Origin of the sequence: Amycolatopsis pigmentata (assembly GCF_042684065.1) — a bacterium.
GTDB lineage: Bacteria > Actinomycetota > Actinomycetes > Mycobacteriales > Pseudonocardiaceae > Amycolatopsis_E > Amycolatopsis_E pigmentata.
This window is the reverse complement of the sequence record NZ_JBHUKR010000030.1, coordinates 1-52,329: the sequence shown is the minus strand read 5'-3', so window position 1 is coordinate 52,329 and position 52,329 is coordinate 1. Positions and strand designations below refer to the sequence as shown.

The following is a 52,329-nucleotide window of genomic DNA, read 5'->3' as shown; positions in this document are numbered from 1 at the left end:
GGCGACGAAGGTCTTTCACCCCCATTCGGTAAACAAGCGCCTCATGGCGCACCTTCAGCCGTTGGTGGGTTCGTCGAGGCGGCATACGACGTAACGCACTTCGGCGCCGCTCCCGTCGGGGGTGGGTTCGCCAGCTGCGACGACGTCATAGTCCTGCCACATGCCGGGTCCGAGTGTGGCCCAGCGGATGCGCTCAGGCCCGACAGGACGGTCGGGTTCGGCGGCGGCCCGGTGCAACAGGTCGATCAGCGGGGCTTGGCTGCGGAAGTCGACGCAACGGCGGATGTGGCCATCGGCGCCCACGGCGAGGTCGAGCCGGTCGAAGGCTTCGTTGGTCAGGTCGATTTCTTCGAGCAGGCAGTCCACCACGACCAAGGGCTGTGGGGACAGGGTGAGTGCCGCTCGGGCGCCGGGTGGCCGGTCGCGGGCGGGGGTGAGCCCGGATGCGGAGTCGGGGTCGGGCATGGTGACTCCTCGGAACCAGCCCGGTTGCTCGGCATCGCCGCGGGCGGCGATGCGTAAGGCGAGAGGGGCGCCGGTCTTGTTGTGGAAGGTCTTGAAACTGCACAAGTGCAGCTGGTCGGGTTGGGTCAGCATCTGATCGCGCAGACTCCGGATGGCTGGCCGCCACGGTTCCAGGACCCGGCTGGTGACGAAGGAGTGCGCGTCGAACCAGCGCCCGTGGGGGTAGCGGGGCCGCAGGTCCTGGCCGACGGCCCGGTCTGTGTGCTGGTCGGTGGGAGGCACTAGGCCGTAGAGTTCGAAGAGTGCGTCGCTCCAGCCCATCACGTTGTGGTGGTCGGTCCCGCCTTCGGTGATCAGCCATTCCCAGCTTCCCGCGGCGGGCGGCGGGTAGTCGGCCCAGTCCGAGCCGGAACGGATAAAGGCGCCCATTACCGCGACCACGACCTGGGTGATCGGACTGCGGACCGGCAGGACCCTGACTTTCCACACGGTGCCCGAGGCCGAGTCGGGCAGACCATCGTCGTCAACGAGGACTCCCTCCTGGGCTGCCCGTTTCATGCGCCCCACCAACAGGTTGTAGGCGGAGCGGTTCTGATGAAAGGCAGTCTTGACACTCACCCCGTGATACGTCGCGGGGCCGACGGTCAAGACACCACCGAGTTCGCGCTGCCGGACGGGGCTGCCAGGTTCAGCGTCGGCCTTGACCGCGCGCGTTTCGGCCACCACCCACTGGCCTTGCAGAGAGCGCGGTTGCCTGCGCGTCGAGCTCATCGCGGTCCCCTCAGCGTTGTCCGCCGTGTGGCGACAGCGGGAAAGTGGCGGCTTGGTCCTGGGCGGATCGCGTCACTTGCCCGCGCTGCCCGTTTCGGCCGTGTGGTCATGTGAACCAGGTTAACCACTCGGTGGAACAAAGTGTGGACTCAATTTCAGCTTGGTCTGGACAGGAACCCAAGATCGCCGTTACCGTGAACGGCGGTATCACTGCGGTGGCCCCGGTCACCGCCGCACCCGTCCCGGCATCCCGGGCGTGGCTGACTCTGACGGAGATACCGGCCGAATCCGCACGCTGTGAGGCGCCTGGCGTACCTGTCTTGTCTGCCGGGCTATTTTGGCGTGCCGGCCACCTGACTGTCGAGTGTGGACGGGGCGGTAGCAAGCATGACAGCGACGATGGACAGCGTTCCCAGCGACCGTGTCGAGGCCATGGATCTGGCGACCAACGCACTCAAGTACGCCAGCCGCGCGCAACATGAGGACCACAACCCCAGCCATAGTGACTGGCGTGCCCTGCACGCCGGAGTGGTCCATAGCCTGCAGCACCTCATCGAGTTGACCGAGGTTCTGGCCCGTCAGATGCCCCACTACGGCAGCGACAAGATCTTGTGCGCCGACAATGCTGAACAGGGCGGAAATCCTTATCGGCAGATCATCGAAGCAGCGTGCCTGACCAGCGAGACCAAACACCATCTCGAGCGCGCCCGCCAAGCCGCACACAGGTCCTGGGCCCACATCCGCCACGTCGATGTCGCCGCCGACCCCAACCTCGTCATCGCCGAGGACTGAGACACCGGCACTGCGATCGCTATGAACTTACGTCTGTCTACTTCGGATCTTGCATGGCGCCGGAGAATCGTGCTGGGTTGGGCGCTATCGTGACCAGCTGTCGTCGGCTGGTCCATCGGTCCTATGTGGGCGGTTCACGCTGGCGACTGTTATGTCGCACTGTGTCTCGGTAGACCCGCAGCCGCGGGGCGGGGTGCTGAACTCTTGGGCAGCCCGGGTGAGGCGTAGTTCGAGCCGCAGACATCATGGTCACGAACAGGTTCACGACCATGCGTGATCAGAGACGTGTTGATATTGGGCTAATTGAGTGAAGATCGGCCGCTGAACCGAAAACTAGGCCTGGTAGCCGGTCAACAAATCACTCACCGTGGTCTATAGTGGCGAGCCTGAGGTCCACCTTCCGCCCGAGTGGCGGATGCGTGGGGCCCGTTCCTTTCTCTCGGACGTGGCCGGAAGCCGCACGTGGCTTCGTGCGGTGAGCCGATTGCGTCAGTCTGTCGCCGAGGGAATGGGACATCAATGGTGAACATGCCAGCGCGCATGGCCGCGTGTGAAAACCTGACTGATCTTCGCCACCACACTCCCGACGTGGTGGAGGCAGGGCAGCGGGGCCCGATCGGCGGAGGCAGGCTCGGTGCGGGCGATGCCTTCCAGCGCTCCGGTGCTGGATCTCGCTGTGATGCCGGAAACGACGCGGTGGACCGCCGCGGTCCAGACCGTTGTCGTCAGGGTGCGCGGCCTGTCGGCTCTCGTGTCAGTCCGGTCAATTGTGGCGGGCGGGCAAGGATGGCCGTCGCTGTCACCGCGTACCGGAGCGGTGGGTCCGGCTGCGGGTGCGCCGTAGGCGGAGCCTGTTTCCTGATGGATCTCCTCGATGTCTCGCAGCCATCGCGCGGGTCGGGCGTGTCCTCGAGATGCCGTTGCCTGGTCGGTATGGCGGGGTACGGCTGATCTTTCGGGGGACACCATGAGGACGATCAATAGTTTCGCCGCGGCCGTGCACCGTCTGCGACGGGCGCGGGGGATGTCGCTGGGGGACATCGCCGCGGAGACCGGCTACAGCGCGAGTTATTTGTCGAAGGTGCTGCACGGTCACCGCCGTCTGCAGCCCTCGGTGGCCAGGGAGATCGACAAGGCCCTGCGCGCCGACGGGGAGCTGGAACAGCTAGCCCTGGCTCAGACCGCGGGGGAGGCCGCGCCGGCACGGCCGATGCAATTGCCCCCGGCGGGAGCTGACTTTGTGGGCCGCGAGGACGATCTGCGCCGGATGAACGAGGCGGTGATCACGCAAGACCGGCCGGGGACCGCCACGACCATCGTCATTGAAGGCGGTTTCTGGGCTGGTAAGACCGCGCTGGCGGTGCAGTGGGCCGCCCGGGTGCAGGACCGCTGGCCCGGCGGATGCCTGTTCGCCGACCTGCGTGGCCTGGCCCCCGGCGAACCGGCCGACCCCGGCGAAATACTGGATACCTTCATGCACGCGCTGGGCGCGGGGGCGGACACCCTGCGGGGCTCGCTGGCTGACCGGGCCGCCCGGTACCGGTCACTGCTGGCTGAACGGCCTGCTGTAGTGGTCCTGGACAACATCGCCGACTATGCGCAAGTCCAGCATCTCCTTCCCGGTGCCGGGTGGGCCGTCGTGGTCACCGCCCGCGAACACCAGTCCGCTCTCCTGCTGCGCAGCGGTGGCCTGCTCATCGACCTGCCGCCCTTACGCCTGAGCGAGGCGCTGGTGTTGCTTCGACGCCGCCTCGGTGATGCACGCGTGGACGTCGACCTCCCTGCCGCGGAGGACGTGGCCCGGCGGTGTGGAGGTCTGCCGATGGCTTTGCTTCTTGCTGCCGAACAGCTTCAGCGCCGCCACCATGGTTCGCTATCTCGTCTGGCCGAGGAGTTGGCGATCGAGGAACGTCGGCTGGAGGTGTTCGCCTCGCCAGACCCGGCGGTCAACATCCACACGGTGATCGACCTGTCCTACCTCGCTCTGCCGCCCCGGGCCGCTCGGGTGTTCCGGTTGCTGGGTATCTGCCCGGCCCGGCGGGTCAGCGATGAATCGACCGCCGCCCTGGCCGGTGTCAGTGTCGAGCAGGCCCGCGATGCGCTCGACGTGCTATCTCAGGCGCACGTCCTCGACAGCGATGTCTCAGGGCATCTGCAGATGAACGACCTGCTCCGCGCCTACGCCCAGCACAAGGCCGTCACCGAGGAGCCCGTGTCCGAAGTGGAACGGGCGCATGATCGCGTGGTGCGGTGGTGTGCCGGGACCGCGTGGGCGGCCAGTAACACCCTGGCGCCAACCTGGTCCGGTCCCGGGCTCGCGCGGGAGCCTGCACCCGATATCGAGCCGCTGACCTTCACCGACGCGGGTTATGACGCGGCGCTGGCGTGGTGTGACGCGGAAGCTGATACGGCGGTTGAGATCGCCCGCCACGCCCGAGGCCCTGCAGCGCGTGACGCGGGCTGGATGCTGCCCACCCTGTTTCTGCCCTACTTCTATGTCACCAGAAACTGGGGCGTGTGGCTGACCGCGGCCAGCGAGGGCCTGGCTGCCGCCCGCGCTGCTGGGAGCCGGTACGGGGTGGCGTGGACGTTGCTGAGTCTGGGCTGGGCCGACCATGAACTCGGACGCCCGCAGGAGGCGGTCGCCCATTTACGCGAAGGGCTGCGGTTGTGCACCGACCTCGCCGATGACCGCCTGCGAGGATGGACCTCGCTGGTGCTCGGCTTGGCCTACCGTGCCCTCGGTCGGGGCACCGACGCCCGCTCCTGTTTCGATGTCGCCGACCGCTTGTTCGCTGCGCTGGATTTCGATTTCGGGTTGGCGTTCACCGAAGCCACGCTCGCCCACCTCCACCAAGCCGTGGGCGAGACCGACGCGGCGAGCGAGGCCGGCTATCACGCACTCAGCCGCGCTCAGAAGGTGCGCTCCACACCTGTGGTCGGCCTGGCGCACCACCAACTCGGGCTCCTGTTGCTCCGGCAGCGCCAGTACCGGCCCGCCCTCACCCATCTCGACTCGGCCCTCACCTTGCGCCGCCGAAGTCACGAACGGTGGGCCGAGGCGAGAACACTCATCGCCCGCGCGGAAGTCTTCTCTGCCATCGGCGAGCCCGTCCGCGCGCGAGAGTCCTACCTTGAGGCAGCCACCATCCTGGAAACCCTGCGAGACCCCCACCTGCTCGACATCCAGGCAAAAATCGCCACGCTCAACACTCGGCTGAGTTCCCGCGACAACTGCACCCTTTGACCTGTCCCCACCGCGACACCGCCGCCCCCTTCCCCGAGACGGGGCGGCGGTGTCGCGGTATTCGCGGCGCGCTCGCTGACACCGCAGACCTCCATTTTTCCCGGCGTTCGTCCGACCCCAAGGGGCTGATTCTCGTCTGAGACGACGGAACCCGCATGTCCTGTGCCCGTCCGCAGACCAGTGCTGAAAACGGTTTCCATCTTGACAAGTTGTGTACCAGAAGAGCACAAGAAGAGGACAGTTTTGTGCTCGCCATAGTGTTCCCCAAGCCGCGGTTCATGGTCCAGAGTGGAGTCATGCGAATCGATCACAGCCCTCGCGGTGCCGGGAGGCGAAGCGAGGGGATCCCCAGGCTGTGGCCGGTTCGCCAGCCGGGCGGCACCTAACCCTCACCACGGGTGCCGCCCGGCGCACTATCGCAACCCAAATTTTTCACCGCACTTGAGTATCCGAATTCCCATTGTGTCAATGGCGGCCGCTGTGCCGCTATGAGAATCAACAGGAGAAATCTGATGATGAAAATACGTACTGTGGTGGCGGGTGTGGTCGCGGCTGGGGCGATCAGCGCGGCGGGTGCCGCGATGGCATCACCCGCGTGGGCAGGCGAGACCGCTCACACCGGCGGCGTTTCGGCCCAGTCGTGCGGCCTGGCGGCCTGGGGCCCGTCGGTGACGCCGGACGGTGGGATCCACAGCCGCGCGGGCCGAGGCGGCTGCGGTTCCGCCGATGTGGTCACGTATTTGTGGGCGCGGGTCTACAAGTACAACCCGTATTGGTTTGACTCGGTGTATGCCGAGCACCATACAACTTACGTCAGCAACGGATGGGTGGACGCGCACGGCCATTGCGGCCCCCACGGAACCTATTACGCGGAAGCGTCGGATTCCCGCGGCAACGTGGCCGACACCGCGGAAGTGGATATGTGCTGAGCGGCAACGCCAAGTGAGGACGTGAAGAGGTGGTGCGGTGCTCATACCGGGCGCCGCATCACCCCAGCAAATACCCGACCCTTTGAGGAGAGGTGCTGTGGATATCACGTTGAACGACATCAGTGCCGCCTATCGAGGCGACACGGTTCTGCGCAAGGTCAACTGGACAATCATGCCTGGCGTGAACACCCTGCTGGGTGAGGAGAGCGCGGGCAAAACCACCCTGCTCTCCGTTGTGGCCGGACGGATGCCCCAGTCCGCGGGCACGATCACCACAAAATCCACACAGGACAATCTGGGCCGGAGAGCGGCGCGGTTCGGGTTTGTGCCCCAGCGGTTCTCCGTGGTCGGTGGTATGCGGGTGGGCGAGACCATCGGTTACGTCGCCTGGATTACCGGAATTCCGCATCATGCGTGCACGAGGATCGCAGGCCTGGCGCTGAGCGCCGTCGGCCTGCCCGGCACCGGCCGTGCCCGGGTGCGGTCGCTGTCACCGGGGCAGCGGCAACTGCTCGGGATCGCGGGCGGCCTCGTCAACGACCCAGATGTGCTGGTGCTCGACGAGCCGACCGCGGGCTTGGAGATCGCCGAGCAAACGCCAGTACGGGATGTGATCACCGCGCTCGGAGCCACACGCCCGGTCCTCGTGTCCGTGTGTGACCCGCAGGAGGCGCGTCTTCTCGGTGGCCGGGTGGCCATTCTGTCCGGGGGTCGGTTGGTCTTCGACGGCAAGGTGGAGGAGTCCGGATCGACCCTGGCCCGCTGGCGCGCAGGGGACGCCGGACCGGAGGCCGAACGAGCGCACCACACGGCGGTTGGCACCCTGCGGGAGCCGCGATGAACCGCTCGCCGCGTTCGTGGTCCCCTCCGACGCTGCTGGTCATCGTGGCCGCCAGTGTCGCGATCGGCGCGGTCGTGCTCGTCGTGACCTGGCCCATGCTGTCGTGGCCTTACCCGCGATGGGTGGAGACTTCAGCGCAGTGGCATCAGCGGTTCGGGTGGGCCGGTCCCATCGCCGGCACGATCGCCTGCTGGTATGCGACCCGGTTCAACCCACCGCACCGGATCTGGAACCAACCCGACGCTGCGCGGTGGGGCTGGCCCGTCGTGGTGCGCCATCTACGGCTGCTCGGCGCGTGGCTGCTCGGCGCTTACATTGTGGCGCTTGCGCCGCTGACCGCGGTGACCGCGATCCGCGGTGGTGCCGGTGACCCGGAGGCGCTGGTGATGGTGTCCAGGGTTCTCGCGATGGTCGCGGCGATCGCGCTCGGGTACGCGCTGGGCACCCTGGTGGCCTCCGTGGTCATGGTGCCGGTCACTGCGGCTCTCCTTGCCGGTCTGAACGTGCTGACCGTGGCGGGAGCGGACACCTTTGCCCCTGTGGTTCCCGTGCTGTATCTCGAGCCGCAATTGGGACAGCAGGAGTCGACGCCCTTGGTGGTGTTCCGCACCGCGCTGTTCCTGCTCGTCGCCGCAGCCGCAGCGGCGGTGGCCGCGAAAACCTTGCTGCGCCGCAACCGCGGCGAGACCTCCACCGTCCGAGCCCGGCTCAGCGTCGTCACCCTCACCGCTCTCGCGCCTCCCGTGTTGATCGGCATCGCCCTCTTACACCAACCGGCGTTATTCACCGTCGCGCCGAACACCGGCAAGGCCTGCCGCATCGCACACGACATCACCTACTGCGTGCACACCGCCGACGAGCCACAGTTGGATGCACTGGTCGCCGCGGTGGATCCGATCATCGCCCGCTACGGTTCGCCACCGGAGGCCCTGCGCGGGGTGTGGGACCAGGCGCTGGTGCTCGCCGGGCCCCCACCACCCCATGCCGGGATCGCGGTCGTGCCCCTGACCAGCAGGGGCACCATCGACCTCGCGCAATCCGGCATCCTCGAATCCCTCACCGGCGCCGCCCAGTGTCCGGCCGGAGTACGCGATCCCACCACGACGGCCGTGCAACGGGACCTCGGAGCGTTCCTGACGCACACCACAGCACCGGGCGGTGTTTTCGCGAACATGACGGTGCCGCAGGTCCAAGACTGGATCCGCCGCAACCACACCACGATCGCCGCCTGCGCGGTGAAACCGGGCGAGCTTCCCCAACGACCACGAGTGGCGCCCCTGCCGCAGCCGCCACCGGAGGCGACGCCATCGCCGCCGTCGCCCTCGCATCGGCGGGCAGCCCGGCCCTCACCGGTTGCGGCGACACCCTCCCCACACCAACCCGATTCCACTGTCCACCCCGGATCACCACACCGGTTCCTCTCAGCCTTTGCGGGCGATCCTCAACCACCGGGATTCTCGTCATGACCACTCCAGCCCACACCCTCAACGCCCACCTCGCACACTGCGGCCCCGACGCCGGAGCCCCGCGCCCCGCCACCACAGCCAGCGACGGTGCCGCCGCCACCATGGTCGTCCGGCGGGAGGCGGTGTGGCGGGCACTGGCCGAAGCCATCACCTACGACTGCATCCTGACGTTCGACCCCGCCAGCGGCTGGGGCCACTGGGCCACCACCATCCCCGGCCAAACGCCTCTCTTCCTGGGATTCGTCCAGGCCGACCCGGAGTTGCGGGAACTGCCTGAGTTGGAGGGCATCACGCTCGCGGTGCACCGTGCCCAGGCAGACGGCGGTTTCCGCGTCACAAAGGACGATCGCCACCCTCCACAATGGAACACCTGGCGGGTGTCCCAGGCCTGGACCCGCGAAGGCTTGCGGGAAGTGCAGTTGCGGTCCGGGTTGCGGACCGCCCTGGTGGGGCGGTGAACACCGATGCGTTACGACCACGTCCATGTGCTCGGCCTCGCCACGGACATCGGCCGCCTCGTGCCGGTCACCGACGCGAACGCCACCACCGCCTACGACCCAGAGGAGACAGCGGCGGTGGGGCAGAAGTCGGTGGCGATCACCGCCATGCCCGGGCCGCAGTTGGCGATTCGCGCCGGGCGCCGGGCCCTAACCGCCGTGCGCGAGACCGGGGGCACCAATCAGACCTCCATGGTCGGGCTGCACCTGCACACCTCGCTGCTCTCGTGCGGTCTCGACTTCTGGTCACTGGCCAGCCACATCCGCAGCCAGTTGGGCATCGGCGCTGGTGCGGCGCTGTCGGTGAACATCGACGCGATGTCGAACTCGGCGGTCGCGGCGACCGACACCGCCGCCACCTACCTCACCGCCAGACCGGACCTCGACACCGTCCTGATCACCATCGGCGACACGTTCACCCCGCCGTTCCAGCGTTTCTCCGACCACGGCCTCGTCTACGGCGACGCCGGAGCGGCCCTGCTGATCGGCCGGCACCCAGGCCTGGCTCAGCTGGTGTCGACCGCGTCGTGGTGCGAACCCGACCTCGAAGGCACCACCCGCCCCCATCCCGAGGCGGTCACCACACACACCGCCGCGAACCTGCGGGCAGCCAAACGCGGCTGGCTCGCCCGCGGAGAGGCCCGCCGCGAACACGCCCACACTCTCATCCGGACGGCGGTGGCCGAGACTGTTAAGGCAGCGCTGGCTGACGCCGACCTCACCCTCGACGAGGTGCGGTGGGTCTTACCGCCCTTCTACGGCCGCAACCTGTTGCGACGTCAGGTTTTGGAACCCCTGGGCTTGCCCGAGGAGCGGACGCTGGCCGGGCTGGGCCTGCGGGTCGGTCACTGCGGTGCCGCCGACCAGATCCTCGCCCTCGACCACCTGACCCGCCACAACCTCGTCGAACCCGGCGACCGCGTCCTGCTGCTGGGTATTGGGCTCGGCATGACCTGGACCGCCGCCGTGCTCGAAATCGGCACCCTGCCCGCCACCGAACCGGCGGAGAAAGGAGGCGCCCTGGCCGCCTAAACACCCCAGAAAATCAGCGATGACCACATTTCTTTCTTTTCATCCCTCGACGTTTTCAGGAGGAAGACGTGAACACCATCAAAACCACCCTGACCGGCGCGCTCGCCCTCGGCGCCCTGATCGTCGGCATGGCCGGAATCGCCTCGGCCGCCACGACATCCGCCGCACCGGCACCCGACGGGACCCGCATCTGGACCACTCCGGCCGCCGGATCGCAAGCCCACACGGTCAGCGGAACCCTCACGTGGGCGGACCCCAACAGCAGGGAACTCTAACCCCGGTTCCCAGCTGGGTGGCGGCGGCAGCACACAGCCGTCGCCACCCAGCTACCGCGAGCACCAGCCGAGTAGTGAAAACCGTTGTCGTCTTGACAGAAACGGCACAAAGACAGCACAAAACGAGGACACAATTGTGCTCCCCAAGCCGTTCTTCCGCATCCATTAGATGCCCACAATAAAGCAATGCGGTCCTCGATTCCTTGGCCACCCGGGGTCTCACACGCGACTCATGACGTTCATACCGGTACCGATGGACCATCCGCAAACATCATCGGCGTCCGCACGACAACTTTGGGGGAGGAAAACATGAAACATCCTGCTACGGCATCACCAGTGAGCATGGGAGAATTCGATGACGGCCCAGACGCCATGCTGTGGGATCCCTGTCTATCGCGTGCTCGCTGGCGACGAGAAACACTGCGCGCAGTTATGTCCGCCCGCGTTGTGTCGTGTGGACTGTTGGGTGCCACGGTCCTCGTGGGCGGCATCGCTTGCGAGACCGGGCTTACCGCGATGCTGGCTGCGAGCCTGGGTGTTGTCGCCATCGGCTGCGCGACTTTCGCCGCAGTGGTCAACGCTGCGTGTTTCGGCACTGACCATGTCCATGATTGGCACTGGCGGTGTCGTGTGGAACAGCGTCCGGGCGAGTTCTTCTACCGCACTAACGACTTCGCTAGCTTGGGCTCCGCCGTACGCGGCATTGTGGGCGGGCTCCTCGATAGTGTCCATCAGCTCCACACCACTCCTGCCCGCGCATGGCTCCCAGTTGGTGTGCCTCGCGAGGCGCATCTGGTGGTCTGGGAGGTGCTGTGCTGCCTGGACCGCACGCGCACCGCCCGCGTCGTGGCAGACCAGCTTCGCGGCGACCACGAGGCAACCGCATTCGCGACCCAGGTGGACGAGGCCATCGCCGTGATCGACGACGCTGTGGGTGAGGCCCTGTGGTACCTGCATGACACTGTGACCCTGGCACAGGCCTGGACCACCAAGCTCGCGTACGTCGATCTGGAAACCCGTGTCCAAGATACGCTCTCGTCTTTGCGGAATTGCGACGTGGCGCGCATCGCGGCTGCCGCGGAAGTCCTGCCACAGAACGTGTTTGCCTTTATCACCGCCGCTCGCGATGTCACGGGAACAGGCCTGTTCCCGTGGGAAAAGGCCGAAGCGTTCTCCTCGGCGGCGCTCGACTTTGGCGGCGATGCGCGTACCGATACCGATGAAGACGACGCCTGTCACGGAGGGTTTTCATGACGGCGGGGATATCGACACGTGTCGGAGGGGGCGCGGCGCTCTGGTGGTCTGTGGCCGGTTGTCCTGGCCGCGTTCCAGGTGGCCGCTCATCCGCTCGCGGTGGTTCAGGAGGTGCTGGTGGTGTTGATGCTGCCGTGGGCGATCGGTGCGGGCGGAATGCTGGCCGGCCCCGTGGTGGTGGCCGTCGCGGAGCGGACGACCGGGCCGTTGTTCGCAGACTCGGGTTCGCAACGCGGGGGACTGGCCGTCGCAGTGTCCGTCGTGACGGGGGGCCTGTGGGTGCTGGGGTCGGTCCGGTTCGGCGTGACGCCGGTGTTGGTGGCGTGGTCCTGGGCGTGCGCCCTGGCTTGGGCTCTGGTCATCACGGATGTGCACTGCCGGCGTCTGCCATTTCCCCTCGTCGCGGCTCTGGCGGGCGGCGGTGCGGTGGGTTTCCTTGCCGCGGCGGCGCTGGAGGGCCGGTGGGCGCGGCTGGGTTTCGCGTGCGGGGCGGGGGTGGTGGTGTTCGGGCTGGCCGGGTTGGTGCAGGCGTGGATGCCGGAGCACACCGGGGGTGGGGACACCGCACTGTACGGGGCAGTCGCCGTTTATGCGGGCTGGTTCGGATGGGAGGGATTGCTCCGGGGGTTGCTGATGGCCACCGGCTTGACGGGGTTGGTCGCGCTCATGGTGGTGGTGTGCTCCCGGCGTCTGGATGCGCGGTTTCCCGCTGGGCCGTCGCTGCTTGTAGGAGCGTTGCTGAGCATGGTGTTCGCGTAGCTGACCACACAAAACCTGACTGCGTCGGAGAAATCGGTCCAGACGGTAAGGAACGGAAGTATCGGAGAGAAATGGTCAACATGGTCGGCACTCGTCGTTGGCGGCGCTGCCTCGTCGTGGCAGGAGCGGCTCTGGTTCCGGTGCTCGAGGCGTGTAGCGGCGGCGGCAGCCCTGTCCCGGCACCGCCATCGCCGAATCTGGCGGCTCCCTCGCAGGCACCGACGGCCGGGAGTTCGCCGGGACAGGATAAGCAGCAAGCGGTGGTGGCTGCCTACACCCAGTACTGGCCGCGGTCGGCGCAGGCGCCGCACCAGCCGGAGGACACATGGCAAACGGCGCTCGCCGCGGTCGCGGTGGAACCCCAGTTGTCCACGACGCTGGAAGCGATGCACCGCAACAAAAGCGTGGGATTGACGACCTACGGCGATGTGACGGTGCGGATCGTCTCGGTCGAGATTACCGGGGATTCGGCGACCGTTGTGGATTGCCAGGACGCCTCCCGTGCGGGACAGGCGGACGCGGCGACGGGTGACCGGAAAACCGTGGGTGTGCCACGGATGCCGGTCCACGCAACCTTGGCCCGCGACACTTCGGACGGACGGTGGAAGGTCTCGCAGCTTGATTTTTCGGGTAGTGCGTGCTGATGCGCCCCCGTTTCCCGTTGACGGGCCTGGTGATCGGTCTTGCCGTACTCGTTGGAGTGGCGGTCGCTAATGCGCCCCCGGCCGCTGCGGAGGGGGCGGGCGATGACGGGCAGGTCATAGTCGTTCCGGTCGACCCCTACGGACAGGACACGCGTCCCGGGGTGGACCTGCGGGCATTGGATGCCCGGGGCGAGGCGCCGATCCGGCCGGGTGGAACCGGGAATTCCGGCCAGGGCGGACAGTCTGGCGCGGACACCGACGGGCAGTCTCCGGGTGGGCTTCCTCCCGGATGTTTCCTGGGCGGTTTCGGTGTCGGGGGCGGTGTCGGCGGTCGGGGACCGGGTGGTGCGGGTCCGGGCGGAAGCGCGTTCGGGGTGCGGTGCCTGCCGCTATTACCGGTTGAGGGCGTGCCGCCGGTGCTGACTCCGGCGCAGTTGGCGGCGCAAGCGTTCGAGCAACTGCGGTTGCCGCTGCCGGTGCCGCGCCATTCGCCGAACGTCCGGTTGCCGGACGGGCGGGACGCGACGATCGTGGGCGAGAACACCTGGATCTGGACCGACCACAGCGTGTGGACCCCAGCGGCGCGGCGGGTGCAGGTCGGTCCGGTGTGGGCGGAGGTGACCGCGACCCCGATCGGCTTGTCGTTCACCTCGGGCACGGGGGGTTCGCTGTCGTGTTCCGGTCCAGGCACGCCCTATGACCGCTCCGCCGGACTACACGCCGCCAGCCCGGATTGCGGGTTCGTGTACACACGCTCGTCCTACGGGCAGCCACAGGACGAGGCCACCGCCACGTGGGCGATTCGCTGGTCGGTTCGGTGGGTGGGCTCGGACGGCGCTGGCGAGGTCGGCGGCGACTTCCCCGCGATGCTCTCGCAAGCGAGCGCCACGTTCGCGGTCGCGGAGGTGCAAGCCCTGCGCATGAATGCGGATATAGCCCAGATTTCTGGATCAGGGAGGGAGTGAGCCCGATGGGTAATGCCGTGTCCTTTTCCCGGCCGCAGCCACGCGACAGCGGGGCGGGCGACGCGCCGCGGGTGCCGCGACGACGGCGATGGTGGCTACTGGCCGTTGCGGTGGTCTTGGCCGCTGCCGCGGCCTTCGGCAACGTTGCCGTGATTTCCGGACAGGACAAGCGGATCGAGGTCCTGGTGCTGGCCCGCCCGGTGAGCTGGGGCCAGCGGATCGGCGACGAGGATCTCGAGGTAGGGAAAGCAGTCCCGTACCCGAACACGGCCGTCATCCTGTCTCGTGATCGCGCGGCCGTGGTCGGCGCGATCGCCCGCGCGACCCTGCCCGCCGGCACCGTGCTCGCGCCCGGCCAGCTCACCCAGCAACCGGTGCCCGGTCCGGGAGAGCGGCTGGTGGGCCTGCCGGTCAAGCCGGGCCGGCTGCCCGCGCGCGGGCTGTCGCCCGGTGACCTGGTTCAGGCCACCCCCGTCGCGGGTGAGGCCGGAACCGACGCGACACCGCAGAGCGCGGCCGGACCGTTTCGCGCGCGAGTGCTGGAGGTCGGCCTCCCGGATTCCACCGGCGCGGTCACAGTCGATGTCGTCGTCGGCCCCGACGCCGCCCCAGCCGCGACCGCTGCCGCGGCAGGGCAGGTCGTGCTGGTGCAACTCGGCCCCGGCACCTAGATGTCGAAGGCTGTTGAGAGAGGCGGTGAAGGGGTTGGCGATGATCACGATCGTCTCAGGAAAGGGCGCACCGGGCGCGACGACAACGGTGGCCGCCCTGGCGGCGGTGTGGCCGGCGCCGGTGGTGCTGGCCGATTGCGACCCGGCCGGTGGCGATCTCGCCGCGGGGTGGCTGGGCCAGTGGGTCCTGGACGGCACGATCCGCACCGATATCGGCGTCTTGTCCTACGCCACCGCCACCCGCCACGCCGTTGTCGGCGATCCGGCGGTGTTGTCCGCACACGTGCAGGTCGTTCCCCCAGCACCGCATGTCGGGTTGCTGGCGGGGCTGTCGTCACCAGGCCAGCAGACCGCGGTCGGTGCCGCGGGCTGGACCCGCCTGACCGCGGCCCTGGCCGCGGTCAAAACCGCAAACGGCCGTCCCGCCGACGCACTGGTCGACGTCGGCCGCTACAGCACCGTCACACCGTGGCCGTTGCTAGCGGCGGCGGATCTGGTGTTGGTCGCCGTGCGACCCACGCAACGGCACGTACTGGCCGCACGCCCGATCCTGACCGAACTCGCCGAGCGCATCGTCCCGAACCGGTTGGGGCTGGCAGTGTGCGCCACCACCCCGGCAGGAAGCCGGGAGACCACCGCCGCACTCGGCCACCAAACAACTGTCCAGACCGCAGCCGATGCCCGGACAGCGGCGGTGCTTTCCGAGGGCGCCAACGCCGGCACACTTCCACGCCGTTCCCCGCTGCTGCGCAGCCTCCGCCACACCGCACGGCGCCTGCACCTGACCTACCACCACTACACGCCTCACGAGCTACACGGCCCGCACCCACCAGCCCGGACGTCTGCCGGAGGGAGACGATGAACATGCGACACAACGGCGATCAGCCAACCACCACCCCCACCCAACACAACGAGCCGGCATTCCACTCGCAGCGGCCATCGTCCTTCGCCATGGATCTGGGTGGTCCGGACCTTTCGTTCACGGCCGGACCGCCGAACGGTGGTGGGGCGGTGTACTGGGATGCGGAGGCGGTGCGGGCGATCCGGGAGGCGGTTGCCGCCCGGTTGGAACGAGCCGCGGCGGGCCAGCTACACCGGGAGGTGCCGCCCTCGGCCGAGGAAGCGCAGGCCCGGGTCCACGCCGCCGCGACCGAGGAAGTAGGGGCGTGGGTGCGGCGTCGGGCCGGTGCCGGACAGCCACCGGTCCCGCTGGCCGACGAGCGACGGCTGGTCCGCGCCGTGGTCGCCGCACTGTCCGGACTGGGCGCGCTGGACGAGCTGCTGGAACGCGATGAGGTGGAAAACATTCACGTGCACGGCTGCGACCACGTGATCCTGGAGCTGGCCGACGGCACGATCGAGCGGTGGCCTCATCCTATTGCCGACACCGACGCCGAGCTGGTCGAGATGCTGGCGGCGATGTTCGCCCGGCAGGGCCAAACCTCCCGTGAGTTCAACCCCGGCCGCCCGATTGGCAACCTCCGCATCCCCGCCGGCGGCCCGCTCGGGGCACGGGTCGCGGCTGTGATCGAGGTCAGCGACCGGCCACGGGTGGCGATTCGGCGCCACCGCCTGGTCAATACCGGTCTGAACGACCTGATCCACAACGGCACCCTCGATCCGGTATTGGGGTCGTTCCTGCGCGCGGCGGTGCTCGCGGGCTGCAACATCGTCGTCTCCGGCGGTCCGGCAGCGGGGAAAACCACGCTGCTGCGCGCCCTGTGCCGCGAAATTCCGGTCGTCGAGCACGTGGTCACTGTGGAAGAGGAATACGAACTCGGCCTGCACCTGGGTACCCGGCCGTTGGTGACCCCGCTGGAAGCGCGCCCGGCCAACAGCGAGGGGAGGGGGGAGATCACCCTGGATGACCTGCTGACCCAGACGCTGCGGCACAGTCCGAGCCGGGTGATCGTCGGTGAGGTCCGCGCGGGTGAAGTGACCGCGATGCTGCGTGCCCTCGGCAACGGGGCCGCGGGCGGGATGTGCACGCTGCATGCCGCCAGCGCCACTGCCGTCTTCGACCGGATCGCTGCGCTGGGCCAGTTGTCCACACCTCCCTTGCCGATCGACGCCGCGCACCAGTGGACTGCTTCGGCGATCGATCTCGTCGTGTACGTCACCCGCACCGACCACGACCACCCGGGCGAGAGCCGCCGACAGCGGCTGGTTACCGAGGTGATCGAGGTCGGCCCCATCGGCGACGCCGGACGCCCGGACACCATCCGGGTCTTCGCCCCACACCCCAGCGACAGCCGCGCAACACCGGCCTATCCGCCCAGCCAGGAATTGCTGCAACGGTTGGCGCATCACGAGTTCGACCCCGCCGCGTTCGACACCACCTGGGCAAACCCCGGGCAGTTCACCGGCTTCCGGGAAGGAGGGCTGTCGTGACCCTGGTGTGGCCGGGATTTCTCGGCGTCCTTGCCCTTCTCTCGGTCGGCTGCACGGTCGCCGCTTTCCGCCCGACTCGTGGCCGAGGAACGGAAACGCCTGGTGTGTTCGCCGCGATCGGTGGCCTTGCGCAGAGCGGGCGGCGTGTCCTCGCGCGGATCGCCCTGCGGCGGCTGCTCGTGGCCGTCGTCGTTGCTGTGGTGGTGTGGTGGACCAGTGGCTGGCCCGTCGCCGCCGTCCTGGCCGCGGCCGGGGTGGTGACCGTGCCGGTCCTGGCGCGGGGGGACGATCCGCGGCGCCTCATCGCGCGACTGGATGCGTTGGCGAGTTGGGTGCGGCGGTTGGCCGACCTGCTGTCCTCGGGTGCGGGCGGGCTGGAGCAGGCGATCACCACCTCGGCCCACACCGCACCCGAAGCGCTGGCCATCGAGGTGCAGACCCTGGCCGTGCGGCTGCGGACCCGGGGGCTGGAACCGGCGCTGCGCGCGTTCGCCGACGACCTGGATGACGAGGCCGCCGACGAAGTGGTCCTGGCCCTCATCGTGCGCGCCCGCGCGGGCGGGCGCGGCCTGGCCGACATCCTTGACGCCAAAGCCAAAGCTCTGGACGCAGAGGTGGTCGCGCGTCGTGACGTCGAAGCGGACCGTGCGAAACCACGCACCGACGTCCGCACCATCCTGGCCATCACCGCCGCACTGCTGGCCGGACTCATGGTGTTCGCCCACGACTTCCTGACCCCATTCGATGAAATGCTGGGCCAACTCGTGATGGCAGGGATCGGTGTCCTGCTGGGCGCCGCCGGGTGGTGGATGCACCTGTTGACCCGCGCCCGCCGCCCGGTCCGCCTGCTCGGTGGCGCCGCAGAAAACCCCGCGGGAACACCAAAGCCACCGCGGCGACTGGCTGTCGTCCCGCACACCACGGAGGTGCCGCGATGAGTCCCGGAACCGTCGCCGCGGTGCTGGGCGCGCTGGCCGGGGCGGCGGTGGCGTGCGTGATCGCGGCCCTGGCGCGTCCCGCACCGATCAACCTGGCTGCAGCCGTGGCCGAACTGGACGACCGCGCTGCGCGCCAAGACGAGGGCGCTCGACCGCGCGGCCGGTGGACCGCCCGGTTGGAACGCCTGACCGGCTACTCGGCCCGATACTCCAGCCGTTGGTGGGGCATCCCCGCCGGTGACCTCGATGTCCTCAACCACACACCCGAACGGTATGTCGCCCGCCGGCTGACCTGGGCTAGCAGCGCCGTCGCCCTTGTTCTCGGGGCTGCTGGGGTGGCCTGGGTGGGCGGCATCGGGCTTTCGCTCGCGGTGATCGCGATGGCAACGGTGGTTGCGGCCATGGCCGGGTCGGTGGTCCCGGTGCTCGCGGTGCGCGAGGACGCCGCCTGGGCGCGGGAGGAATTCCGCCGGGCGACCGCCGCCTATCTTGATCTGGTTGCCCAGGAACGCGCGACCGGTCGGGCCGCGAGCCAAGCCCTGGCCGAAGCCGCCGCGGTCGCCGACTCCTGGGTCTTCACACGGATCAGCCGCACCCTCGGCCAGGCAATGCGCGCCGGCCACACCCCGTGGGAAGCGCTGTCCCGATTGGCGACCCGGATGGGCGTCGTCGAACTGGCCGACCTGGCCGGCATCCTCGCCACCGCAGCCGACGGCGCCGCGATCTACACCACCCTCGTCGCCAAAGCCGCCGCGCTACGCGCCGCCGCACTCGCTACGGACAAGGCCGACGCCAACGCCCGCTCCCAACGCCTCGCCCTCCCCGTGGCGCTGCTCCTGGTCGCGTTCCTCCTGCTGGTGATGTACCCGGCGGTGATCCGCCTGCTCACCGGAGGCACCCACTAGACGAAAACGGTTACAGGACAACACCCTTTCCCCGCCCAACCACCGAAAGGAGCTGAACTCACATGACGAAGAATACCGTTCACTTTGAAGCGCGCCGCTGCTACCGGCAACTCCAACTGGCCTTGGCCAGTCTGGCTGTGGTTCTTGCCGTCACTGTCCACAGCCGATGGACACGCATCCGCGCCAGCCGGGACCGCGGCTCCGAATCTGTGGAAAAGGCCGTCCTGGTCGCCATCGGCCTCGCGGTAGCGATCGGACTCGCCGTCGCCATTCGCGCAGTAGTCCAGAAATACCAGAACCAAATCCAATAGAAACCCGCAAGGCAACAGGGTAAGGAGGATCAGGATGGCGACGACGGAGGAGATCGAACGCCGTGTGGAGGAAGCCGACCGTGCCCGGAGCGTCCGGAGATCTGCAGCGGCACAACGGGTCGGTGAACTCGCGCACCGCCGGGCACTGATCGTCCAGCAACTTTTTGACATCGAGCGCGAACTCGGCGACGTGCTCGCCGAATCCAGCGATGTCATGGAGATCGACGAACTCGCGCGATTCACCGACCTGCCCGCCGCCGACCTGACCCAATGGCTCAGCGGCCGGAAAACCAGTCGCACCAAACGAAAGAAATCCATAGGTGACTCACCAGGAGCAAAAAATGCCATGAACCGCCGAACATCCACAACGACATCGCCGTCCGTCCAGGTATCCACACCACACGAACGTTCCAAACGGAGCGACAGCACAGCGAACGCGCACGCACTGGCAGGTGCCCAATGATGCCACTCAACCATCCTGTCCAGGCCGTAGCAAATACAGACCATCCCGGGCCACATGCACACCCGACGTCCCACAAGGTGGTGCACACCGAGCAGTCAACCCTGTGCTGCCAAGGAAACGAGCACATGCTGCACCAAGGAAGTCGACCATGATCGAGGACCAGGACACCAGGATGCTGCGCGAATCTTCCACGGCACCGCGAGCGACATCACGGCAAACCATCCCATGTGGACAACATCGTGGACTCCGTGCACTGGTCCGGAGACGGCCCGATAGCGGGTCGGAATCGGTCGGTCTGGCCGTGCTGTTTCCGGTCGTGTTGGTGCTGGTGTTGTCGATCGTGCAGGGCGGGTTGTGGTGGCATGCCCACACGGTCGCTGCGCAGGCCGCGCAAGCGGGCGTCGATGCCGGTCGCCCGGTCGGCGCCACCAGCAGCACCGCCGAGCACGCCGCGCGGTCCTTCACCGAGCGGGCCGGCCGCGGGGTGCTCACCACCGCGGAGGTGCGTGCGACGGTGACCGGGCAGACCGTGCAGGTCACGGTCTCCGGCACCACGACACGCCTGCTGCCCATCCCCGGCCTGGATATCCGGGTCGACGCCACCGCGCAGGCAGCCAAGGAACGCTTCACCGTCGCTTCCCGCGAGTTCGGGATTGCCGAGGGGTTCTCGGGTGGAAACCGTAGTGGGGGTGGCCGGTCGTGAGTCACACTGTCCCATCCCGTCGTCGTGTTCTCCGGTGCTGGACTGATGCAGGCTCAGTCAGCGTCGAGGCGGCGGTGCTCGTGCCGGTCGTCCTAGTCGTGGGGCTGCTGGTGATCGCTGGTGCTCGTCTGGCTTCGGCGCAGCAGGCGGTCGACAATGCTGCCACCGCTGCAGCGCGTGCCGCGTCGCTGGCCCGTACTGAGGCCGCGGCACAACATGAAGGGACGGTGGTCGCGGGCGAACGCCTGGCGCGTGAGGGCATCACCTGCGAGATGGTCAGCGTGTCCGTGGATACCGACGGATTGGCTGTCGGCCATGCCGGACTGGTTCGGGCGACCGTGACATGCCGTGTCCCGCTGCATGACCTTGCCCTGCCCGCATCGGGCGGAAGCCCTACCGTCAGGGGTAGCTTCACCAGCCCGATTGACCCGTATCGAGGCCTCGGATGACCGCCCCGGTAACGCCGCGGGATGCCGGGTCGGTGAGCGTGATGGTCGCGGTCCTGGTGCCCGCGCTGCTGTTGGTGCTCGCGCTGGTGGTCGACGGCGGCGCCCGGTTGCGGGCGATCGCCCGTGCGGACGCGCTCGCCGCCGAGGCTGCCCGCGCCGCCGGAACCGCCGTGGACACCCGCGGCCCGACCGTCAGGGTCGACACCACCAGCGCCCTACGTTGCGCCCAGGACTACCTGGCGCGTGCTGGGCACCCCGGGCAGGTCACGGTCGCGGGAGCCCGCGCAGTGCGCGTGACGGTCACGGTGTCCGAGCCCACCCCGATCGGGCTGCTCGGCGGCAGCATCCAGTCGACCGGCACCGCCCTGGCCGAACTCGGCGTGGGCACCCGCAACGGCGGCCTCCCATGACACCCACTCGCGTCGAACGGGTCCGTGGCGTGTTCGCCGCGCTGGGCCTGCTCGCCTTCGTCATCGGCATCCCGTGCGGACTTCTCGCGCTCGGTGCCAGCCCGGCCCGCCTGATTCCCGGTCGCTGGCCGAGCCCGGTTCCGATCAGCCAGTGGCCGCAACGGGTCTGGTACACCCTGCGGTGGGCGTGGCTCACCGGCGACCTCGTGATCTGGCTCATCGTGGCGGTCGCGTGGGCCGGCTGGCTGGCGCTGACCCTCTCCGTGGCCGCCGAAGTGATCCGCCAGACCGGACACGGAGTCCGCGCCGCCCGCAGCACGCTCAACAGAGTTCCGCGCGGCCGGTGGATCGCTGGACTCGTCGCCGCCGTCCTGGTGGCAACCTCCGTCGGCACCGCCATGGCCTCCGGCACGCCCGCAACACCGGTCACGGCCACCGCACCGCCATGGCCGCCCACGCACCCCGTCACGACAGCACCCGAACCCAGAACCCACACCGCGGACGCCCCGGTGCTCGACACCGCAAACGCCGCTCCAACCCCCTCAAGCGCGCGGCAGGACAAGGCGGTGCCGTACACGGTCATCTATGGCGACACCCTGTGGGGCCTCGCCGAACGGCACCTGGGCAACGGCATCCGATACCGCGAGATCGTGCAGCTCAACCCCGCGCTGCTCGCCGGCGCACCTGACTACCTGGAACCTGGGTGGACCCTCTGGCTGCCATCGGATGCCGTCGGCCTTCCCCGTCCCGTGGACACCACCGAGGCGACAGGCCGCACAGTCACCGTGAGGCCCGCGGACACGCTCTCCGCCATCGCGGAGCGGGAATTCGGCGACCCGCAAGCCTGGCCGGTGCTCTTCGACCTCAACGCGGGACGCACCCAGCCCGACGGTCGCGCGCTACGCCACCCTGACCAGCTCATGCCCGGCTGGAACGTGGTCCTGCCCGGCGACGCAACACCGCTGCCGGACAAGCCAGCGTCCGCGCCGAGCGTGTCATCACCGGCGCCGACTCCGGCGTCCCCGCAAGACTCACCTGCTTCTCGCGAACAACCCGCGCCGCAGGCTCGACACGACGATGAGCAACACACGCCTAACGCTCGCCCAGCGACCGGCATCGCGCTGCCGACAGGGGCGTTCGTCGGCCTGGGACTGGCCGCACTGGTCACCATCGCGATGATCAGCGTGCGACTACGGCGTCGCCGCTGGTACCAACCCGGTTCACCAGACCAACCTGACCCCGCCAGCCTGCCGGTCGTGCGCGCGCTGCGCATCGCGCACGACGCCGTCACACGGGAACCGGACGATAACGCCATGCCGGTTGCAGCACCTGCGCAGTCGGGCCGGGCGCGGCCGACCGAGATGGACATCTGTGACCGTGCACAGGCCACCGTGCGGGCCATGCTGCCGGATCCGCAGAACACTCCGCTCGGCGTCCGCGACGGACAGGACATCGCACTCGACCTCGCACGCACGCAGGGCCTGGGACTCGTCGGTCCCGGCGCTCACGCCGCCGCACGGGCACTGATCGTGACCCTGCTTGCTCGGGCCACCAGTGCCGGCATCGACACCATGATCGTGATCCCCAGCGCCGAGGCCCGCTCACTGTTCGGACACAACCTCCCGGGTCGCGTCCCGCAACGGCTGCGCATCGTCGATGACATGCCCGCGGCCCTTGATGTCCTGGAAGCCGAACTGCTAGCGCGTACTCGCCTACAGGACAACGTCGTGCACGGCCCGTCCGAGTACGCACCAGAATCGCGCAACGGCAACGGGACCGTTCTGCTCGTGGCGGCACCTACCGCAATCACCAACCAGCGCGCGCACACCGTCCTGCGCAACGGCGCGCGCCTCGGTCTGGCCGGAGTGTTCTTCGGCCTGTGGCGGCCCGGCGGCACTGCCCGCGTACGCGACGACGGCACCGTGGAAGCGGCCAGCCCCTCCCTGCGCGAGGAGTTGACCAATGCCCAGCTGTTCACGTTGCCGGGCACCGACGCCCTCGACCTGCTCGCACTGCTGCAAGCGGCAGACCCCGGCAGCGACGAAGGATCCCAGAATCGCACTCCTGCCGAAAACGCAGCAGTCTCAGCCCCACAGCGGTCGAGTCGAGGCCAAAGCGCTGGCGCCAACGCCGAGCCACTCGTCTCCACGTACGAGTTCATCGCAACAGTGCCCAAGCCAACTACCGACACCGCGCCGGTCGCGCCCCCGACGTCGGCCATGATCGACATCCCCGACCTGCGCCCGGTGGCGAAACTGTCTGCCACTGAGGCCGTGGGGAGCGGTTCTTCCTCGCGGGATTCCAGCAACGGCACGCAGAGCCGATCCGCAACGTCCGCCGTGTGTCCCGCCGACCGATTGGTCGCGGAGCATCTGCCCGCAGCTTCATGTCCGATTGCACCACTGCATCTGCATGTACTCGGGCGGCTTCACCTGACTCGCGCGCACCCCGAACCTCGCGACCTCATCGACGCTTTTGCGCCACGACAACGCGAAATCCTGATCTACCTGGCGCTACACCGCGAAGGCGCCCGACGCGAAACACTTAGCGCCGCGCTCTGGCCAGACGCGCCGGGCGAGCGTCCCTACAACAGCTTCCACGCAACCCTGTCCCAGCTACGACGTAGCCTTCGCCAAGCAACTCCGGGCGACACCCTCGACATCATCATCAACCAGGACAGCCACTACGGGCTCGACCGGACGATCGTGACCGTCGACCTCTGGCAGTTGCAGGACGCCCTCGCCACCAGCCGCCATCAGGGCCCGCCGGCCGACGCCATCGCCGCGCTGAACCGAGTGACCGAGCTCTACCGCGGAGACCTCGCTGAAGGCATCTCCGCGGACTGGATCGAAGGCCCCCGCGAGGCACTCCGACGTGACGTATTAGACGCCCTGAGCACCCTGATCCGCAAGATCCGCAACGACAACCCCGAACAGGCACTCGCCCTACTGGAACAGGCTCGCCAATTCGACCCATACAACGAGGCGATCTACCGCGACCTCATGCGCGTACAAGCCCGCCTCGGCCAACACGACAGCATCCCGCGAACACTACACCTGCTCACCACATCACTGTCCGATCTCGACCAACGCCCCGCCCCAGACACGCAGAGCCTCGCGGACGCCCTACAACGGCCAGAAAACCGCACGCGGAACCGGCAAGCCAGCTGACTAAACTTCACCCGGGAAAGGGGCAGAAGGCGTGGGTGTGGACAGTCCCTCGGAATCGGCGGTCAGAAGTCGTTGGGACTCATGAACGTCGAGATGTCGGAGCTGGGCGTGCAGGGCTGTGTCATCCGAGCCGCCTGCTTGTCCTCGGAACTCTCCCGTGGCTCAGGTGGTACATACGTGGAATCGGCCCACGCGCAGTGCGGGCACACCCCCGCCACCACCTCATATGAGCCGCATGCTTCGCATCGCCTCGGCAAGCCCGCCAGCCGGAGCCGCGCCGCTGTGTACGTGCCGAGCAGGTGCTCGACCGCCTTGAGTCCGATCTCGGCGTCCATCCGCACGGCGTTCTTGGCGTGGGTCAGCCAGTTGACGTACTCCCAAGTCTCGACCGCCAGCTTCTTCAGGTAGGAACGCAGCCGAGCACCGGACTCGCCGGCGGCCAGCCAGTTGGCCAGCAGTTCGGTCCAGCCCTTAAAATCGGCGGCCTTTGGCGAGGTCTGGCCGTCCGGCACCAACTCGTCGTCGCGGATTTCGCCGACGAAAGAGACCAAACACTCCCGGAGCCGCACACCAACCGACTGGAACGCTTCCGCCTCGTCGCCGTTGTCGTAAGACTCGAAGGCCTGCTGCCAGCGTCGCCAGGAGCCTGGTAGCAGCTCGGCCGAGGTCGGCGCGACCGGCACCGTGCGCTCCCGGCTGTACTCGATGCGCAGCGTCAACCCGATGTGGAAGGTCAGTACCACGTCACGGCTTTTGAAGTCGGTCTGGTCGTACAGGTTGGTCGGGTTGGTCATGACCCACCAGCGGCTCGCCGTGCCGTGCACATCCCAGATGTCGTGGCGCGCCAAACCGACCAGCTCCGACGCGGCTTTCTCCAGGTGGAGAACCTCCTCGGCTGCCTGGCTCTCCACGTACGCGCGGATCTCGTCCGCCTGACGTTTCGCCCCGTGCATCTCGACAGCATCCCCCTCGTTCGAATTCAGTGGTGTGGTCCATGCGCGCGACACGCCGATGTAGTTGATTCTGACGCGTGAATTACTGGTCATGGTGTAGCTTCGGCGTCGTGAGCGAACAGCAGGATGTTATCGCGGAGCTCGGGGAGGCCGGGGTCCTGGGCGGCGTGCGCTGGGCGTACCTCTCGGCCACCACCCGGTCGCTGGAGGCCTACTCCGAGGCGGACGGTCACGACGCCGCATGGCTCGGCAACACCAGGTTCACGTACTTCCGCAACCGCCTGGACCGCGTTTTTGCTTGCGAGCGCTACGCCGTCCGCTCCGGCGACGACGATGCCGACCTCGACCTGTTGTACGCCGAGCTGTCCGATCGGGACATCGAGACCATGCCGCGGCTGGTCCCTGGTCTGGTCCGCCGCTCCAACCTCAACGGCAGCCCTGGTTGGGCCCATGGCCAGTGTCGGTTCCTGCTGGCCTCGTGCGCGTTCGGCAAGCTCGACCAGATGCCCTGGCCCCAGAAGAGCCCGACGAAGCAGCGGGTGGCCCGCCAGCGCAATCCCGAGCCGCCGCAGCCGTCGCTCTTCGAGGGTTTTGCCGATGAGGAGATTGGCGGGCTGGAGTCTGCCCTGAACGCCGCGAACGAGTTGGACATGGTGACGTTCGTGGTCGCCCACAGCCTCGACCCGCTCAGCCAGCAGGTTGAGCTGGTGCTCGGCCGCGCCCGGCTGAACTCCGGCGGCGGTCAAGCCTGGCACTGGCGGCAGGATCTCCTGGGCACCCCGCCTGCGGACGGTGGGCGTCGCACCGAGGACACGCAGCTGCCCACGGGGCCGAGCACCGTGCCGGACGCGCCGGTTCGTTTGCGCGGCCGGGCCAAAGGGCGTCGTGATGATCGTGCTAGTGGTGAGCGGTGAGTTCTCGTACACCAACAACAGATCGGGCAGCCGACGTCGCCGCGCTTTTCGACGGAGCCCGTCTCACCCTGGCCCGGCACCTCGCAGGTCTACGCAAGAGCGACCTAGCCGCCAAGGTGGAGAAGAGTCCGACCGCCGTGGCCGCTTGGGAGTCCGGGGCCAAGCGGCCCACGGCCGCCACCGTGGCGCAGTTGGCACTGAGCCTGTCGGTCGAGCCGGGGTTCTTCGCGATTCGTCCGGATGACGTGGCCGCGCTCAGCACCACGCCGCACTTCCGGTCGCTGCGTTCCACCAGCCAACTCGCCCGCGACCAGGCCTTCGCCTACGGGCAGTTGGCTGTGGACATCGCGACCAGCCTGGAGAAGCATGTCGAGTTCCCGGAACCCGATGTGCCGAGCCTGCCCGTGGCGGTCGACGACCGCGACGGCGATGGCCCGGAGCGCGCCGCGCAGCTCCTCCGACAGCAGTGGGGGATCGGGGCCGGGCCAGCCGGTCACCTCGTCCGGCTGCTGGAGAACCACGGCGTGCTGGTGGTCTTCAGCCCTGAGCAGGCGGCCTCGGTGGACGCGTATTCCTTCGACAGCCGGCTGCGCTCGGTCGTGATCCTCAACCCGATCAAGCGCGACTACTACCGTCAGCGCTTCGATGTGGCGCACGAGTTAGGCCACTTGATCATGCACAGCGACGCCGAGCCGGGCGGCCGGATCGTCGAGGACCAGGCTCACCGCTTCGCTGCCGAGTTGCTGATGCCTGCCGACCAGATCCGCGACCTGCTCCCGGCGACCATGGGGGGCAACGTCTGGCAAACCCTGGCCCGCCTGAAGGAACAGTGGGGTGTCAGCATCCAGGCCCTGCTGTACCGCGCCCGTTGGCTCGGACGACTCAGCGACGTGTCCTACCGCAACGCCATGACAACCATTTCTGCCCGTGGCTGGCGGCGAAACGAGCCTGGCTTGATCAGCGCCATCGAGCAGCCCTCGCTACTCCCGCGCGCCGTGGAGTTGCTGGCGCAAGAGGGCATTGACGAGATACAGCTTGTTGCTCAGTGCCGTGTGCCGGTCGATCTGTTCCGCACTGTAACGTCGCGTACCCCCGACAGCGACACACCCGTGTCAGCGGACGGGCCGACCACGATGGGGCGGTCGGGTGGCCGCGTGGTGTCGCTTTTGGAGCGTCGCCAAGCAGCGGCGGAGGCGGGGAGGCGATGAGTCGCCATTTGCGGCCGATGAATTGCGGGAATATGTGTAGAAATACAACAAACTGTAATGTATCAAGTAATCGAGAATCTTCTATGGAATATTCGGTCTTGTTCATCAGTTGTATTGTGCATTCAGCCGGGGCGGCGGTATGACCGCCCGTATCTCTGGCCTGTGGTCCGACGACCCGGCGAGTGTGGACCTGCTGTCCTTCGACGCGGTTGCTCAGACCGTCGCTGACGCGCTGCTCGATGACACGCTTGATCCGGTGGCGCTCGGCCTGTCCGGCAGTTGGGGCAGTGGCAAGACCACGGTGCTCAACCTTGTCGCCCAGGAACTCGACCACCGGAAGACGGCCGACCAGAAGGTTTTGGTCATCCAGACCGACCCTTGGCGCTACGACCCGTCAACCGGTGCCAAGGAAAGCCTCATCGCTGAGGTGTTGGATGCGCTTGCCGCCGAAGTCGCCAGCTCGGCCACAAAGACCGACAAAGCAAAGAACCTGTTGGTCCGCCTGGGTAAGCGGATCGACTGGGCCAAGGCCATCAAGCTGGCTGCCAAGTCATCGCTCTCCTTGCAGATTCCCGACTTCGACAAGCTCGTCGAGCTGGTGAAGCCCAAGGAGGACGACAAGGAGTCGGTTCGCGGCTTGGATGAATTCCGGGACGAGTTCGCCGAACTCCTCGGCTCTGACGATCTCAAGCACGTCCGGGCTGTCGCCGTTTTGGTGGACGACCTCGACCGCTGCCTGCCTGAGACGGTCGTGCAGAGCCTGGAGGCGATGCGTCTTTTCCTGGCCGTGCCGAAGATGTCGTTTGTGATCGCCGCTGACGAAGAGCGGGTGGCGGACGCCATCCGCACGCGATTCAAGGCCACGGGCCGACCCGACGAAAGCGACGACGAACAGCAGGATCCGGCCACGCTCTACCTGCACAAAATCGTACAGACCACCGTCCCGCTTCCGGCCCTGAGCCACTTCGACACTCAGGCCTACCTGCTGCTTCTCCAGATGCAGGCCGCGGCCAAGCCCAAGCAGCTCACCGCGCTCGTCGAGCGCTGCGCCCAGATCCGCCGAGACGGCGGCAGCATCGACGACATCGGCGAAATCGACGGGCTGGCCATGGACGACGAGTTGGCCTTCGCCCGCCGCCTGACGCCGTTGCTCTACGAGAAGTTGCGGGGCAACCCTCGCTACATCAAGCGCTTCCTCAACGACCTCCACGTCCGTCAGTCCGTGGCCTCGCGACGGGGTATCAGCCTCGATCCCGGCGTAGTCGCCAAGCTCATGGCTCTCGAAGCCCTCATGAAGGCCGAGTTCAAGCTATTGCTGGACTGGTTCGCCAAGGGCCAGATGCGGGACCACCTGGGGAGCTTGGAGGATGAGGCTGGCCGGCCCGCGCAAGTCGACACGGCTGTCGCCGAAGACCGGGCGGACTCAGATGGGGCAAGCGGAGCTGCATCGCGACCGCGGGGTGCTGCGTCCGCCACTCGCTCGCGGACGGTCACCCCAGCCACGTCAGGCCAGTTCTCGCAGGCCATGGTGCGCTGGGCCAGGTTGGCGCCGCCGCTGCGTGGGCTCGACCTATCGCCTTACCTGACCCTGGCGGCGAGCTTCGCCAGCATCACCTTGATCGACGACAGCTTGCCCGAACGGCTGCGCGACATCGCGGCCAACCTGCTTTCGGAATCGCGACGCGCGCAAGCATCGGTGACTGATGTCGAGCTGGATGGGCTGGGCGACGGCGACGCCACCGACCTGCTGCGGCACATCGGACGGACCATCCGTGACCAGCCCGCCAAACAGAAGGCTGGTGCCAATGCCATCCTGCGTATCGCCCGGCGACGGCCGGGCGTGGTGACGACGGCCCGAGATGCCCTCCTGATGTTGCCGCCCAACGAAATCACCATCGCGACACCGATACAGTTCAAGATCGACGACCCCGCAGCCATCCGGAGTGTCCTCACGACTTGGAAGGGAAAGCTGACGGACGGCCAGGTCAAGCGGTCCGTCGAAAGCGCGCTGGGGAACAGGGGAACCACCTGATGGGCACCAGCGGCGCCTACTCCGGCAGCGGCGGCAAGGACGGCAAGGCGGTTCGCGATACCGTCGGTCACTATCTGGATGGCCTGCCGAGTTCTGACGGGGCAGGCCCCGATGGCCAGCGGCCACCACTCGATCCGGCTGCGCTCCAGCGGATCATCAACCTCATCCGTCCCCGCGGACCAAGCGCCGGGCGCGGTGACGGTCCCAGCGGCGGAGGTAGCGGGGCGTCTGGTGGCGGGACCGGTTCACGTGGTGGCGGCCCGCAACGCTCGGCCGTCGGCTCTGCTCGCACGGCAGGACGCGCGGCCGCAGCGGCATACGCGTACAGCACCGGTGACGCGGCGACCCTGCAACGTCTGGGCCTGGACTACAACGAACTACGCAGCCTCGGGGACGACATCGAAGTGGCGCGCCGCATCGTTGACATGGCCTGCAGCACGTCGGACAGCAGCATCGAAGACCACGAACAGCGGTTCGTGGCCGCCGAGGTTGCCGAGTGGGTGATGGAGCAGGAACGGGACGGATACCGGCTGACTCCGGACGAGATGGTCCGTCAGACCATCGCCGTCATCATCGCCGAGACGCTGCTCGTCGAGACTGGCGATCTGGTCAACAGGCATGACATGGCCGATGTCGCCGAGAGCGACATTCGCGATGCCGCAGAAGCGATTGCCGCTCAGGCCGACCTGTCCGTGGATGGTGCCACCGAGGATGAGATCAGCCGAGCTGTCGAGGCTGGTCTCGAACGAATCCGCGACATCGTGGGAGGTGGCAACTGATGCCGCGCTTCACATTGCGCTTGGCCGCAGCCGAGGAGGTTCCGGCGGACGAGGCTGCCTCGTCCTTCTACTGGTTGAGTGACCAACGTTCATCCTTCACACCTGGCATCAGCCCCGACCTGGAGCAGCTTGGTCCGGTCCTGCCGCTCAACGTCGATGTGGTCCGGATCGCCCTGACGGTGCTCGCGGCCGATCGGTCGGTGCTTCGACGCGGCGGCGGGTCCGACTGGAATCAGCGCCAGATCGACCTCGAGATCCCGGTATCCGATGCGGCCACCTGGAACGGTGTCGCCGAGGAGCTGGCGCGGACACTTGGTTTCCTCAGCGGCGACCGGTGGGGCTTGGCGTTCACGCAGCAGGAGCCCGCCTCGAAGGCGGTAGCGCCGGTTGAGGAAGCGACCGCGCCCAGGCGCGTCGTCCTGGTGAGCGGTGGTGCCGACTCGGCGGTCGGCGGCCTGTACTCCCGCTCGTTGCTTGAGGCCGGTGAGCGCCACGTGCTGCTCTCACACTTCACCAACACAATGCTCGCGCCCATCCAGCGCCATATCGCAGCTGAGATCGAACAGCTGGTTCCCGGCCCCAGCCAGGAGCATGTGGTGGTGCACCTGGGACGCCGCAGCGAGCGGATAGATGGCACGCCGTACCCGAACGAGCCGACCACGCGGTCACGGTCTTTCCTATTCCTGGCGCTTGGGCTTGCGGTGGCCTCGGTTCATCAGGTGCCGCTGTGGATACCGGAGAACGGCTTCGCATCGATCAACCCGCCGCTCGGCCCGGAACGCCTCGGCAGCCTGTCGACGCGTACCACACATCCGAAGTTTCTGCGGGACCTGACGGACGTGCTTACTAAGGCTGGCGCCCACGCCGTCATCAAGAACCCCTTCGCACGCACCACGAAAGGCGAGATGTACCAACAGGTTGTGGATCTTGTTGGCCTGGCAGAGGCGTCCGCCTACCTGAGCGCTACTCATTCGTGCGCGCTGAGCGGGCAGTGGACGCGGGGCATTTCGAGCGAGCGGCCCTGTGGCGTGTGCTTCGGGTGTGTCCTGAGGCGCGCCTCTTTCACAGCATCGGGCGTGCGCGACGCCACCGACTACATCGCGCCGAGCGCTGACCCTTACGTGCAGAAATGGCTGGACTCCAAGTCGGTCGAGCAGCAGGTTCGCAACTTCATCCGACGGGGCGTGCGGATGAGGGATCTCGCGACGCTGAGCTTGCCGACCGACTACCCGCTGCGGGATGCGTACGACCTCTGCCAGCGCGGGGCTCAAGAGTTACGGAGCCTCTACCCATGAGACGCCTGCCATCGATCGACATGCATGCCCACATCGAACCGGACATCTCGCCCGGCGATCTGCTGGACCTGGGCGCGCTCGTGTTTGCAGCAACACGTTCGCTGGACGAGGCCGAGCAGGCGCTCAAGCGCTCCGACTCGTGGACAGTCTGGGGCGTGGGCTGCCACCCCGGCCTTGCCGGCGTCCAGAAGGCCTTCGACGCAGACCGCTTCGCGAAACTCATCGCCAGCACGCCGTACGTCAGCGAGGTTGGCCTCGACGGCAAGTCCCGCGTTCCGATGCACAGGCAGAATGAAACCCTGGACGCCATTCTGACGACGCTCGAATCGACACCGCGCATCACGAGTATTCACAGCTACGCGGCAACCAGTACCGTCTTGGAGTGCCTGGCGGTCCGTCCAATCCGCGGCGTCGTGCTTCACTGGTGGCTCGGTGACCAAAAGCAGACCGACCGTGCGGTCGAACTCGGCTGCTTCTTCTCGGTCAACGCCTCGATGCTGCGGCGACCCGATCTGTTGGCACGCCTGCCGCTGGATCGGGTATTCCCCGAGACCGACCATCCCTTCGGTGACAAGTCGAGCGGGCGTGGGCGCCGACCGGGCAATGTCGAGAACGTTGAGCGAGCCCTTGCCCAGGTTCATGAGCTTAACCAGCAGGGAGTCCGTCAGCAGACCTGGCGCAACCTCGCGGAGCTGGTGCGCACCACAAAGTCCGGGGCATTGCTGCCCCGATCGGTGCGGGTAGCGCTTGCGGCGTCGGTGTAGCGCACTCGGTACGCCTCCTTGCGAGGAGAAATGACCCTTCTTGGCAAGCGATTCGGGAACAGGGCACAGATCGCCCGAGATCGACATGCCGCGCGCACCGAGACCCTGCAGCCGCGCAGGTTCTCACGGCTGAGCCGAATCTCACGGGCGATGTCGTGCGGATCTTGTATACGACAGAATCGCTGCGGCTGCGCGCCGAAGCAGCCGCTCAGCACCTCCGGAAGCGCGCGCAATCCGGCATGAGAGTGCCGTCATGCTAGAGCGGACTACTCGTTGACCTCCCGAGCGGCGACCGCGGAGGCTGGGGCGAGCCGACCGAGCACGTCCCGGCAAGGCGAGGGAGCGTCCATATGGCTCGCTGGGATGATGAGCGCATGATGCGTCGGGAGCCGTCGGCCAAGTCGGCGAGCGTCGGTGTGACTCGTACGAGGCTGGCCGTCGAAGAGGAACTCGGCTGGCTTTTCCGTGAGCAGCCGACAGAGGACTTCGGCATCGACGCTCATATGGAGGTGGTCGACGGCGAGATCGTCAAGGGAAAGCTACTCGCTCTGCAGATCAAGAGCGGGAGGAGCTTTTTTCAGGAGAAGGGGCCGGATGGCTGGTGGTTTCGGCCGCATGATGACCACGTGCGTTACTGGACGAATCACTCACTACCGGTGGTGCTCGTCATGTATCGCCCGGAGACGGGCCAATGCTACTGGCAACTCATCAATGACCGTACGCTCGTCGAGACTTCGACCGGCGGATGGAAGGTGCTGGTGCCCGAGCGGCAGGTCTTGAATGAAGGTGCCCGGGGACCGCTACGTGTAGCCGCCGGCGACTGTCGCGACGTAGCGGGCGCCCAGGCGCGACGCTCCACCGGCGTGAGCGGCGGAGGTGAGGGCAACTGGTATCGCCTGCGCATGCCAGAGAACGTGCGTACGCAGGTGATTTCCACGATCTACCGCACGGCTGACGAGGTGGGGTGGGACCGGCTGGCTGCTCACGACAGGACGAAACTTCTGACGGAGTGGGTCGACGACCCGGTGGTGGGTGGTGTTCTATCACCGTACTTCCCTGATTATGGTATTCGAGTCTGGCTGAAGGACGCGCCGCTAAAAGAGTATTCCCGCGCCAAGGAGGGGCTCGGCCCCTATGCGCGATACGTGACAAAGCGGTACCAGACACCTGACGAGATCGTGCTCGCGGTGTGCGGAAATGGATGGTCCGTTGAGTCCGGGACTTTGGATTTCGGACCGCGCCGCTGTTCGGCGACGAATGGACGCGTCAGACGGCACGTGTTCTGGGGCGAGGTTTCCGAGTTCAAGAACCTTCTGTACGCGGCGCTCGACGCGGCCAGGGAGGACTTCCTTAATCCTATCGTGGTTCTCCTGCATCGCGAGAACCAGTCCGTGGAACACGATGATGATCGCCGTGCCGCCATTGCCGGCCGGGCCGGGGCAGAACTGAAGTACCTGGCGCGCGCCGAGACGTCAATTTCTGAGTAGGTCTCCGGAGGGCGCTGCCTGGTCGGGTAACGTCATAAGCTCTTGCATCGGTTCGGCGAGACAGACCAACCTTGATTAGTCAGTCCTCAGCCGGGCAGGTGGGGGACGGAATGCCGAAGGTCAAATTCAGTTGAGGAACCTCTAGTTCGGAGAAACTCACCTACTTGGCGCGTTGCTGGCCGACGGTCCTCGCGAATTACCGATTAGATCGGTATACCCTGATGGACCCAATTGATCCTGGTCAAAGCGGCCCCAAGTGCTACCGATGCTGCGGCCGACTCGGTTGCCGGCAAGAATTTGAACAGTCGACCTGCGGGTCGGCATGGCGTTTTGATTTTTCGGTGGTTGGGTTTGGTGGGACTGTTTCGCTGGGTTGGTCGGGGCTTCGCGGTCGTGCACGCTTTGGTGACCGCGCTCGTGATGGGCGCTTTTCGGTCGGTGTCGTGGGTTATCCCCTGGGCGCCACTCCGTCGCTGGTCGTCTTTAGAGCTGTTCGTGTGGTAACTGGCCAACGTGTCGGATTTTGAACCGTTATGCCCGATTGTCAACGAGGTCTTACGGGCGGAGCGACAACCGCAAAAAATACCTTGACAGCGACTAGGATTAACTGTAACGTAGTTGATGTGAGGGCGACACGGGGTCCAACTCCCCGGTTGTGCCTGACAACTTCACAGCGAGAAACCTTGAGCATGTGATTCTGGCACTCCGTGAGCGAACGCGAACGGTGTCAGTCGCTGCTGGCTGGACCCTGTCTGGTCATGTCGGGCGATGCTCAGCTTTGCCGAGCGACCCGGATGGATACACGATATATGGTTGACAGTGACAAGGTTTTCTCGCATACTTGAACTACCGGCCGCCGGAGAAAACAGATCTCCGGCCCCCGGGATCCACGTAGACACAGGCGTGGTGATCACGTCTTGACGTGGCTAGCGCACCAGGGCGCGTTGCTTGCGCCGGGAGATCCACCTTCCGGAATGCCGCGACGTCGTTCGGGACGTAGGCCAGCGAGTCAGGACGGCAAATGGTCCACGGGTAGCGCGGAGCACCCATGCCGTGAGGCAGTACCGAAGATCACTGCGTAAATCAGCGGGCACGACCGTGTGGATAACGGCCGAAGGCTTCAAATAGCACCGTACCGGGCCTGATACCTGGGCGAGCGGAGCGAAAGCGAACGCGATGACCCTAGCGAAATACGCGGCGACCGCGCATAGGCGGCGCAGTAGACAACGAACCGGGGCGGACTGCACCGACTGAGTGAGAGTCAGTCATCCCGATGACGGTTAGGCGCGGTGCATCAATTGGCCGCGCCTAGCCGTGTTTCGGCTACCTGTGTTCATTGCTCCCAACCAGACATCACGGAAAGGGAAGCTATGGTTCTCTACCAGATCACCGGGCGCCGGATCAATGACCGGCCGGACGCGGATGGTTGGTACTCCAGCGGAATCGACCTGCCTACGTTCTTTGTGGACGCGGTGAGCGCGACGGATGCCGCTGCCATCGGCCACGACGTGGCGGGACATGGAGTCACGACCATTACGCGCACGATTGTGCAGGTCTACCGGGCAACGGAGGACACAGAAGAGTTCGACGTCAGCACTCGACGGTGGACGAACGACCGGGACGCGCCAGACACGCGGTAAGTCCGTCGGCGCCGGGCCCGCAACTGATCGCAGCCCGATGTGCGCTGCGATCACGCGGGCAGGAATGTCACGGGACAGTGAGGCAGTGCCGCTTGGTGTCCCCGAAAGCCACGCCGAAAATTCGGTCGGCCTAATCGCGCATGGTGACGTGCGGTAACCCGTGCGTCGGCCATGGCCGTTAGGCCAGCGGGTGCTGAACGCGTTTCGCGTTGAGCACGCGTTTAGGGCGAACCCCGGACAGGGACCGTAATTCCCTGCCGGGGTTCTTGACATATCAGAAGGTAGCTCTGTTATGCCCACCAGCATTATAGACCTGGTCGCGTGCGCCGACTGCGGCGACCAGGTGTCCGATGCGGTACTGACCGACGATGACCGGGAGATCTGCGCGGACTGCACCGATGTCTACTGCCAGTGCGCCCGATGCGACCGGTACGCCACCGACGTCCGTGAGACCGTCGAGGGAGACGATGTCTGCGACGACTGCGCGCTCCGATACTACAACGAGTGCGATGACTGCTGCATCCTGACCAGCGGTCGTTACACCACCGGCGCCGGTGACCGGATCTGTGGAAACTGCGCCGAGTCGTACTGGTCCTGCGAGCGCTGCGACGACTTGATCAACAGCGGCGACTACTGCTCCTACTGCGAAGATCGTTTCGACAGTGAGCTGTCCGCTGGTGGCCTGGTCCATGACTACGGCTACAAGCCCCGGCCGACGTTCCACGGGAACGGGCCGCTGTTTCTCGGCCTCGAACTGGAGATCAGCACACCACACGGCTACCTCGACGACTGCGCGGAACTCGCGTCTGATCGTCTTGGACGGCTGGGTTATCTGAAGCAGGACTGCTCGCTCAACGACGACACGGGTTATGGCTTCGAGATGGTGAGCCACCCGATGTCGTACCAGTGGGCGATCGACCAGTACCCGTGGGAGCTGCTGTCCGCTCTGCGGCGAAACGGGTGCAGCGGTACCGGAAACGGGTTGCACGTCCACATCAGCCGTGATGCGTTCGACTCGGCCAATCACACCTACCGGTGGATGAAGTTCCTTTACCGCAACGCAAGCAAAGTAACCAGGATGGCACGCCGCGTCTCCGACACGTGGGCAGCGTTCGACGACTACGACCGGAAAATCGCCAAGGACCTCGCCAAGGGCCGCAAGGGATACCGGCACCGTGCGATCAACACCGTGAACGACGACACCCTGGAACTGCGGGTGTTCGCAAGCAGTCTTGAACCCCAGCAGGTTCAGGCCGCGCTTGGCCTGGCGGCCGCCTCGGTCGAGTACACCCAGCAGTTGACGGTTGCCGCCATCGCCCAGCGCAACGGGTGGGACTGGTCGGCGTTCGTGACATGGCTGCAGGCGCGCCCCGAGTACGGCCCGCTCGCGCGAGAGTTGGAGGACCGAGGATGTGCCTGCTGACCTTCTATCCTGAGGGCATTCTGCTCGAGACCGGCGCGCTCATGAACGGCGCCGAGTTCAACAACGACGGCCACGGCTTCGCCATCGTCACCCAACACCACATCATCGTGTGGCACTGCATGGACGCACGTCTCGCGGTCGACACCTTCGCCCGGACACGCACGAAATATCCGGACGGCCCCGCCATATTCCACAGCCGATTCGGCACACACGGCAGCGTCGGCCTGCGCAACTGTCACCCGTTCCGCGTGGGCGGCGACGCGCGGACAGTGCTCGCACACAACGGTATCCTGCCCTCCAGTGTGCAGCCTGCAAAAGGTGACACACGGTGTGACACCCGTATCGCCGCCGAGGATTTCCTTCCCGGATCGCCCTTCGGGTCACTCGGTTCACGCCGAAACCGCGAACGCCTCGCCCGCTGGCTCGGTCCAAGCAACAAGCTCGTGGTGCTCACCATCGATCCGCGATACCGCCGGAACGCCTACATCCTCAACGAGGAATCCGGCATCTGGGATGGCGGAGTCTGGTACTCCAACAGTGACTACCGGGAACCCTTTATCGACTCGCTGGACGATTACTGGTGCTTCGAGTGCCACACGTTCGAGGTCGACCCCGTGACAGGCATGTGCACCGAGTGCGGCGCGTGCCGTGATTGTGGTGAACGCCCTGGGCACTGCTTCTGCTACCAACCCGCCAAATTCCCCGCTCCAGACGAGCAAGACTTCCTTCCATCGAGGTGACATAACATGCGCTATTCGACTGCCGACAAAATCGACACGATACTCGTGGTTGCCGTCGTCCTATGCCGCATATTTCAAATGGGACTCGCCTTCTGGCTGTGCTACCGCCTGGGCTCGGAGGTGCGCGAGCTGCTGGACGCGCTCGAACGCTGCCGCTGACGCAACCGACATCCGGGCCGACCGGTCGACATAGCTGCTGACGCACGTGACGGGATCGCTGTAGAGCGGTCCCGTCACGCGCGCCCGTGGCGGCCCGGACCGACTGTGAGGAGAAAGGCATGACCGAGGTCAAGATCACCCGACTCACGGAGATGAACGTCAGCGCTCTGCGGGAGACGCTCACGGCCGAAGACCTGGAGTTCGTCACGCTCGGGGCGACGGTCGCCACGTTCCACACCACGCCCGAAGAGGCCCTACGGGTGGTCGGCGACGCGCAGACCCGAGCAGGCGCCGAGCGTGGCACCCGGGGGCACCCGTACCAGTCGCTTCACGCGGTTATCCGGAAGCTGACCGCCGCGCAGGACGGCTGATGCTGGGCGCGCGGTGAGGGACCGGTCTCACTGGCCGGTCCCCTTTCTCGTGCGTGCGAACCGACCAGGCGAAGAGAGAGGGTTGAGTGGCATGTCAGACATCAAGGCCAAGGCGCACGGGATCACGAAAGCCTTGGGGGAGGGGTGGACGGTCGGCACGAGCCCGCGTGGCTCCGACGGCGCGTACCTCAACGGACCGGACGGCGAGAGAGTTCACGTTGTCCTGAACGGATACCGGACTCAGCACAAGGGCCGTTTGTGGATCTCAGCGTCCTATGAAGAGTTCCGGAAGATCTCTACCCGGTGGGCACCGGAGCATGGCATCACGGTTACGCCGGCCAAGACCGGGGACCAGATCGCACAGGACATCCAGCGTCGGCTCCTGCCGGGTTACCGGGAGACACTCGCCGAGCTGCGCGAGCAGCTGGCCAGGTGGGAAGCGTCCGAGGCACGAGAGCGGGCCGGAATAGCGAGGCTTCGCGCGATCCTGCCCGACACGCAAGTGTTCGAGTATCAGAGCGCGGTCGACTTCGCCCGGCTCGGCGACGCCGTACGTGGCGACTTCCGGGTGCTGAGCAACACGGTCGAGTTCAAGATCGAGGTCAGCTCGGAGTACGCACATGAAATCGCCGAACTGATCGCCTCGATTTACGTGCGCAGCAAGAAAGTGCGAAAGGGGTGAACTATGGGCTCGTGCGGAATTATTGTCTACCGGCGGTTTTGGCGGAACGGGCGTCGCTGTATTCACGACCGGGCGTTGCCCGATAGGTAACGGCACTGGCAGCTACTACCCGAACGACTGGGGGCCAGCCTGCCCGTGCGGCCATTACTACGACGACGCCCCACAAGAATGGTGCGATCGCGACCGAATCTGACGATATGGGGTGATGACGTGAACGAAGATCAAGTGTTTGCCTATGCGCTGGGCGCGGTGGACGGTGACAAGCTCGCCCGGTGGGTGGATCGGCGCCGGTTGTCCGACCGGTTCGACATCCCCGATTATGTCCCGCACTTCTCCGACGTCAAAACCGAGCTGGATGCAAACCAATTGGGTTTCTGGACGATGCTCGCCCACCGTGTCGGCGGGTTCGCCAGCGAACTCGCCCGGCAACGGGAGGAAACGAGGTGACCTGTACCAAGGTCAACCTGAAAGCGAGAACGCCATGAGTACCACTGGCCATGTTAAGGCACAGCGTGGCGACCTGGCCGTGATCGTGAGCCAGGTCCACGACTTCATTATCGGCCAACCCCTGAGGACCCGCACAGAGGTGGATGTCTGCGAGGTCACCAACATCACTCGCGACGGTCACGTGAAAGCCGTGATCAAGGCAACCTGGGGCATGCGGGTCGAGATCAAACGCTGGGTTCATCGGCACACGATCTACATCGTGCCGAAAAATGAGATCGATGTTTCTGCGGCGATGAAGGCTTCTGCGGAGAACCCGTGGCCGTCCGGCCATGCGGGCATGCCGTACCGCTCTCTCGGCGACGCCCGCGAAGCACTCCGGCCGTTTCGCCGCCCTGCAAGCGGCGAATCAACAGCGTGACCGCTCTCACCAAACGAAACCCGACACGAGGGAAAACGGCAATGGACATACCGAAATTCGTGGCAGCGATGGCCGAATCGCTCGACGGATTGTGGACGATCGAGCTCGGCCACCATGGTCACCGCGACCGCTACCTCATCGGCCCGGACGGCGAACGGGTTCACGTGTGGTATTCCGACCGGGAGAAGACACCACGGCTCAGGCTGTCGGCGAGCCTGCCACACGAGCTCTGGGACCTCCGCTACCGGCACGGAAACCCGGTCCCGAACCACGAAATCTCCGTCTCACCGGCCAAGACGCCGGAACGAGTAGCGGCCGAGACAGCCAGGCGGCTGCTTCCTGGCTACCGAGCCACCCTCGCCGAAACCCGCGCGCTGCACCAACGACTCCACGACCAGGCCGCCGCGCGGGACCGGCTGGCGCACCACATCGCGGAATCGCTCGGCGCGGCAGTCGAGCATCTCCGGTCCAGCGCGACCGGCGCGGACCCCCAGCACGCGATCGTGCGCTACTCGGGTCCGCTCGCCGGCACCGCCACCGTGCCCCGCAACGGTGGCCGCGTGGCCTTCGCCTTCTCGGTCGAGGCAGAAGACGCTGCCCAGGTCGCCGCGTTCCTCGCCACCTTCCCCAACCCGGCATCCAAAACTGTGCCCAATCCAGAAAGGACCCGCGAAACATGAGCAAAGGCAGCCTCAGCGACGAATGCGGCACCCCGGGCTGCGACAACATCGGCATGGGCATCTCCATTGCCGTGTCGCGCCCCAGCATCTACCGGTGCAGCGCCTGCCTGGACTGCATCAACGCCCTCGCCCCGGCGTGGACCCGCGGAATGACCGACGAGGACGCCTACGAGCGCCGTAACCGCGCGATCGGCAGGATGGACGCGGAAACCCTGCACCGTGAGGCAGCGCCGATCCTCGCGCGAATCACCACCGCCCGCGACGCCTACGCGACACTGGCCGACCTCATCGGAGCCACCGTCGCGCGCGACGCCGTGACCGCGATCGTGAACGCCGGGGACCGCGTCATTGATGTCACGGTCACCAACTGGTGGGCCGCCTACCGCTGGCCGGAGCACCACCGCGCCACAGCACCCGAACCGCAGCCTTTCACCTTCACACAGGCGTGGCCCGTCACCATCAAGGGACTCGGGATCGGCACCGTCCAGCGCACCATGGACGGGCTCAACGAGCGCTACATCGCCCGGGACCTGACCGGCGGCAGCATCCGCCCCGACGGTCCCGCCCCTGAAGAACCCACCTACGACACCCCGCACCAGGCCGCACGCGCACTCGCAGCGTGGGCCGCTCGCATGGGATGGGATCAGGACCGCTGACCCGACCGTAATGGTCATTGTCCGGCTCGCCGCATGCCGCGCTCGATCCCACACACGACCGACGCGCCACAGGCCGGGCGGGACCGCGTGCGCTGGTTGCCGAGCCGCGACCCGGGCCCCGCTGAGCAGCCCGTTCCGTACGTGGCGCTCGACCTGATCCCGGCGCCGCACGACAACCCAGCGAAAAAGGAGGAGCGTCATGACTGACTTCGTTGTTCCCCCCATTCCGGTGTGGCTCAGCCATCTGCCGACCCTCGGCGGCCTTGTTGTCCCTTGGATCACGCCCCGCACCGCCGACGGCCGGTACCTCTTCGGCTCGGTGGATCAAGATCGGATGGCACAGGCACTGAAACGCCGATGGTGCGGAGTATGCGGCCAACCGTTGGGCAGCCGGTTCGTGCTGATGATGCGGCTGTCCGATCTGCCTCGGCAGTGCACCAACGAGCCAGCCCTACATCCGCAATGTTCGGCCTACACCACCAGCGCATGCCCGATGATCGGCGGACGTCTCGACCGCTACCGGACCTCCCGGCCACGACTGGACCACACCATGCTGCCATCGCCAGACGCGACCAAACGGCAAGGCGCCAGCGCCGAACCCTGGTTCGCAGTATGGCTGGCCACCTACCGGGTCATCACCGACCACGGCAACCTCGCGGCGTCCTACACAGACACCAGGCCACTCCGAATCCGGCCCATCACCTGGCGGCTGCCCGGACTCCTCTAAACGGCAACGCATCCACTGCTCGGCACCCACCCACCGACACAGCCGCGCCTTCACCGCAGTTCAGACCGCCAACGAACCCAGACGGCGGGCCCGGGGCGTTGCCCTGAATGGACGCGCCTGAATGTGCGGGCCCTCTATTGGGAGTACTGAATCAATGATAGGAAAGGAAACTTCGATGGACCACGTACAGAAAGCCGCCGCACGCGAATACCCGCGCGACCTGATCAAACTGTCCGATGTGGACCTCTGGCGTGCTCTCACACTGTGTGAACTGGCGATGTACGGCGACGACGATATTCCCGAGCCACCCTACGATGACGAGGGCAATGCTTGCATAGCCGAGATCGGCCGTCGCTGGGGCCCCGAGGCACTGGAACGGGTGGCGACCGTGATAACGGGCGGGAAGTTCAGCCCGGACGACGAGTTGCGATGGCTGGACAGGAACCCCGACTCATTCATGCGCCTGGTGCGCGGAGAAACGACGCCCGACGACCTCTTCAAAAAGTGGTACGGAAAGAACGAGGACTGAACCAAGCCGACCGGTAGCTCCCGGTCTTCCATGCCAGTTCGGGCATTCACCCCCCGAATCGGCAGCGTAAAGGTGGGCAGTCTGCTGGAGCGAGACGGAACTCCGCGCCGCTCGGGCGGCGGTATGCCGGTGAAATCCGGTCTCCGTGCGGCATGAGGTCACCTCGTGCTGCACGGAGACCGTTTCGGCCAGCAACCGGCCCGACGCCAACCAGCGAAAGAGATACCAATGTTCGGTATGAACGAGCAATTCAAACCCGTCTTCCTCTACGTCGACGGTGACGGCGAGCCCGTCTACGGACGTATCGACCGGGGACGTAAGTCGTGGTGCCCCACCTGCGGTCAGGATGCCCACTCGTGGCGCGGCTGGAACGACGAAACCGGCTGGATCTCTGACCATGCCGCCCCGGACTTCTCGGAGTGCGGCGACACCTATGGGGTGTTCCAGGACGAGATACCCGGGGAGAGGTGACTATCTGCAATGGCCGGTGATTCGACAGTGGACACGACCGTTCCTCCTGTGACGAAGATGGTTTGACGTCGTCAAGGCAATGTCCCACGTTCATCGAGATGCAGGAGAGGCATGCTGAAAGGATGGCCCTGTTCGTGCCTGAATCAAACGGCTGAGCGACAGGCCGAGGAGCCGACGGTAGATGCCTGCCGAAAGATGGCTGCATCGTTCACCGTGCACCCCTCGGCGGCAGGGTCGGCGTGACCACCGACCACGCCGACGACCGCAATCGCGGTCGGCCCGACTGAGTGATTAGCCGACCTCGAGTAGATCGGCCCGGACGGAAGCGCGCGGGTTCGCCAATTCTCGAGGCTGCTGACAGCGAGCCTGCGTGTCGACATGCCTGAGCAAGCGCATCGACGCGTCGGTTCTCCACGGATGCGGCCATCTCGCCGGGCTTTGTGTCGGAGCACGAGGAACATCAGCGCTACCCAGACGCCATCGACCGGGCGCGCCGGTTTTCGCAGCCGCACAGACCGGTTCCTGAAATGTCTGCGCCTCCCGGTAACGGGGTCACGTCCGGCGGGGTGGTGTAAGGGCGGCCCCGCGTGATCCATTGTGGACTTTAGGCGGTTATGGTGTCGGTTGCCATGATTTCTTTGGTTTTGGGGTTGATGTCGTCGCTGGTGACGAGGTGCATTCGGCTGCGGGCCAGTAGTTCGGGGCCGATGTAGCGGTGGCCTTCGGCCCATTCGTCGGTTTGCTCGGCCAGCACCGCGCCGACCAAGCGGATGATGGCGGCCCGGTTGGGGAAGATGCCGACGACGTCGGTGCGGCGGCGGATCTCTTTGTTCAAGCGTTCTTGGGGGTTGTTGGACCAGATCTGTTTCCACAGCTCACGGGGGAACGCGGTGAACGCCAGCAGGTCGGCTCTGGCGTGGTCGAGGTGGTCGGCCGCGTCGGGGAGTTTGCCGGTCAGGGAGTCGACGACCTTGCCGAACTGCTCGGCCACGGCGGGGGCGTCGGCCTGGTCGAAGATGGTGCGCACCAGTGTCGCGACCCCGGGCTGGGCGGTCTTGGGGACCTTGGTGAGCAGGTTGCGCAGGTAGTGGGTGCGGCAACGCTGCCAGGACGCGCCGGGCAGCGCGGAGGCGATCGCGGCCGTGAGGCCGGTGTGCGCGTCGCTGGTGACCAGAGACACCCCGGTCAGACCGCGGGCGACAAGACCCGCGCAGGAACGCCAGCCACCCGGCACCGTCCTCCTCGGAGGCGACGTCGAGGCCGAGGACTTCGCGGTGGCCGTCGTTGTTCACCCCGGTGGCGATCAGGGCATGCACGTTGACGATCCGCCCGTTCTCACGGACTTTCATCGTCAGGGCATCCATCGCGACAAACGTGTACGGGCCGGCGTCCAACGGACGTTCCCGGAACGCCTTGACCTGCGAGTCCAGGTGTGCGGCCATCTCCGACACCTGCGACTTGGACAGGCTCTTGACCCCGAGCTGGTCGGCCAGCTTTTCCACCCGCCGGGTCGACACACCCAGCAGGTAGCTGGTGGCCACCACCGTGACCAGGGCCTGCTCAGCGCGGCGGCGATGCTGGAGCAGCCAGTCGGGGAAGTAGCTGCCCGACCGTAGTTTCGGGATCGCCAGCTCCATCGTGCCCACCCGGGTATCCCAGTCACGGGTGCGGTAGCCGTTACGGGAGTTCACCCGGTCCGGGCTGCGGGTGCCGTATTCGGCACCACAACGCTGGTCGGCCTCGGCGGACATCATCGCCTCGGCGAACGTCTTGACCATATTCCGGAGCAGATCCGGACTGGCAGCGGCGAGTTGCTCACCCAGCCAACCGGTCGGATCGATACCCTCAGGTGCGGCCATCGTGTCTCCTTCGATCTCGAACTAGCCAACTCGAAGGATCACGCGGTGGCCGTCCTTTATGGAGACGCCACGCCGCTAACCAGCGGAAACGCCATACGCCACCTCAACGGACGCAACCGGTAACGGTTGGGGTTCCTATGGCGGCATGGGCCTTGTCGTGCGTCGTGCGTGGGTGGAGGGAAGGATGGCCGCATGCGGTCAGTGATGAACCCGGGGACCCGTGCCCGTTGCCGCTTCCTCCGGGTGGGATCGACGTCCGCACCGAGCATCGGGATGGGGCCGTGGTGCTGGCGTCATGTTCATTGGGATCGGCGGGGAGGACGGTGCTGGTCGCAGCGCACCGTGGGGCGGGCGAGGTCGCAGTACGGGTGGTCGCGGCCCGGGCCCGTTCGCCGGACGTACTGTGCACCTGGCCAGCCTGGATCAGGTTCTGTCGATCTTTCCCGCGCTCACCCAGGCCGCCGCTGACCGGGAGGACCCGGTCGCCGCGCATGGGTGATGCCGGGGCGGGCGGAGTGGTCCGCAGGCTGACGAGGGTGGTTTGTTGCGCGCAACGCGTTCCCCGGGATCTGGCGTGGTGCTGAACTGGCCTGCATGGCCACTGTCAGGCGGGCGGCGACTGCAACGCCACTGACTGCTTCTCGTCATGGCGCCTGACCCGCGTCAGTCGTCCGGGCTCCCGGTCGGGGGCCCGTCCGCCCGGTCACCGCTTGCTGCCACGTCCAGGCCAAACGCGTGGGCAAACTGCGTGCGCAAACGCCCAACAGCAGCCTGCATACTCGCCGCCACCTCGTGCGGCTCCAGTTCGTCCGACGAGCACGAAGGCGGCGTGCTAGGAGATAAGGGACGCTTCACGATGCCGTGGCTACCCAGCCCATCGTCCGTCCAAACGCGCGGTCAGGTGCCACCCTTGGCGCGGATCGAGTGAGGCTTTCGCTGGGGACGCGCTTGGTTTGTCGTGTGTTCGCGCTCGTAGGCGTCGGGGGTTTCACCAGCGCGCCATCGGGCAGCGAGGGCGTTGGCGTCCACCCATGGGTGTCGCCCACACTTCGATCCGGTGACTTTAAGGATATATCTAGGCACTGAAAGTTACGATTTTTCGTGCCTGCCCGAGGTTCGGGATGGCGGAAGAAAGGAACCTTTCGTGAAACGAAGAGTCGCGACTTGCCAGCGCCCTTTAGCTGCTCGCCTTGCGGTGGTAGCCGCATGCGCAGTGGCCCTGGGGACAGCGGGCACCACCGCCGCGATGGCTGACACCAGCGGCGCCGACGTTCGGGCCGCAGCACAACACGTCTTCAACCCGCACTCCGGTCTGTGCCTGAACGTCAAGAGCTACAGCACCAGCCCGGGTGCCCCCACCGAGATCTGGAACTGCAACAGCAATCCTGCGGAACGATGGGAGTACCGGAGCAACGGCAACCTGTACAACCCGCACTCTGGGCAGTGCCTGAACGTCAAGAGCTACAGCACCAGCCCGGGTGCCCGCACCGAGATCTGGCCGTGCAACGGCAACCCCGCGATGGTGTGGCACTGGCGCAACGACGAGACGCTGTACAACCCGCACTCCGGCCTGTGCCTCAACGTCAAGAGCTACAGCACCAGCCCCAGCGCCCCCACCGAGCTGTGGTATTGCAACGGCGCACCCGCGGAACGCTGGAAGCCATTCACCCCGCCCACCGCGGCCTAAAGTACCCGGTCAGTGGCACCGGCGGGTACGGACCCGGAGAAGCCAGGCCTCTGGGCCGTCCCCGCCGGCTCGCCAAGGGTTGCACCACAGCGCTCTGGTCCCAGGAAGCGGTTCCTCCGCGTCTGGGTGGGGCCCGCCGGGGGCAGGCAGGCCACCGGCGGTCAGCGTGGGCCGGTTGATCGGCGCTCGGGGTGGGCAGCGTAGACGTAGCGCATGGCGGTCGCGACGGTAATGCCGAAGACGCGCACGAGGCGGACCGGGTCGGTGGTGGCCCTGGCTTCGTCAAGGATGCGGTCCTGCCGCAGTTGGGTCACGTGAATGCCCACAGTTTAAAGATCGTGACGATCACCAGCGGAGACACTGGTCATGATGGCGGTTTGCCGGGTCAGCAGCAGGTGCGGGGCCGCGGGCATCTGCGGAACGGGAGGATGCCCCAGCAGCCACAATCCACGCAGCTGCGCGGGGGCCTCCCGCGGCGACGGACGGCGCGGCCGCGGCTTCGGCCGGACGGTCTTGGGCAGAACCTCGCGCCGGTGCGCGCCGAGCACTCCGACGCGGCGCAGCACCTCCGCTGACCACCGAACACAGGCGGCAGAGGTTCTCCCGGTTGCAGTGACCGCGACGTCGGCACAACCGTTGATCCGGATACCCTTTCCGCCACGGCGCGCACGCGCCGCACCGGTCAGCCACGTCCAGCGGGCCCCAGCCCAGGCGGCCCCCGCATTGCCGTGGGGGATTCGGTCATCGTGTCGGTAGTGGGCGAAGCCGGGTCGAGCTGGACGTCGGCCGGAAGGTAGGAAGGAAGCCATGAACGAGCAGCCGGCAGCCGACGACGATCTTATGCTCGCCCTCGGCCACAAACTCGCCAAGACCGCCCTCGACACTCTGATGAGCTCCCTGGGCGAGAACCTGCTCGGCGCCGCCGAAGTCAAAGGCATGCTCGAAGAGAAGCGCGGTAACGAAATCAGTCGGCAACGTGTGGATCAGATCACCCGCGCCAAGGGCTTTCCGCAGCCAGTTGTCCGGCTGGCCATGGGACCCGTCTGGTGGAAGCCGGATGTCGCGCAGTACATCGACGCTGAACGTCGTCCAGGCCGTCCAAGGAAAGGCGTGGCGTGACACGGAACCTCCGCAGGTGCCGTCCACCGCAACGGCAGGCGGCGGCCTACGCCTTCAGAAGGTTTGACAGAGATAATTCTGAACGTCTGATCACGTAGCGTCACTGGGTGAGCGCGCTCGTCACATCTGTGCGCGGTTTCTGGCGCCACGGCATCGCCAGGTGAGCGCCGACCTTGCTCCCGAACGCGATGGTTCGTGATCGAGAGAACCGGCTCCTTGCGAACGTGAACTGCCCAAGCTGGCCACCTTTGCCACTCTCCGCAGTTCATGCTAACGACGACTACAACGCCGTGCGCGGGATGCAGACCTATGGTGATCATGGTCAGTGGCCCCGGCCTCCCGGACCACCAGCTCAACCCGCCTAGCATACGGCGTGGCCCAGCGCCTCCGCAGCCGAATGGTTCGACAAGGAGTCCGTTGATGGATGACCTTCGCGCCACCACGCTCCTTCGCACGTAACCCGCCGGCTGGTTCGCGGAACCGACCACTTGGCGGGGACGTTGCAGCGCACGACCGGTGCGCTGCAGGCAGTGTCAGGTGCTGTTGTCGCCGGAACTGCGGCCGGCGTTGCGGGGGCATCTGGCGGCCAACCCGACTTTTGCTGCTGCCACGAGTCCGAACCGAACTTCGGCCTAGCGTCAATGCCGGTCACTTAGGGTGTTTTGGCTGGTTGCGGGTGTCGTTCGGGTTTGGAGGGTGGGGTGATCATGATTGCGTCGTGGGGCGGGCGGCTGTGGCGGTGGCGCTGTTGATGCTGGGGTCGTTTGACGCCGAAGTTGCTCATCTTCCGTTTGATCACGCGGGGGTAGCTGCGGTCGCGTCGTGGTGGGTTGGTCTCGGCGGCGACTTCGGCGAGGAGGATCCGGTAGTGATCATCTTGATGGGAGAGGGGGAAAAGAGCCCGGTACCCAGATTCTGGATCGGATGATACGGACGGTGTTTTTGTGCGAGATCCTGTCGGGGTCGACATCCGCATGGTGGGCGGCGTCGGTCATGATGGCCATGGTCGCGTAGTGCACGGCCAGGTGTGCCCAGAATTCCTGGCGGACGCCGTCCGGGGATTTGGACCGGAAGATCTTGGCGTCGTTGAGCTGGACGCTTTTGATCTGCTTGAAAAAGCCTTCGATGTCCCACCGTTCGTGGTAGAGGACCGCGAGTTCTTTCGCGGGCGCTCGTGCGGGATCGGTGATGGTGGTGACGAGCCGGTACAGCTCGTCTTTGCCGTCGGGAACGTCACGCAGCTTGTATTCGACGACACGCAACCGGAAGGAGGCCATGCCGCATTTGTACGGAGGGATCACCTCGGCGAGGTAGGAGCCGTCTGGAAAGTGTTCGACCGGCCGCAGGGTCAGGTTCGCGTTCACTCGCCACAGCAGGTCAGCCCCAGTGTCGACAGCACGGCGCCAGCGGTGGAACGAATAGAAGTACCGATCGGCCAGCACCAGCATCCCCGGCTTGAGCGCGGCGAACATTTCCTCGGCCAGCATCGATTCCGACGCAGCGTAGGCATCCAGTCGCGCGTCGAACACCGCGTGGGTACCCAACTCGATCAGACAGGCGGTCTGCACCTGAGGATAGGCCGCCCGCTTTTCGCCCCGCCCCGACCCCGGACGCCCGAATTCGTGATCATTTTCGTCCGAGTCAGGCACCGTGAACGTGGTGCCATCGAACGCGGTCAACCGCCAATCCCGCTACCACGCACCCAGCGTTTCCTCGCGCGCCACCGGCTGGATCACCGCCCGGACGATGGTTTCCACCGGCTCGGCCCCCAGCCGGCGGCGCGCGTTCACAATCGCACCATTCGTCGGCACCCGGCCATCGTCGGCCAAGCGCCCGAACGCGCCGAGCAAAATCTTCAACGCCGACCGATACGACTCCTGGGGAAACAAACACAGCACCAGCAGGAAATAGAACACCAAACGGGTGGGCAAAGCCCGGGTCCGCTGCTCACGGCGCCAATACTGATCGATCACCCGATCCACCAACTCGATCGGAAACGCCCGGGTCAACACCCCGATCGCCGCACGCTCCGCCAGCCCACCACCGCGTCCCACCGCCGGTTCAAGATCCACAAACCCGCAGCCTACCGCCCCTCACGCAGCCTAAGTGACCGGCATTGGGGGGACTGTTCCAAGATCGGTGTTTCCGGCCCGACACGCCGGGCCGAGGTCCGGCGGGATGGGCACTGTGAGTGATGACATCGGACCTTGTGAGTCCACGTAAGAGTGAGAAGCCGGCGCGGGAGCTGTCGCCGGAGCAGGCGGCCGCGGCGGCGATGGTGGCCGAGGCCAAGGCTCGGGGGCTGGCGTTGACCGGGCCGGACGGGCTGTTGAAGCTGTTCACCCGCAACGTGCTGGAAACCGCGTTGAACGAGGAGATGACCGAGCACCTCGGCCACGAGAAGAACCAGGCCGAGCCGGACCGGGAATCGACGAACGTGCGCAACGGCACCCGGCCGAAAACGGTGATCTCGGATGCTGTTGGTGAGCTCGAGATCAACGTTCCCCGGGACCGGGAGAGCACGTTCGAGCCCCAGATCGTGAAAAAGCGGCAACGCCGGCTCACGGATGTGGACGAGATCGTGCTGTCGCTGTACGCCAAGGGCATGACAACCGGGGAAATCTCCGCGCATTTCGCCGAGATCTACGGTGCTTCGGTGTCGAAGGAGACGATTTCGCGGATCACCGACAAGGTCATCGCGGAGATGAACGAATGGGCCAACCGGCCGCTGGATCCGGTGTATGTCGCGGTGTTCATCGACGCGATCCACGTCAAGGTCCGCGACGGCCAGGTGTCCAACCGGCCGGTCTATGCCGCCATCGGCGTGACCGTGGACGGCGGCAAGGACGTCCTGGGCCTGTGGATGGGCACCGGTGGCGAGGGCGCGAAGTTCTGGATGAGCGTCCTGATCGACCTGAAAAACCGCGGTGTCCGGGACGTCTTCTTCCTCGTCTGCGACGGCCTGAAAGGACTCCCGGATGTGGTCGCGAACGTGTGGCCGCAAACCACCGTTCAAACCTGCATTGTTCATTTGATCAGGAACACGTTCCGGCTCGCGTCCCGCCGCGACTGGGATGCGGTGAAACGGGATATCAAACCCATCTACACCGCACCCAGCCCCGACGCCGCACTCGCCGCACTCGACGAACTGGAGGAGAAATGGGGTAAGAAATACGGGGCGATCATCCGGCTGTGGCGCACCGCTTGGGCGGAGTTCGTCCCGTTCCTCGACTATGACGTCGAGATCCGCAGGATGATCTGTTCCACGAACGCGATCGAATCCCTCAACGCCCGCTACCGGCGGGCCATCCGCGCCCGGGGACATTTCCCAACCGAACAGGCGGCGATGAAATGCCTGTACCTTGTAACCCGTAGCCTGGACCCCACCGGCACAGGCCGCACCCGATGGACGATGCGCTGGAAACCCGTGATCAACGCCTTCGCCATCACCTTCGGTGACCGCTGGCCGGGGAGTAATTGTCAAGATCTGTGGATGAAGATCTTTTAGGCGGCGGTGGGTGGGGCGTGTTCGTCGGGTCGTTCGACGAGTTTGCCGTTTTCGAAGCGGGCGCCGGCACGGACGAGGGCGACCAGGTGGGGTGCGTTCACGGCGCGCCAGCGGGCCTGGGCTGATTCGATGAGTTTGAATGCCATCGCGAGCCCGGCCGCGCGTGATCCTGGGCCTTTGGTGACCTTCGTGCGGTGTCGCACGGTGGCGAAGGTGGACTCGATGGGGTTGGTGGTGCGCAGATGGATCCAGTGTTCGGCCGGGTAGTCGTAGAACGCCAGAAGCTCGTCGATGTCGTCGGTGATCTTGGCTGTGGCTTTGGGGAACTTGGCGCCATAGGTGGCGTCGAAGGCTTTCACCGCGTCAAGAGCGCGACGTTTATCCTCGGCGTTCCAGATCTCGGCCAGGGCCTTCTTCGCCCCGGGATGCGCGGACTTCGGTAAGGCGGCGAGGACGTTGGCGATTTTGTGGAACCAGCAGCGCTGCTCCCGTGTTTCCGGGAACACCTCCCGCAGAGCGCCCCAGAACCCGAGCGCCCCGTCCCCGGCCGCCAGCACGGGGGCACGCATCCCACGGCGGCGGCAATCCCGTAGCAGATCGGCCCAGGACTCGGTCGATTCGCGGTAACCGTCGGCCAGCGCGACGAGCTCCTTACGTCCGTCAGCGCGCACGCCGATCATCACCAGCAGACACAGTTTCGCCTCCTCCAGGCGGATGTTGACGTGGATCCCGTCCGCCCATAGATACACATAGTCCACATCGGACAGCTCACGCTCGGCGAAGGCGCGCTGCTCGGCCTTCCACTGCTCGGTCAGCTTCGTGATCACCGGCCCTGACAGGCCCTTGGCCGAGCCGAGGAACTGGCCCAGCGCGGGCACGAAATCCCCGCTGGAAAGCCCGTGCAGATACAGCAGCGGCAGCACCTCGGTGATCTGCGGGGTCTTACGCGCCCAGGGCGGCAGGATCGCCGAGGAGAACCGCTGCCGCTGGCCCGTGGCCGGGTCGACGCGCTTGTCGTTGACCCGCGGTGCCCTCACCTCGACCGCACCCGCCGAGGTGAGCACCTCCCGTGGCTGATGGGAGCCGTTACGCACCACCAGGCGGTGCCCGCGCTCGTCACGCTCGCCGGCGAACCGGGCGATGTAGGCATCCACCTCGGCCTGCAACGCCTCCGCCAGCATCCGCCGCGCACCCTCACGCACGATCTCATCGATCAACGACGACCCGGACGAGCCGACAGCACGGCCATCATCACCAGCGGCAGGATCAGGGACTACGGTGAGCATCGGGTCGTACCTTCCCGGCCGACGTTGGCGCGTCGGCCTGTGCTTGCAACCTGAACAGGGTCACCGGGAAGGTACGCCCCTTCCCAGCCCATCCACAGGTCTCAAGCATTGCCTGCGCCACGAGGTGCAGTGTCGTATCGCCCGCGT

General features: G+C 66.5%; 55 protein-coding genes and 1 pseudogene. 49 read left to right on the top strand and 7 right to left on the bottom strand.

All coding sequences use genetic code 11. The features are described from left to right. Nucleotides 1-54: 54 nt before the first annotated feature. A complete protein-coding gene (locus tag ACFSXZ_RS40940) occupies nt 55-1,236 on the bottom strand; it encodes a hypothetical protein (RefSeq protein ID WP_378271938.1) in 1,182 nt (393 codons plus the stop codon). A gap of 387 nt (nt 1,237-1,623) precedes the next feature. Between ACFSXZ_RS40940 and ACFSXZ_RS40935 the strand changes: the two genes are divergently transcribed. The 23 genes from ACFSXZ_RS40935 to ACFSXZ_RS40825 all read left to right on the top strand — a co-directional run bounded on the left by ACFSXZ_RS40935 (nt 1,624) and on the right by ACFSXZ_RS40825 (nt 24,348). Then, complete coding sequence (locus ACFSXZ_RS40935; RefSeq protein WP_378271936.1) at nt 1,624-2,028, top strand: hypothetical protein; 405 nt, start codon at nt 1,624-1,626, stop codon at nt 2,026-2,028. 967 nt (nt 2,029-2,995) lie between these two features. Beyond that, nucleotides 2,996-5,275, top strand: coding sequence for a tetratricopeptide repeat protein (locus ACFSXZ_RS40930; protein WP_378271934.1), 2,280 nt, complete (start codon nt 2,996-2,998; stop codon nt 5,273-5,275). A gap of 512 nt (nt 5,276-5,787) precedes the next feature. Further along, on the top strand, nt 5,788-6,204 hold the full coding sequence (locus ACFSXZ_RS40925; protein WP_378271933.1) for a hypothetical protein: 417 nt from the start codon (nt 5,788-5,790) through the stop codon (nt 6,202-6,204). Nucleotides 6,205-6,301: 97 nt separating this feature from the next. Next, nucleotides 6,302-7,045: an ATP-binding cassette domain-containing protein gene (locus ACFSXZ_RS40920; protein ID WP_378271932.1), complete on the top strand. Its 744-nt coding sequence runs from the start codon at nt 6,302-6,304 to the stop codon at nt 7,043-7,045. Then, a complete protein-coding gene (locus ACFSXZ_RS40915) occupies nt 7,042-8,511 on the top strand; it encodes a hypothetical protein (RefSeq protein ID WP_378271931.1) in 1,470 nt (489 codons plus the stop codon). The genes ACFSXZ_RS40920 and ACFSXZ_RS40915 overlap by 4 nt, the downstream gene beginning before the upstream one ends. Further along, the gene (locus tag ACFSXZ_RS40910; RefSeq protein ID WP_378271929.1) at nt 8,508-8,969 is read left to right on the top strand and encodes a hypothetical protein; all 462 of its coding nucleotides are present in this window, start codon (nt 8,508-8,510) and stop codon (nt 8,967-8,969) included. The genes ACFSXZ_RS40915 and ACFSXZ_RS40910 overlap by 4 nt, the downstream gene beginning before the upstream one ends. Nucleotides 8,970-8,975: 6 nt before the next feature. Then, nucleotides 8,976-10,040, top strand: a complete 1,065-nt coding sequence (locus tag ACFSXZ_RS40905) for a 3-oxoacyl-[acyl-carrier-protein] synthase III C-terminal domain-containing protein (RefSeq protein WP_378271927.1) — start codon at nt 8,976-8,978, stop codon at nt 10,038-10,040. Nucleotides 10,041-10,108: 68 nt separating this feature from the next. Continuing rightward, nucleotides 10,109-10,315 (top strand): hypothetical protein, encoded by a 207-nt coding sequence (locus tag ACFSXZ_RS40900; RefSeq protein ID WP_378271926.1) that lies wholly within the window; start codon nt 10,109-10,111, stop codon nt 10,313-10,315. A 480-nt stretch (nt 10,316-10,795) separates the two neighbouring features. Beyond that, a complete protein-coding gene (locus ACFSXZ_RS40895) occupies nt 10,796-11,569 on the top strand; it encodes a hypothetical protein (RefSeq protein ID WP_378271924.1) in 774 nt (257 codons plus the stop codon). 18 nt (nt 11,570-11,587) lie between these two features. Then, nucleotides 11,588-12,328 carry a methyltransferase gene (locus ACFSXZ_RS40890; RefSeq protein ID WP_378271922.1) on the top strand — a complete coding sequence of 247 codons (741 nt, stop codon included), beginning with the start codon at nt 11,588-11,590 and terminating at the stop codon, nt 12,326-12,328. Between the two features lie 263 nt (nt 12,329-12,591). Beyond that, complete coding sequence (locus tag ACFSXZ_RS40885; protein WP_378271921.1) at nt 12,592-12,972, top strand: hypothetical protein; 381 nt, start codon at nt 12,592-12,594, stop codon at nt 12,970-12,972. Between the two features lie 407 nt (nt 12,973-13,379). Continuing rightward, nucleotides 13,380-13,937, top strand: a complete 558-nt coding sequence (locus tag ACFSXZ_RS40880) for a hypothetical protein (protein WP_378271919.1) — start codon at nt 13,380-13,382, stop codon at nt 13,935-13,937. Between the two features lie 5 nt (nt 13,938-13,942). Beyond that, entirely contained in the window at nt 13,943-14,608 is a 666-nt protein-coding gene (locus ACFSXZ_RS40875; protein ID WP_378271918.1) for an SAF domain-containing protein, read from the top strand. A gap of 40 nt (nt 14,609-14,648) precedes the next feature. Next, nucleotides 14,649-15,470 carry a hypothetical protein gene (locus ACFSXZ_RS40870; RefSeq protein ID WP_378271917.1) on the top strand — a complete coding sequence of 274 codons (822 nt, stop codon included), beginning with the start codon at nt 14,649-14,651 and terminating at the stop codon, nt 15,468-15,470. 89 nt (nt 15,471-15,559) lie between these two features. After that, nucleotides 15,560-16,999 carry a CpaF family protein gene (locus ACFSXZ_RS40865; protein ID WP_378271915.1) on the top strand — a complete coding sequence of 480 codons (1,440 nt, stop codon included), beginning with the start codon at nt 15,560-15,562 and terminating at the stop codon, nt 16,997-16,999. Continuing rightward, nucleotides 16,996-17,937 carry a type II secretion system F family protein gene (locus ACFSXZ_RS40860; RefSeq protein WP_378271914.1) on the top strand — a complete coding sequence of 314 codons (942 nt, stop codon included), beginning with the start codon at nt 16,996-16,998 and terminating at the stop codon, nt 17,935-17,937. The genes ACFSXZ_RS40865 and ACFSXZ_RS40860 overlap by 4 nt, the downstream gene beginning before the upstream one ends. After that, complete coding sequence (locus ACFSXZ_RS40855; protein ID WP_378271913.1) at nt 17,934-18,842, top strand: type II secretion system F family protein; 909 nt, start codon at nt 17,934-17,936, stop codon at nt 18,840-18,842. Before ACFSXZ_RS40860 ends, ACFSXZ_RS40855 begins: the two co-directional genes overlap by 4 nt. A gap of 62 nt (nt 18,843-18,904) precedes the next feature. Then, entirely contained in the window at nt 18,905-19,153 is a 249-nt protein-coding gene (locus ACFSXZ_RS40850; RefSeq protein ID WP_378271911.1) for a hypothetical protein, read from the top strand. Between the two features lie 64 nt (nt 19,154-19,217). After that, nucleotides 19,218-19,616, top strand: a complete 399-nt coding sequence (locus ACFSXZ_RS40845; RefSeq protein ID WP_378271910.1) for a hypothetical protein — start codon at nt 19,218-19,220, stop codon at nt 19,614-19,616. 220 nt (nt 19,617-19,836) lie between these two features. Next, the gene (locus tag ACFSXZ_RS40840) at nt 19,837-20,319 is read left to right on the top strand and encodes a TadE/TadG family type IV pilus assembly protein (protein ID WP_378271940.1); all 483 of its coding nucleotides are present in this window, start codon (nt 19,837-19,839) and stop codon (nt 20,317-20,319) included. Beyond that, nucleotides 20,316-20,768: a TadE/TadG family type IV pilus assembly protein gene (locus tag ACFSXZ_RS40835; protein WP_378271908.1), complete on the top strand. Its 453-nt coding sequence runs from the start codon at nt 20,316-20,318 to the stop codon at nt 20,766-20,768. The genes ACFSXZ_RS40840 and ACFSXZ_RS40835 overlap by 4 nt, the downstream gene beginning before the upstream one ends. Beyond that, the gene (locus ACFSXZ_RS40830) at nt 20,765-21,178 is read left to right on the top strand and encodes a hypothetical protein (protein ID WP_378271906.1); all 414 of its coding nucleotides are present in this window, start codon (nt 20,765-20,767) and stop codon (nt 21,176-21,178) included. Before ACFSXZ_RS40835 ends, ACFSXZ_RS40830 begins: the two co-directional genes overlap by 4 nt. Continuing rightward, nucleotides 21,175-24,348, top strand: coding sequence for a BTAD domain-containing putative transcriptional regulator (locus tag ACFSXZ_RS40825; RefSeq protein ID WP_378271905.1), 3,174 nt, complete (start codon nt 21,175-21,177; stop codon nt 24,346-24,348). Before ACFSXZ_RS40830 ends, ACFSXZ_RS40825 begins: the two co-directional genes overlap by 4 nt. Before the next feature lie 62 nt (nt 24,349-24,410). On the opposite strand, the gene ACFSXZ_RS40820 is transcribed toward ACFSXZ_RS40825, so the two are convergent. Beyond that, nucleotides 24,411-25,301 carry a hypothetical protein gene (locus ACFSXZ_RS40820; RefSeq protein WP_378271903.1) on the bottom strand — a complete coding sequence of 297 codons (891 nt, stop codon included), beginning with the start codon at nt 25,299-25,301 and terminating at the stop codon, nt 24,411-24,413. Nucleotides 25,302-25,411: 110 nt separating this feature from the next. On the opposite strand from ACFSXZ_RS40820, the gene ACFSXZ_RS40815 reads away from it, so the two are divergent. The 21 genes from ACFSXZ_RS40815 to ACFSXZ_RS40715 all read left to right on the top strand — a co-directional run bounded on the left by ACFSXZ_RS40815 (nt 25,412) and on the right by ACFSXZ_RS40715 (nt 42,723). Then, on the top strand, nt 25,412-26,215 hold the full coding sequence (locus tag ACFSXZ_RS40815; protein WP_378271902.1) for a hypothetical protein: 804 nt from the start codon (nt 25,412-25,414) through the stop codon (nt 26,213-26,215). Beyond that, complete coding sequence (locus ACFSXZ_RS40810; protein WP_378271900.1) at nt 26,212-27,423, top strand: helix-turn-helix domain-containing protein; 1,212 nt, start codon at nt 26,212-26,214, stop codon at nt 27,421-27,423. Before ACFSXZ_RS40815 ends, ACFSXZ_RS40810 begins: the two co-directional genes overlap by 4 nt. A gap of 139 nt (nt 27,424-27,562) precedes the next feature. Beyond that, nucleotides 27,563-29,455 carry a KAP family P-loop NTPase fold protein gene (locus ACFSXZ_RS40805; RefSeq protein WP_378271899.1) on the top strand — a complete coding sequence of 631 codons (1,893 nt, stop codon included), beginning with the start codon at nt 27,563-27,565 and terminating at the stop codon, nt 29,453-29,455. Continuing rightward, nucleotides 29,455-30,234: a hypothetical protein gene (locus ACFSXZ_RS40800; protein WP_378271898.1), complete on the top strand. Its 780-nt coding sequence runs from the start codon at nt 29,455-29,457 to the stop codon at nt 30,232-30,234. Before ACFSXZ_RS40805 ends, ACFSXZ_RS40800 begins: the two co-directional genes overlap by 1 nt. Further along, the gene (locus ACFSXZ_RS40795; RefSeq protein ID WP_378271896.1) at nt 30,234-31,529 is read left to right on the top strand and encodes a hypothetical protein; all 1,296 of its coding nucleotides are present in this window, start codon (nt 30,234-30,236) and stop codon (nt 31,527-31,529) included. Before ACFSXZ_RS40800 ends, ACFSXZ_RS40795 begins: the two co-directional genes overlap by 1 nt. Next, a complete protein-coding gene (locus ACFSXZ_RS40790; protein ID WP_378271895.1) occupies nt 31,526-32,293 on the top strand; it encodes a TatD family hydrolase in 768 nt (255 codons plus the stop codon). Before ACFSXZ_RS40795 ends, ACFSXZ_RS40790 begins: the two co-directional genes overlap by 4 nt. Before the next feature lie 350 nt (nt 32,294-32,643). After that, nucleotides 32,644-33,780 carry a DUF4365 domain-containing protein gene (locus ACFSXZ_RS40785; RefSeq protein ID WP_378271893.1) on the top strand — a complete coding sequence of 379 codons (1,137 nt, stop codon included), beginning with the start codon at nt 32,644-32,646 and terminating at the stop codon, nt 33,778-33,780. Nucleotides 33,781-35,150: 1,370 nt separating this feature from the next. After that, nucleotides 35,151-35,420, top strand: coding sequence for a hypothetical protein (locus ACFSXZ_RS40780; RefSeq protein ID WP_378271891.1), 270 nt, complete (start codon nt 35,151-35,153; stop codon nt 35,418-35,420). Nucleotides 35,421-35,712: 292 nt separating this feature from the next. Continuing rightward, complete coding sequence (locus tag ACFSXZ_RS40775; RefSeq protein ID WP_378271890.1) at nt 35,713-36,843, top strand: hypothetical protein; 1,131 nt, start codon at nt 35,713-35,715, stop codon at nt 36,841-36,843. Next, nucleotides 36,831-37,583 (top strand): hypothetical protein, encoded by a 753-nt coding sequence (locus ACFSXZ_RS40770; protein ID WP_378271889.1) that lies wholly within the window; start codon nt 36,831-36,833, stop codon nt 37,581-37,583. The genes ACFSXZ_RS40775 and ACFSXZ_RS40770 overlap by 13 nt, the downstream gene beginning before the upstream one ends. 6 nt (nt 37,584-37,589) lie before the next feature. Beyond that, nucleotides 37,590-37,742: a hypothetical protein gene (locus ACFSXZ_RS40765; RefSeq protein ID WP_378271888.1), complete on the top strand. Its 153-nt coding sequence runs from the start codon at nt 37,590-37,592 to the stop codon at nt 37,740-37,742. Between the two features lie 119 nt (nt 37,743-37,861). Continuing rightward, complete coding sequence (locus ACFSXZ_RS40760; RefSeq protein WP_378271887.1) at nt 37,862-38,113, top strand: hypothetical protein; 252 nt, start codon at nt 37,862-37,864, stop codon at nt 38,111-38,113. Between the two features lie 91 nt (nt 38,114-38,204). After that, the gene (locus ACFSXZ_RS40755) at nt 38,205-38,795 is read left to right on the top strand and encodes a hypothetical protein (protein ID WP_378271885.1); all 591 of its coding nucleotides are present in this window, start codon (nt 38,205-38,207) and stop codon (nt 38,793-38,795) included. A 210-nt stretch (nt 38,796-39,005) separates the two neighbouring features. Beyond that, nucleotides 39,006-39,242 (top strand): hypothetical protein, encoded by a 237-nt coding sequence (locus ACFSXZ_RS40750; RefSeq protein WP_378271883.1) that lies wholly within the window; start codon nt 39,006-39,008, stop codon nt 39,240-39,242. Nucleotides 39,243-39,276: 34 nt separating this feature from the next. Continuing rightward, nucleotides 39,277-39,660, top strand: coding sequence for a hypothetical protein (locus tag ACFSXZ_RS40745; RefSeq protein WP_378271881.1), 384 nt, complete (start codon nt 39,277-39,279; stop codon nt 39,658-39,660). 41 nt (nt 39,661-39,701) lie between these two features. Next, nucleotides 39,702-40,340, top strand: a complete 639-nt coding sequence (locus ACFSXZ_RS40740; protein WP_378271880.1) for a hypothetical protein — start codon at nt 39,702-39,704, stop codon at nt 40,338-40,340. Then, nucleotides 40,337-40,996 (top strand): hypothetical protein, encoded by a 660-nt coding sequence (locus tag ACFSXZ_RS40735; protein ID WP_378271879.1) that lies wholly within the window; start codon nt 40,337-40,339, stop codon nt 40,994-40,996. Before ACFSXZ_RS40740 ends, ACFSXZ_RS40735 begins: the two co-directional genes overlap by 4 nt. A 33-nt stretch (nt 40,997-41,029) precedes the next feature. Beyond that, nucleotides 41,030-41,203, top strand: a complete 174-nt coding sequence (locus ACFSXZ_RS40730) for a hypothetical protein (protein ID WP_378271878.1) — start codon at nt 41,030-41,032, stop codon at nt 41,201-41,203. Continuing rightward, nucleotides 41,196-41,723: a hypothetical protein gene (locus tag ACFSXZ_RS40725; RefSeq protein WP_378271877.1), complete on the top strand. Its 528-nt coding sequence runs from the start codon at nt 41,196-41,198 to the stop codon at nt 41,721-41,723. Before ACFSXZ_RS40730 ends, ACFSXZ_RS40725 begins: the two co-directional genes overlap by 8 nt. A gap of 175 nt (nt 41,724-41,898) precedes the next feature. Continuing rightward, nucleotides 41,899-42,252 carry a hypothetical protein gene (locus ACFSXZ_RS40720; protein ID WP_378271875.1) on the top strand — a complete coding sequence of 118 codons (354 nt, stop codon included), beginning with the start codon at nt 41,899-41,901 and terminating at the stop codon, nt 42,250-42,252. A 237-nt stretch (nt 42,253-42,489) separates the two neighbouring features. Continuing rightward, on the top strand, nt 42,490-42,723 hold the full coding sequence (locus tag ACFSXZ_RS40715) for a hypothetical protein (RefSeq protein ID WP_378271874.1): 234 nt from the start codon (nt 42,490-42,492) through the stop codon (nt 42,721-42,723). Between the two features lie 604 nt (nt 42,724-43,327). Here the strand turns inward: ACFSXZ_RS40715 and ACFSXZ_RS40710 are convergent. Further along, nucleotides 43,328-44,582: pseudogene (locus ACFSXZ_RS40710) on the bottom strand (IS256 family transposase). A 295-nt stretch (nt 44,583-44,877) separates the two neighbouring features. On the opposite strand from ACFSXZ_RS40710, the gene ACFSXZ_RS40705 reads away from it, so the two are divergent. Together ACFSXZ_RS40705 and ACFSXZ_RS40700 are read left to right on the top strand one after the other, a co-directional pair. Further along, nucleotides 44,878-45,081, top strand: coding sequence for a hypothetical protein (locus ACFSXZ_RS40705; RefSeq protein ID WP_378271873.1), 204 nt, complete (start codon nt 44,878-44,880; stop codon nt 45,079-45,081). Between the two features lie 747 nt (nt 45,082-45,828). Further along, on the top strand, nt 45,829-46,269 hold the full coding sequence (locus ACFSXZ_RS40700; RefSeq protein ID WP_378271872.1) for an RICIN domain-containing protein: 441 nt from the start codon (nt 45,829-45,831) through the stop codon (nt 46,267-46,269). 161 nt (nt 46,270-46,430) lie between these two features. Here ACFSXZ_RS40700 and ACFSXZ_RS40695 read toward each other — a convergent pair whose 3' ends face one another. After that, complete coding sequence (locus ACFSXZ_RS40695; RefSeq protein WP_378271871.1) at nt 46,431-46,595, bottom strand: hypothetical protein; 165 nt, start codon at nt 46,593-46,595, stop codon at nt 46,431-46,433. A 12-nt stretch (nt 46,596-46,607) separates the two neighbouring features. Between ACFSXZ_RS40695 and ACFSXZ_RS40690 the strand changes: the two genes are divergently transcribed. Together ACFSXZ_RS40690 and ACFSXZ_RS40685 are read left to right on the top strand one after the other, a co-directional pair. Beyond that, nucleotides 46,608-46,844, top strand: coding sequence for a hypothetical protein (locus ACFSXZ_RS40690; protein WP_378271869.1), 237 nt, complete (start codon nt 46,608-46,610; stop codon nt 46,842-46,844). Nucleotides 46,845-47,076: 232 nt separating this feature from the next. Beyond that, entirely contained in the window at nt 47,077-47,388 is a 312-nt protein-coding gene (locus tag ACFSXZ_RS40685) for a hypothetical protein (protein ID WP_378271867.1), read from the top strand. Between the two features lie 872 nt (nt 47,389-48,260). Here the strand turns inward: ACFSXZ_RS40685 and ACFSXZ_RS40680 are convergent. Together ACFSXZ_RS40680 and ACFSXZ_RS40675 are read right to left on the bottom strand one after the other, a co-directional pair. Next, nucleotides 48,261-49,067 carry an IS4 family transposase gene (locus ACFSXZ_RS40680; RefSeq protein WP_378271865.1) on the bottom strand — a complete coding sequence of 269 codons (807 nt, stop codon included), beginning with the start codon at nt 49,065-49,067 and terminating at the stop codon, nt 48,261-48,263. Between the two features lie 12 nt (nt 49,068-49,079). Continuing rightward, nucleotides 49,080-49,460, bottom strand: a complete 381-nt coding sequence (locus ACFSXZ_RS40675; protein WP_378271864.1) for a transposase domain-containing protein — start codon at nt 49,458-49,460, stop codon at nt 49,080-49,082. A gap of 122 nt (nt 49,461-49,582) precedes the next feature. On the opposite strand from ACFSXZ_RS40675, the gene ACFSXZ_RS40670 reads away from it, so the two are divergent. Further along, nucleotides 49,583-50,896: an IS256 family transposase gene (locus ACFSXZ_RS40670; protein WP_449224306.1), complete on the top strand. Its 1,314-nt coding sequence runs from the start codon at nt 49,583-49,585 to the stop codon at nt 50,894-50,896. Here ACFSXZ_RS40670 and ACFSXZ_RS40665 read toward each other — a convergent pair. Then, nucleotides 50,893-52,182, bottom strand: coding sequence for an IS256 family transposase (locus tag ACFSXZ_RS40665; protein ID WP_378271863.1), 1,290 nt, complete (start codon nt 52,180-52,182; stop codon nt 50,893-50,895). The genes ACFSXZ_RS40670 and ACFSXZ_RS40665 overlap by 4 nt on opposite strands. Between the last annotated feature and the right edge of the window lie 147 nt (nt 52,183-52,329).

Coding starts and splice junctions, on each gene's coding strand:
- ACFSXZ_RS40760 (WP_378271887.1), top strand. CDS start 37,862: ATGACCGAGGTCAAGATCACCCGACTCACGGAGATGAACGTCAGCGCT.
- ACFSXZ_RS40905 (WP_378271927.1), top strand. CDS start 8,976: ATGCGTTACGACCACGTCCATGTGCTCGGCCTCGCCACGGACATCGGC.
- ACFSXZ_RS40820 (WP_378271903.1), bottom strand. CDS start 25,301: ATGCACGGGGCGAAACGTCAGGCGGACGAGATCCGCGCGTACGTGGAG.
- ACFSXZ_RS40725 (WP_378271877.1), top strand. CDS start 41,196: ATGACTGACTTCGTTGTTCCCCCCATTCCGGTGTGGCTCAGCCATCTG.
- ACFSXZ_RS40805 (WP_378271899.1), top strand. CDS start 27,563: ATGACCGCCCGTATCTCTGGCCTGTGGTCCGACGACCCGGCGAGTGTG.
- ACFSXZ_RS40910 (WP_378271929.1), top strand. CDS start 8,508: ATGACCACTCCAGCCCACACCCTCAACGCCCACCTCGCACACTGCGGC.
- ACFSXZ_RS40925 (WP_378271933.1), top strand. CDS start 5,788: ATGATGAAAATACGTACTGTGGTGGCGGGTGTGGTCGCGGCTGGGGCG.
- ACFSXZ_RS40745 (WP_378271881.1), top strand. CDS start 39,277: ATGAGTACCACTGGCCATGTTAAGGCACAGCGTGGCGACCTGGCCGTG.
- ACFSXZ_RS40935 (WP_378271936.1), top strand. CDS start 1,624: ATGACAGCGACGATGGACAGCGTTCCCAGCGACCGTGTCGAGGCCATG.
- ACFSXZ_RS40915 (WP_378271931.1), top strand. CDS start 7,042: ATGAACCGCTCGCCGCGTTCGTGGTCCCCTCCGACGCTGCTGGTCATC.
- ACFSXZ_RS40930 (WP_378271934.1), top strand. CDS start 2,996: ATGAGGACGATCAATAGTTTCGCCGCGGCCGTGCACCGTCTGCGACGG.
- ACFSXZ_RS40795 (WP_378271896.1), top strand. CDS start 30,234: ATGCCGCGCTTCACATTGCGCTTGGCCGCAGCCGAGGAGGTTCCGGCG.
- ACFSXZ_RS40740 (WP_378271880.1), top strand. CDS start 39,702: ATGGACATACCGAAATTCGTGGCAGCGATGGCCGAATCGCTCGACGGA.
- ACFSXZ_RS40790 (WP_378271895.1), top strand. CDS start 31,526: ATGAGACGCCTGCCATCGATCGACATGCATGCCCACATCGAACCGGAC.
- ACFSXZ_RS40940 (WP_378271938.1), bottom strand. CDS start 1,236: ATGAGCTCGACGCGCAGGCAACCGCGCTCTCTGCAAGGCCAGTGGGTG.
- ACFSXZ_RS40855 (WP_378271913.1), top strand. CDS start 17,934: ATGAGTCCCGGAACCGTCGCCGCGGTGCTGGGCGCGCTGGCCGGGGCG.
- ACFSXZ_RS40770 (WP_378271889.1), top strand. CDS start 36,831: ATGTGCCTGCTGACCTTCTATCCTGAGGGCATTCTGCTCGAGACCGGC.
- ACFSXZ_RS40720 (WP_378271875.1), top strand. CDS start 41,899: ATGGACCACGTACAGAAAGCCGCCGCACGCGAATACCCGCGCGACCTG.
- ACFSXZ_RS40730 (WP_378271878.1), top strand. CDS start 41,030: ATGCCGCGCTCGATCCCACACACGACCGACGCGCCACAGGCCGGGCGG.
- ACFSXZ_RS40705 (WP_378271873.1), top strand. CDS start 44,878: ATGTTCATTGGGATCGGCGGGGAGGACGGTGCTGGTCGCAGCGCACCG.
- ACFSXZ_RS40800 (WP_378271898.1), top strand. CDS start 29,455: ATGGGCACCAGCGGCGCCTACTCCGGCAGCGGCGGCAAGGACGGCAAG.
- ACFSXZ_RS40780 (WP_378271891.1), top strand. CDS start 35,151: ATGGTTCTCTACCAGATCACCGGGCGCCGGATCAATGACCGGCCGGAC.
- ACFSXZ_RS40785 (WP_378271893.1), top strand. CDS start 32,644: ATGGCTCGCTGGGATGATGAGCGCATGATGCGTCGGGAGCCGTCGGCC.
- ACFSXZ_RS40755 (WP_378271885.1), top strand. CDS start 38,205: ATGTCAGACATCAAGGCCAAGGCGCACGGGATCACGAAAGCCTTGGGG.
- ACFSXZ_RS40875 (WP_378271918.1), top strand. CDS start 13,943: ATGGGTAATGCCGTGTCCTTTTCCCGGCCGCAGCCACGCGACAGCGGG.
- ACFSXZ_RS40670 (WP_449224306.1), top strand. CDS start 49,583: ATGACATCGGACCTTGTGAGTCCACGTAAGAGTGAGAAGCCGGCGCGG.
- ACFSXZ_RS40870 (WP_378271917.1), top strand. CDS start 14,649: ATGATCACGATCGTCTCAGGAAAGGGCGCACCGGGCGCGACGACAACG.
- ACFSXZ_RS40765 (WP_378271888.1), top strand. CDS start 37,590: ATGCGCTATTCGACTGCCGACAAAATCGACACGATACTCGTGGTTGCC.
- ACFSXZ_RS40665 (WP_378271863.1), bottom strand. CDS start 52,182: ATGCTCACCGTAGTCCCTGATCCTGCCGCTGGTGATGATGGCCGTGCT.
- ACFSXZ_RS40715 (WP_378271874.1), top strand. CDS start 42,490: ATGAACGAGCAATTCAAACCCGTCTTCCTCTACGTCGACGGTGACGGC.
- ACFSXZ_RS40830 (WP_378271906.1), top strand. CDS start 20,765: ATGACCGCCCCGGTAACGCCGCGGGATGCCGGGTCGGTGAGCGTGATG.
- ACFSXZ_RS40700 (WP_378271872.1), top strand. CDS start 45,829: ATGGCTGACACCAGCGGCGCCGACGTTCGGGCCGCAGCACAACACGTC.
- ACFSXZ_RS40735 (WP_378271879.1), top strand. CDS start 40,337: ATGAGCAAAGGCAGCCTCAGCGACGAATGCGGCACCCCGGGCTGCGAC.
- ACFSXZ_RS40825 (WP_378271905.1), top strand. CDS start 21,175: ATGACACCCACTCGCGTCGAACGGGTCCGTGGCGTGTTCGCCGCGCTG.
- ACFSXZ_RS40775 (WP_378271890.1), top strand. CDS start 35,713: ATGCCCACCAGCATTATAGACCTGGTCGCGTGCGCCGACTGCGGCGAC.
- ACFSXZ_RS40850 (WP_378271911.1), top strand. CDS start 18,905: ATGACGAAGAATACCGTTCACTTTGAAGCGCGCCGCTGCTACCGGCAA.
- ACFSXZ_RS40685 (WP_378271867.1), top strand. CDS start 47,077: ATGAACGAGCAGCCGGCAGCCGACGACGATCTTATGCTCGCCCTCGGC.
- ACFSXZ_RS40865 (WP_378271915.1), top strand. CDS start 15,560: ATGGATCTGGGTGGTCCGGACCTTTCGTTCACGGCCGGACCGCCGAAC.